The 57,671-nt window shown below is 54.7% G+C and carries 41 protein-coding genes and 1 riboswitch (2 of these 42 running past the window's edge); of the genes, 21 read left to right on the forward strand and 20 right to left on the reverse strand.

The genetic code is table 11. The annotated features are described in order from the left end of the window. The 3 genes from MWU39_RS02780 to MWU39_RS02790 form a co-directional block, all read left to right on the forward strand. A protein-coding gene (locus MWU39_RS02780; protein ID WP_247158452.1) for an asparagine synthase-related protein crosses the window boundary here: on the forward strand, positions 1–1,235 show its 3' portion. It extends 676 nt beyond the left edge of the window; only the last 1,235 of its 1,911 coding nucleotides appear in the window; the start codon falls outside the window, past its left edge; the stop codon is at positions 1,233–1,235. A gap of 184 nt (positions 1,236–1,419) precedes the next feature. Further along, complete coding sequence (locus MWU39_RS02785; RefSeq protein WP_247158453.1) at positions 1,420–2,397, forward strand: hypothetical protein; 978 nt, start codon at positions 1,420–1,422, stop codon at positions 2,395–2,397. After that, positions 2,390–3,817, forward strand: a complete 1,428-nt coding sequence (locus MWU39_RS02790) for a sulfatase (RefSeq protein ID WP_247158454.1) — start codon at positions 2,390–2,392, stop codon at positions 3,815–3,817. Before MWU39_RS02785 ends, MWU39_RS02790 begins: the two co-directional genes overlap by 8 nt. Here the strand turns inward: MWU39_RS02790 and MWU39_RS02795 are convergent. Beyond that, a complete protein-coding gene (locus tag MWU39_RS02795; RefSeq protein WP_281501058.1) occupies positions 3,792–4,994 on the reverse strand; it encodes a nucleotidyltransferase family protein in 1,203 nt (400 codons plus the stop codon). The two genes, MWU39_RS02790 and MWU39_RS02795, sit on opposite strands and share 26 nt — an antisense overlap. 462 nt (positions 4,995–5,456) lie before the next feature. On the opposite strand from MWU39_RS02795, the gene MWU39_RS02800 reads away from it, so the two are divergent. From MWU39_RS02800 to MWU39_RS02815, 4 genes are all read left to right on the forward strand, one after another. Continuing rightward, entirely contained in the window at positions 5,457–5,945 is a 489-nt protein-coding gene (locus MWU39_RS02800) for a hypothetical protein (RefSeq protein ID WP_247158456.1), read from the forward strand. Between the two features lie 91 nt (positions 5,946–6,036). Then, complete coding sequence (locus tag MWU39_RS02805) at positions 6,037–8,709, forward strand: hypothetical protein (protein WP_247158457.1); 2,673 nt, start codon at positions 6,037–6,039, stop codon at positions 8,707–8,709. Beyond that, positions 8,702–9,271: a hypothetical protein gene (locus MWU39_RS02810; RefSeq protein WP_247158458.1), complete on the forward strand. Its 570-nt coding sequence runs from the start codon at positions 8,702–8,704 to the stop codon at positions 9,269–9,271. Before MWU39_RS02805 ends, MWU39_RS02810 begins: the two co-directional genes overlap by 8 nt. Positions 9,272–9,274: 3 nt before the next feature. Continuing rightward, positions 9,275–9,916, forward strand: coding sequence for a hypothetical protein (locus MWU39_RS02815; protein WP_247158459.1), 642 nt, complete (start codon positions 9,275–9,277; stop codon positions 9,914–9,916). A 184-nt stretch (positions 9,917–10,100) separates the two neighbouring features. Here MWU39_RS02815 and MWU39_RS02820 read toward each other — a convergent pair whose 3' ends face one another. Continuing rightward, positions 10,101–11,603: a tryptophan halogenase family protein gene (locus MWU39_RS02820; protein ID WP_247158460.1), complete on the reverse strand. Its 1,503-nt coding sequence runs from the start codon at positions 11,601–11,603 to the stop codon at positions 10,101–10,103. Positions 11,604–11,654: 51 nt separating this feature from the next. Further along, on the reverse strand, positions 11,655–12,338 hold the full coding sequence (locus tag MWU39_RS02825) for a DUF6445 family protein (RefSeq protein ID WP_281501059.1): 684 nt from the start codon (positions 12,336–12,338) through the stop codon (positions 11,655–11,657). A gap of 398 nt (positions 12,339–12,736) precedes the next feature. On the opposite strand from MWU39_RS02825, the gene MWU39_RS02830 reads away from it, so the two are divergent. Next, the gene (locus tag MWU39_RS02830) at positions 12,737–15,508 is read left to right on the forward strand and encodes a TonB-dependent receptor (RefSeq protein ID WP_247158462.1); all 2,772 of its coding nucleotides are present in this window, start codon (positions 12,737–12,739) and stop codon (positions 15,506–15,508) included. A 106-nt stretch (positions 15,509–15,614) separates the two neighbouring features. Here the strand turns inward: MWU39_RS02830 and MWU39_RS02835 are convergent, their stop codons facing one another. Genes MWU39_RS02835 through MWU39_RS02850 form a run of 4 tightly spaced genes read right to left on the reverse strand, consistent with a single transcriptional unit; the run spans position 15,615 to position 21,597 of the window. Then, the gene (locus MWU39_RS02835; protein ID WP_247158463.1) at positions 15,615–17,135 is read right to left on the reverse strand and encodes a tryptophan halogenase family protein; all 1,521 of its coding nucleotides are present in this window, start codon (positions 17,133–17,135) and stop codon (positions 15,615–15,617) included. A 1-nt stretch (position 17,136) separates the two neighbouring features. Next, positions 17,137–18,165 (reverse strand): LacI family DNA-binding transcriptional regulator, encoded by a 1,029-nt coding sequence (locus MWU39_RS02840; protein ID WP_247158464.1) that lies wholly within the window; start codon positions 18,163–18,165, stop codon positions 17,137–17,139. Between the two features lie 16 nt (positions 18,166–18,181). Next, a complete protein-coding gene (locus MWU39_RS02845) occupies positions 18,182–19,828 on the reverse strand; it encodes an alpha-amylase family glycosyl hydrolase (RefSeq protein ID WP_247158465.1) in 1,647 nt (548 codons plus the stop codon). Then, positions 19,825–21,597 (reverse strand): alpha-amylase family glycosyl hydrolase, encoded by a 1,773-nt coding sequence (locus MWU39_RS02850; RefSeq protein WP_247160288.1) that lies wholly within the window; start codon positions 21,595–21,597, stop codon positions 19,825–19,827. Before MWU39_RS02850 ends, MWU39_RS02845 begins: the two co-directional genes overlap by 4 nt. 370 nt (positions 21,598–21,967) lie before the next feature. On the opposite strand from MWU39_RS02850, the gene MWU39_RS02855 reads away from it, so the two are divergent. The 8 genes from MWU39_RS02855 to MWU39_RS02890 all read left to right on the forward strand — a co-directional run bounded on the left by MWU39_RS02855 (position 21,968) and on the right by MWU39_RS02890 (position 36,501). After that, positions 21,968–23,560, forward strand: coding sequence for an MFS transporter (locus MWU39_RS02855; protein ID WP_247158466.1), 1,593 nt, complete (start codon positions 21,968–21,970; stop codon positions 23,558–23,560). Beyond that, complete coding sequence (locus tag MWU39_RS02860; protein ID WP_247158467.1) at positions 23,557–24,939, forward strand: alpha-amylase family glycosyl hydrolase; 1,383 nt, start codon at positions 23,557–23,559, stop codon at positions 24,937–24,939. Before MWU39_RS02855 ends, MWU39_RS02860 begins: the two co-directional genes overlap by 4 nt. Positions 24,940–25,002: 63 nt before the next feature. Next, entirely contained in the window at positions 25,003–27,078 is a 2,076-nt protein-coding gene (locus tag MWU39_RS02865) for a glycoside hydrolase family 97 protein (protein ID WP_247158468.1), read from the forward strand. 303 nt (positions 27,079–27,381) lie between these two features. Then, a complete protein-coding gene (locus MWU39_RS02870) occupies positions 27,382–28,296 on the forward strand; it encodes a LysR substrate-binding domain-containing protein (protein ID WP_247158469.1) in 915 nt (304 codons plus the stop codon). 245 nt (positions 28,297–28,541) lie between these two features. After that, positions 28,542–33,110: an autotransporter outer membrane beta-barrel domain-containing protein gene (locus MWU39_RS02875; protein WP_247158470.1), complete on the forward strand. Its 4,569-nt coding sequence runs from the start codon at positions 28,542–28,544 to the stop codon at positions 33,108–33,110. Between the two features lie 212 nt (positions 33,111–33,322). Further along, entirely contained in the window at positions 33,323–34,039 is a 717-nt protein-coding gene (locus tag MWU39_RS02880; protein ID WP_247158471.1) for a LytTR family DNA-binding domain-containing protein, read from the forward strand. Between the two features lie 32 nt (positions 34,040–34,071). Next, entirely contained in the window at positions 34,072–35,130 is a 1,059-nt protein-coding gene (locus tag MWU39_RS02885) for an alpha/beta hydrolase (RefSeq protein ID WP_247158472.1), read from the forward strand. Positions 35,131–35,241: 111 nt separating this feature from the next. Further along, positions 35,242–36,501, forward strand: a complete 1,260-nt coding sequence (locus MWU39_RS02890) for a hypothetical protein (RefSeq protein WP_247158473.1) — start codon at positions 35,242–35,244, stop codon at positions 36,499–36,501. A gap of 13 nt (positions 36,502–36,514) precedes the next feature. On the opposite strand, the gene MWU39_RS02895 is transcribed toward MWU39_RS02890, so the two are convergent. After that, positions 36,515–36,904, reverse strand: coding sequence for a hypothetical protein (locus MWU39_RS02895; protein WP_247158474.1), 390 nt, complete (start codon positions 36,902–36,904; stop codon positions 36,515–36,517). 102 nt (positions 36,905–37,006) lie between these two features. Beyond that, on the reverse strand, positions 37,007–38,182 hold the full coding sequence (locus tag MWU39_RS02900) for a hypothetical protein (protein ID WP_247158475.1): 1,176 nt from the start codon (positions 38,180–38,182) through the stop codon (positions 37,007–37,009). 136 nt (positions 38,183–38,318) lie between these two features. Here MWU39_RS02900 and MWU39_RS02905 point away from each other — a divergent pair, with 136 nt between their 5' ends. Beyond that, positions 38,319–39,074 (forward strand): helix-turn-helix domain-containing protein, encoded by a 756-nt coding sequence (locus MWU39_RS02905; protein WP_247158476.1) that lies wholly within the window; start codon positions 38,319–38,321, stop codon positions 39,072–39,074. A 189-nt stretch (positions 39,075–39,263) separates the two neighbouring features. Next, on the forward strand, positions 39,264–40,334 hold the full coding sequence (locus tag MWU39_RS02910; RefSeq protein ID WP_247158477.1) for a putative sulfate exporter family transporter: 1,071 nt from the start codon (positions 39,264–39,266) through the stop codon (positions 40,332–40,334). Positions 40,335–40,375: 41 nt separating this feature from the next. Here the strand turns inward: MWU39_RS02910 and MWU39_RS02915 are convergent, their stop codons facing one another. Continuing rightward, positions 40,376–40,840 carry an Lrp/AsnC family transcriptional regulator gene (locus tag MWU39_RS02915; protein WP_247158478.1) on the reverse strand — a complete coding sequence of 155 codons (465 nt, stop codon included), beginning with the start codon at positions 40,838–40,840 and terminating at the stop codon, positions 40,376–40,378. 132 nt (positions 40,841–40,972) lie between these two features. Between MWU39_RS02915 and MWU39_RS02920 the strand changes: the two genes are divergently transcribed. Then, positions 40,973–41,245: a DUF6356 family protein gene (locus MWU39_RS02920; RefSeq protein ID WP_247158479.1), complete on the forward strand. Its 273-nt coding sequence runs from the start codon at positions 40,973–40,975 to the stop codon at positions 41,243–41,245. Between the two features lie 110 nt (positions 41,246–41,355). On the opposite strand, the gene MWU39_RS02925 is transcribed toward MWU39_RS02920, so the two are convergent. The 4 genes from MWU39_RS02925 to asd form a co-directional block, all read right to left on the reverse strand. Beyond that, positions 41,356–42,735, reverse strand: coding sequence for an L-serine ammonia-lyase (locus MWU39_RS02925; protein ID WP_247158480.1), 1,380 nt, complete (start codon positions 42,733–42,735; stop codon positions 41,356–41,358). A gap of 10 nt (positions 42,736–42,745) precedes the next feature. Continuing rightward, a complete protein-coding gene (locus MWU39_RS02930) occupies positions 42,746–43,936 on the reverse strand; it encodes a glycine C-acetyltransferase (protein WP_247158481.1) in 1,191 nt (396 codons plus the stop codon). 4 nt (positions 43,937–43,940) lie between these two features. Further along, positions 43,941–44,969, reverse strand: coding sequence for an L-threonine 3-dehydrogenase (gene tdh, locus MWU39_RS02935; RefSeq protein WP_247158482.1), 1,029 nt, complete (start codon positions 44,967–44,969; stop codon positions 43,941–43,943). A 45-nt stretch (positions 44,970–45,014) separates the two neighbouring features. Next, positions 45,015–45,119: riboswitch (SAM-I-IV-variant riboswitch) on the reverse strand. 162 nt (positions 45,120–45,281) lie between these two features. Next, on the reverse strand, positions 45,282–46,130 hold the full coding sequence (gene asd, locus MWU39_RS02940; RefSeq protein ID WP_247158483.1) for an archaetidylserine decarboxylase: 849 nt from the start codon (positions 46,128–46,130) through the stop codon (positions 45,282–45,284). A gap of 166 nt (positions 46,131–46,296) precedes the next feature. On the opposite strand from asd, the gene MWU39_RS02945 reads away from it, so the two are divergent. Continuing rightward, positions 46,297–47,286: a hypothetical protein gene (locus MWU39_RS02945; RefSeq protein ID WP_247158484.1), complete on the forward strand. Its 990-nt coding sequence runs from the start codon at positions 46,297–46,299 to the stop codon at positions 47,284–47,286. Positions 47,287–47,292: 6 nt separating this feature from the next. On the opposite strand, the gene MWU39_RS02950 is transcribed toward MWU39_RS02945, so the two are convergent. Continuing rightward, positions 47,293–48,816 carry a DASS family sodium-coupled anion symporter gene (locus MWU39_RS02950; protein ID WP_348646391.1) on the reverse strand — a complete coding sequence of 508 codons (1,524 nt, stop codon included), beginning with the start codon at positions 48,814–48,816 and terminating at the stop codon, positions 47,293–47,295. After that, complete coding sequence (locus MWU39_RS02955) at positions 48,813–50,210, reverse strand: lyase family protein (RefSeq protein ID WP_247158485.1); 1,398 nt, start codon at positions 50,208–50,210, stop codon at positions 48,813–48,815. The genes MWU39_RS02950 and MWU39_RS02955 overlap by 4 nt, the downstream gene beginning before the upstream one ends. Before the next feature lie 115 nt (positions 50,211–50,325). On the opposite strand from MWU39_RS02955, the gene MWU39_RS02960 reads away from it, so the two are divergent. After that, a complete protein-coding gene (locus tag MWU39_RS02960; RefSeq protein ID WP_281501061.1) occupies positions 50,326–51,537 on the forward strand; it encodes an FAD-dependent oxidoreductase in 1,212 nt (403 codons plus the stop codon). On the opposite strand, the gene MWU39_RS02965 is transcribed toward MWU39_RS02960, so the two are convergent. The 4 genes from MWU39_RS02965 to MWU39_RS02980 all read right to left on the reverse strand — a co-directional run. After that, the gene (locus MWU39_RS02965; protein WP_247158487.1) at positions 51,534–52,772 is read right to left on the reverse strand and encodes a dicarboxylate/amino acid:cation symporter; all 1,239 of its coding nucleotides are present in this window, start codon (positions 52,770–52,772) and stop codon (positions 51,534–51,536) included. The two genes, MWU39_RS02960 and MWU39_RS02965, sit on opposite strands and share 4 nt — an antisense overlap. Continuing rightward, entirely contained in the window at positions 52,766–54,343 is a 1,578-nt protein-coding gene (locus MWU39_RS02970) for an amidohydrolase family protein (protein WP_247158488.1), read from the reverse strand. Before MWU39_RS02970 ends, MWU39_RS02965 begins: the two co-directional genes overlap by 7 nt. Then, positions 54,340–55,587, reverse strand: a complete 1,248-nt coding sequence (locus tag MWU39_RS02975) for a M14 family metallopeptidase (RefSeq protein ID WP_247158489.1) — start codon at positions 55,585–55,587, stop codon at positions 54,340–54,342. The genes MWU39_RS02970 and MWU39_RS02975 overlap by 4 nt, the downstream gene beginning before the upstream one ends. Before the next feature lie 67 nt (positions 55,588–55,654). Then, positions 55,655–57,671: the 3' portion of a TonB-dependent receptor gene (locus MWU39_RS02980; protein WP_247158490.1), read on the reverse strand. It continues 1,121 nt past the right edge of the window; the window shows 2,017 of its 3,138 coding nt (coding positions 1,122–3,138); its start codon lies beyond the right edge, outside the window; it ends in the stop codon at positions 55,655–55,657.

Raw genomic sequence — 57,671 nt, forward strand, 5'->3', positions numbered from 1 at the left:
AAGCCGAGCCGCGACGGCGCAATCCGGCCGAGATCAGAGAAGAGTTTGATTTTCTGTTCACGCAAGCTGTCAGTGACCGGTGCCGGGATGACTATGCCGGCACCCATCTTAGCGGAGGAATGGACTCAACCTCCATCGCGGCGATCCTAGCGGAGCTGCGTGGTCGTAAATCGAGTCTGGCTGTCAACGCATACACCTATGTGCCCGCTCTTGATCGATTGAGTCTGGAGCGGCCCTTTGCAGAAAAGGTCGCCGACAAACTCAACATACCTTCAAGAGTGTTCAAGGATGATTCTGAGTTTCCACTTCCCGACATTACGGGCCGTGAAGACCTACCGCCTGAGCCCAGCTTCACTAGCCGATCAACGACCAGATTTCGTATTTTTGGCGATAGCGTGAACAAAGGTCGGAATTTCTTCGCTGGTTATGGCGGTGATCCGCTGCTGCACCCGCCGCTAGATTATTGGGGTAATCTACGCAAATCAGGCCAATATGGATTGATGCTGTCTGAATTGGCTCAATATACCAAGGTGTACGGGAAACCGCCCCTTCGAGCGTTGGCGCAGTCTTTTCAAAACGGGCGGGATGTTCGCCGTGGCCCAGTGACGCGCAAAGTGCCGAACTGGTTGGCACAACCATTCGTCAGCCGGGCGGCGTTGCAAGAGCGATTTCAGAACCTCACGGGCATTGCCAGCCTGAACGACAGCCCGCGAAAAGACATGGCAATCCACCCTCTTTGGCGCCGGATATTCGAATGGCATAGTCCAGCATATTCAATGTTACCGATGAAGCTGTGCTTTCCGTTCTTCGATGTTCGATTGGTCGAAATGATGCAATCGGTGCGGGTGTACCCATGGATGGCGAACAAGTTGCTCTTGAGGCAGATCATGCACAATCGATTGCCGCAAGAAGTACTCCAGCGTCCGAAGACTGCTTTCCCGGCGAACCAGATGGCTGCCTTGTTTGAAGAAAGCGGTGTTCCAGACTGGCAAAAAATCTTGCCGCTGGGCGATCATGTCGAGGAGTTCATAGACGTATCAGCTCTGCGGGAGAGCCTAGCGGATGGCAAGAATTTGACCACTCAGGATACACGAGCGGTTAATCGCATTGGCTCCTTGGCAATTTGGCTCAACCTGTATAACAAGCAGATAAATTTAGGAGTAATGCAGCGCTGTGAAAAACTCACCAACTTCAAAAAACGTGTCTGGACAGGCTTTGAATCAAGCCGAGTATAAGGCGCCTCATTTGCTCGATTATGGTCCGGTCAGCGAGCTGACCCAAACGATAATGGGTGACACTGGCGATGATGGTGGCGGTGTTCCGTCCTCATACACTGCGAGTATTCTTTAGGCGCTTTATCTTCGCTAATCCTGTCGTGCATTGGGTATGGCCTGCTGCAGAGACTGATGCGGATATGCCATGGCATTTGACTACACGGCCTACGGCTTGCGCATCCGGTCGGATACGGCGTTGCCATTGCTTCGTCCGGCTGTGAATAGTGTCTTGCAGGATCTGTCAGTGGAGTTGTTTCCTGCAGATCATGTGATCAGCACATTGGAGGAGCTGCGTTGGGTCCGCGATAGCGGGCACCGAATTGGCGAAAGCAGCACAACGATCGAGCACTGCGAAAGCCGGTTGAAAATCACGTTTCGGCGCAATCACGATAGCGCCCTGATTTTCTATATCTCAGAAAACTCCGCTCGCATCATGTTGCGCCGAATAGGCGATATTCCCGAAACTGATGCTATTTCATTTTTGATCGGGCCGATATTCGGGGCCATTTGCCGTTTGCGGGCAAAGACTTGCCTCCACGCCGCAGTTCTTTCCTACAATGGTCGCGCCTTTGCGCTCACCGGCGACAAAGGTGCAGGAAAATCGACAACATCTGCAATGCTGCTCCAATGCGGTGCACAGCTTGTCGCAGACGATATCGCTGTAATTGATCAGGATGACGGCCATTTTCAGGTTCAACGAGCCTATCCATACATGCGTGTCTCTCCCGATGTACTGCGACTACTCGGACATGATGTAGATCGCGCTCAGCCGGTTCTTTCCTTAGGTGACAAGCGATACTTGCCAGCAAGCGATAAAGGCGCAGGTGAAGGCGGTGCAGACACGATAGAATTGAGCGCCGTATATTTTCTCTCTAAGCGCGGGCCTGCGGGCACGGCAACGCAGATTAATGCAATCGGTCCGAGCGAGGCGATCATGCGCTTGAATTCCAATGCCTACGGTACCAGCCTTATGAAAAAGCCCCACCGGTTGCAGGACTATGCGCTATTTGCCGATTTCGCCCGCACAAAACACTGCCGCGCCATCGAAAGAGCAAACGACCTGTCACGCCTGAGTTATCTAGGGAAAATGCTCCTGCAAGATTTCGAAACGATCCATGCCTGAGCACAAGCCGGATAAACGTCCCAATATCGTCCTTCTGACGGTTGATTGCTGGCGCGGAGATCACATTGGCCTGGGTGGAGACGATGGTCCGAGTACACCCAATATCGATCGCTTCGCGCAGCAAGGAACCTGGTTCTCTGACGCATATACATGTGGCGGTTGGACGAAGATTTCGATGACGGCGCTGCTTTCGTCCACTTTTTCGTCAGAGTATAATTTTGCTCAAGGCAAGATTGAAGAAGAGCGGCCGTTCTTGCCGGAAATGCTCCAAAAAGCCGGGTATCAGACCATCGGAATTACAACCAATCCGGTGTGCGGCAGCATGCATGGTTTTGACCGTGGTTTCGATCATTTCACGGACGTGAGACCCGAAATTCATAGCAGTTTTGCTGATCGGCTATTTTCCATTCGTGGATCCCGTCGATTGCTAAGGTTGCCGATATTCCGGCGCTTACTCTCACGCATCGGGATGCACCCCAATCCGCCAAGGCCAGCAAGCAGTGCTAGCGATGTTATCGACCTCGGCCTCCCGTGGCTCCAGCAGAAGCATGATGCACCCTTTTTCCTGTGGCTCCATTTTATGGACCTGCATTGGCCATATGAGTCAAAAACAAGAAGGAAAACGCGCGACGAAGTTGAGCAGGTTTGGCGCGATCGGGCCCAATGGGCTATGCAGCGCCGAAACCGTGGGAAGTATTTCCCAGGCTCAGAAAGAGCAGAACGCTGGAAAATGCTTTACCGCCAAGAGGTAGAGCAAATGGATAGCTGTTTTGGCCGGCTGTTTGATGCCTTGTATGACATGGACGACTGGCAAAACACCCATGTCGTTTTGACCAGCGACCATGGCGAAGAGTTGTTCGAGCACGGCACTTGGGCACATAGCTGGAACCAGCTACATCGCGAGGGTGCGCACGTCCCGTTAATTGTTCGCATTGCAGGTAACGCAAAGCCTCGAGAATTCACACACCCTGTCAGCAACTTGGATATAGCTCCGACGATTGCTGAATTGGCACAACTGCCCCGGGTTCCAAAAATGCGCGGCAAGAGCCTTCTGGACAAGATCAGAGCTAGCGAATGTGGAACATCTGACCCGGTTTATGTCGAAATGCACGGCCACAGGGATTCAACAATTTATCGCCTCGCAATCATTAATGAGGGTCATAAATACATTTACGATGGCGACCGGGATCGATGCTTTCTGTTTGATCTTGCCGCCGACCCTGATGAACGCAACAACATTTACGACAGAGCAGACGCGTGCTCGCGCAAGTTCGACAGGCTGCGGCTTGCCCATGTTAGCAAGGGTGTTCTGAACATTCTGAAGTCTGATGATGCCGTCGTTGGCGAGGACATTCTTTACGATCTCGACGCCGATCCGAAAGTAATCGAACGGCTCAGGGCGCTTGGGTATTTGGACTGAAGCGGCGCTTCAGCCAGAGGAACGGGCGCAAGGGCAGGTAAAGGAAGTCGAGGCTGCTGGGGAGCGGCAGTGCGAGGATATCAGGCAATGCGAACAGATGTGAGCGCAGATTAAAGATCGCCTCTGTGGGCCGAGCATAAAGGTCTCTTCGCGCTTTGGCCTGGCGCCAGATCTGTGTGACTCTGTCTCTAAGTGAAGGCGGTGTGCCGATCTGTTCTACGCGGTCCAGAAAGAAATGCAGATTTTCCGCGTTAGGCAGCTTGTCAGCCATACTGGCGATCGCCTTCGGAATGGGCTCTGCGAAGATCACTTCTCTCATAGCCAGAGCCTGCATAGCGCACGGTCCGGCTGCAAGAGAATCTGCATGAGCGACAAGCGCTCGCAATCCGTCAGGTTGGTACGTTTTGAGCAGTCTGTGGATGTCACATAGCCATTTGAGATGGTTCCAGTCAGACAAAGCTCCATGGGCACAAAGATAGGCGAATTCGTCAGCCTCACCTAGGATCTTGCAATGCCCGAGCTTCTTAATTGTGACCTTTCGCGCGTTTTCGAATGGCTTGATGCCAGCGAGAATTTGGGGCGCGTCCACAAGACGCCAGTGTAAATCGATTATCCCACCATCATCATGGCGCAAGGTGATTTCTTTGTGGTGACGGATCACCGTGGCAGCCTGCATCTGTGTCAACGGCTTGGCGGTCAGGCAGGCGCAATAACCTTGCTTTTCAAGCAAACGCAGTGCCCGCGCGGCATTTGAGGGTTGGACCAAAAAATCGATGTCGCCGCTTACTGTGATTGCCAACGAACCGTAGATGCGCTCGGCAAGCGGCAACCCTTTCAAAACGATGTTGGCAATACCCTCATCTTCCAGCACTCCATGCAGCCGCACAGCATCTCTTGCCTGATTGACGTTCATCATGACCCGCCGACGCGCTTCTTGTATCCAGAGATCCTTCAACCATTGCGGAACGCTCACTACTTCTCGCAGCTGCGCATGCGCAAATCCCTGCAATTGGTGACGCCTTGCGATCTGGTTGAACAGGTCCCAATCTTCGACGCGGGACGCGAGGTCTTGGATCGAGCTTGTGTCGTCTACCTGATTTGGCCACTCGCAGATGGAGGCCAACAGCTGCAATTCCAATGAAAGTCGCTGACTGAGTGGCGGATTGCGGGTTCCCATCCCCAAGGCCTTAGACAAATTTCCTCTGCGCAGTCCAACAACAACTCAGCTCAGGTCAACGGTGGCGGCAGTCTGCCGCGAACTCGCTCTGACCGCTTGATGCAGTTCATCGGGAAGACGTTTGACCATTGCCACGTTTTCAAACGATTTTCAGTGACGGCCCAAATCCCTATCCGATTGAAATATTCAGAAAAATCGGAATCGAATTTGCACGTTTTTCATGAATAAAAAGAAGGCTGAGGTATTCGGATGGCGGAATCTAATTATTGTGTTGCTGAATTTAGGCGCAAGAAATTCCGAATAATCTATCAATAAGATATTGAATTACATTTACTTAAATGGATTAGGAATAATGCGACCTTGGGTGTTTCTGTGCACATGAAAAATTTTCAATCATGATTATTGCAAAGACAATTTTACTGTGCTCCATTGTTTAATGGGTTGCTGGGGAGGGGTAATTGTATGAATCATACATATTTCGTCATGACACCTGGCGCGCAAATGGGGTCTTTCGTGCAGTTTCCGAATGGCTCGCAGGGTAACTATTTTAAATTTGGTGACACCAATGCAAACACGCGTCTTGGCGTCAGGGCGGGTTATACTACGCATAATCCGGATTTCGGCGTGGCTGCGGTGCTGACTAACAATATGCCAGCCGGCGAGAATCTGGGCACCAAAATCAAGAACGACATTGTTGCGGATGGTTTCGCCCGTGTGCCGGGAACGGAATGGTTTGACGTGCACAGTGCAAATGCGTGGGGTCTGTTCAGCTATATGTTGCTGATCGATGGAATGACAATCGACGCCGGCAGTTACGGCCACTTTCGTGACGATGTTCTTGCCGAGTTGAATGAGAACCACGCAGCGGCACTCGCCGGCGGGTCTACCGCGCGGGTCCGCATCAGCACCCCGGAAAGCTGCCGTTTGTTGCGCGCCGCAGCACCGGATTGATCGCGTTCGGGTTTGCCGATTTGGGTTGGCTGGCTCCCGACTGTGAAAACGAGAGGCGCGCTAGCATTCACGATTTTTTGGGGGACGAAATATGACATCTGGAACTGAACTAGCCGCGGCCTCGGATCCGTTTGCAAAGGTGGTTGGATCGCTGGAAACGTCGCTTCATGCATTTAGCCCATTGGTGGTCCAACTGGGTGAGATCGAAACGGTTTGCGCGGATATCTCCACTGCCATGGATTATGCCGCGGATGTCCCGTCTGCGCTCACAACCATAGAAGAGATTTTGGAAACCGTATCCGCGCTGTGCCAAGCGTTGATCGAGGTGCCTTTCGTCGATGTTGTGGCTGAAATTGCAGCAGGGATTCTCGACGACGTCGCCGAATTTCTAACCGACGTTCAATCGACCATCGATCCAATTATCAAAGACGTCGTTACCCCTTGTAAGGATCTTTTTAGCGATCTCGCCAAGAGCATGAAAGAGGCGGTCGATATCGTCACGACACTTTCGCAGACGCTGCCCGACTATCTCAACACTGTGCAAATCCTCAGTTATTGCCTCGATCTAGTCGATGATATCTTACCCTATCTTGCCGGAACACAAAGCCAGACTTCGACCGAGAAATTCGTCGCTGAAATGATCAAGATCCGCGATGATGTCGCCACCGTTCTTACGCCGCTTGCGACATTCGCCTCTGACCTGGTCACCGTCTACCATGATATCGAAAACGCGATGGGCACTGCCTTTTCCGATGTGGAAAGTATCGTCCAGACAGTCAAAGACGGGCTCGGCGAATTTGAGAAGATAATGGACCCGATCAGCCATGCTTTCCATGCCATCGAAGATGCAATTGCGCCCGTGAAATGGGTTCTGGATGCTGTGGCTTCATTGATCAACAAAATCCTCGCGCCAATTATCCACGCCGTGCTTGAGGCGACTGGTATCGAAGCTTTGCTCAAACCGCTTGAGACAAAGCTCGAAGATGCGCTCGGCGTGGGGCCTTTATTCAACTTGCTCGACAAGCATTGCGATAAGAGCCAGACCGAATCATGGAATTCAAAGGCAGGGCCATCGTCAGTTGCGTCGGGCAAATCCAGTTTGAGCGAGCTTGGGGGGTATCTCAAAAAATACGACACACGCGATAAGGGCAATACCTATGCGCTGATCCAAGATATGATCAATGCAATCCTGGCTGCGCCGGGCAATGGCAAACTGCCTGTCCCGCCGAAATGGCCGTATCCGCCGAAGATCAAAGGTGCGGGCGGCGTGACGTTGCTCGATCCAACAGATCCTGCAGGCGATTCCTCACCTGCTCTGGCCAAATTCACCAGCGATCTCGAGCGCCAGCGCCTGCAACGGATCATGTCCAAACAATTTGCGGCAATTGAGCAGATGGCTCGCCCGTTCGAGATCGAAGTGGACGCGCCTCCTTCCCAGCCATTGTGGGTGACCGAAACATTGCTCGACAAGAAATTGATCAAATCGAGCTATGACGCGATTGGCTTGCCCAATGTGACTTTGCTGCTCGCAGAAGCAGCCACTGCAAAGAAGAATTTGACCCAAGCGGAAAGCATCGGGCCGGCCATCGCCGCAAAGTTAAAACTGTTCGATCAATCGCGCCAATTGCCGAGCAATTTCCAGACGCAGATGGAGGATTTCTCAACCATCTTTAATGACTGCAGCGAAGTGGTAGGTTTCTTGGCAGGCTTTTCGTGGTCGCCGTCCTGCCTAACAAAAGTGCAGTCGGATTTGGCGGGTGAAGCCGCGCTTTCAAAAACAGCCTATACCGAGGCGCAGGCATTGGAGACGGCGGCAGACAGCGTTGAAAGCGCTATTCAAAAAGTCGAGGCCGCAATCCCTGCGCACAACACCTTTACTCGGCTGCTTCAATTTATTGATCAGATTGCAGCCGGTGCGTGTTCGGCTGGCAATACTTTGCGCCGGGCACAAGCTCTCGATGCTAAACTATCCGGCAAATATTCATCCCAGATCGCCAAAATCACCGCGCAGATCGATGGCGATGCCGCGATTGCGCTTTCCCAGATGAAATCCATCAATTCTCTTGCTGTTGATGCGATGAATCAGGCAGGCACTATCGAGGCGTATCTGACGAATTATGCCGGCAATTTTTCCCAACTTACCAAGGATTCCAGCATCGTAGCGGCAAAAGCGATGCCCAGCTTGTCCTCTGCGACCAGTACCTGCAACACGCTGGCTTCGATCATTGATCCGCTGTCCGGTATATTGACCGATCTCAATTGCAAATCGGCCAAGAATAGCAGTGTTGTGAGTGATGCAAATGCCGAACTCAACGCCTTCAAAGCATCTATGAAATCGTTTTTCTCAGGCAAGAATACGACCCTGAATGATGCGTTCTTGTTCCTCATCAACAAGGAAATTCCGGTCGCTACGATTGTCAGCGATATTGATGCGGTGAACAGCTTCATCAAATCCAATGATGCCACTTTCACCGCAGCCGTCGCGCAGATCGAATCCGATTTCGCCGGGATCAAGACCGCGCAGAGGCAGCCAAAATCATTCCAGTATCAAAAGACGGTCAGCTACCATCACAATCCCCCTTCCAAGAACGTCAACGGCAAGCCGGTTGGCGGGGGCAAGCTGAAAACCACGACAGTCGACCAGAAGGTCGACAACTTCTTTGTCGATGGAGCTTTGCGCACCCAGTTGCTGCAACTGGTTCAGGACATGAACAATGACGCCGTAAAACATCCGGAAATTACCGAGGAGAGCCTAAATGACTGAAGTCGCTGAACGAGATGAAAACCCGATTTTTTTTGAGGATCAGGAGCGCTGGCCTGCGCTGAATACCCTGCCTGTCGCCATGGTTTCCAGCATCGCTGTGGCGGCTCCGCCCAATTATACGAAACAAATCCAACTGTTTGACGATTGGAACAATTGGATCTGTGCAGGCGGCGGGTTTGTGCAAGTGCTCGACGCCGTGCTCGATCATGTGCTCAAAGGTAAAGCCACTGCGCTCAACGCGATTGATGCTGCTTGCCATGCTTTCTACAATTCAGCGTTGGATATGAATACGGCGCTGCTCGCGGGCATTAAGGACATGCAAAACGGCAAGGCGCCCAGCGTCACTTTTACTCCATCAAAATTGCCACCTTGGCCTGCAAAGAAAAAGCCAGACTTGTTCAGTTCAGCCTGGCTTGCCATCCGCCCCGTTTTGATGGCGGTGGAAAAAAAGCTGATGGCCAAAGACCCCACTAGCCCGATTGTCGTCGCGCTAGGTGGCGTTATTGCCAATGGCGATAACATTGTGACCGTGCTTCAGAAATATTATCCAAGCTGGGGTTAGGGTATGCAGGGATCGGGAACTGGCGAAACGGAACACTTTGAAAGTCTGCTAGCGCAGTTGCAGGCAGAGCCGGTTCCCCCTGTTGAAGATTGGTCCGAATTGAACATCCAGGCTGCTAATCCCAAGCCGTCGCTCTGCCCAAAGCCAGCCTCTGGAAAATACGGGAAAGCCATCGCCAAATTCAAATGCTGTAATGAAGTGATCAATGGCGTGGGGGTTGGGGCCCAAGGGCTAAAAATCTATGTGATGGGTCACCCACTTTCAAACCCGGCAGAGCAAAAAGCGCTCATCACTGCTCTTTATGTGTTTAACCGGGCCATCAATGCCATGAGCACTGGGCTGACCAACGCGATTTATCAGATGGATGCCGGCAATCCGCCAACCGTCACATTTACTCCTGGCAGCCTGCCGCCTTGGCCAAGCGGCAAACCAGCAGATTTGCTGACAAGTATTTGGAATGTGATCAACCCGATCTTGCTGAAGATCAATCAGGGCATAGACAAAAAGTATGGCACCGATCCGCTTGTTATTGCCCTAGGCCAGCTGATCCAGTCGGGCGATCAATTGATTCAGGTGATTGAGCATTTCTATCCGCCGAACAGCGCTGTCAGAGCAAATGCATCGGCTAGCGAAATGCAGGGGTGATTCAGTAGAGCACGGCGTGCCTCGCAAGAAGAAACAAGCTGGTTCGTTCTGATACTTCAGCTCGTCGCCCAAGATCATCTGATTTGATGAAAAGGCAGAGACGATCGCGACAGACGGGCTCAATTCCTCGCCGCAGGAATGCGTGAGTTTAGAAATCTGGAGCGTCAGCTAATGGGTTGGCCAATCAGTCCGATGCGCAGTGCTGCTGAATAAACTGCTCGTGTGTCGGCAACCCATCGACTGATTTCTCGATCAGCTTGCGGACATTGGTTAGGAATTCGCTGAGCTGGACATCATTTAGCCCGTTTGCCATCGGATCATGGCTCCGCGGTGTGACGTTTTGCCCTAACATCACCTGCACCCAGCTGGCCTCACGAAATAAGTCATCCGCATCGCGTCCGACCCTGCCAGAGGACGCGAACAGATGCTGTTTTTGGCGTAGCGAATCCGGAACTTCCATGTTCTTGCAATAGCTCCAGAACTCGGAATCCTCGCGCTCAGTCTGCTTGTAGTGCAAGATGAGGAAGTCCCGGATCTGCTCAAACTCGTCGGCGCATCGGCGATTATATTCATCACGCTCAGCAGTGCTGCCAGTTGTCTGGGGGAACAGTTGTATCAGCCTGCTGACATGGGATTGGATCAAATGGATGCTGGTCGACTCCAGCGGCTCCAGAAACCCGCCTGATAGGCCGATACAAGCGCAATTATGAGCCCAGAACTGCTCACGTCTTCCAGTCGTGAACCTAATGGGGCGTGGATCGGCTAGCGGCTTTGTATCGAGGCCGTCGAGGAGAACTTGGCTGGCTTCGTCATCAGAAGTAAAGCTCCTGCAATAAACGTGGCCATTGCCTGTCCGGTGTTGCAGCGGAATGCGCCATTGCCAACCTGCGTTTTTGGCTGTCGCCCGGGTGTAAGGCACGAGTGTTTCGAGGCGTTCACTCGGGACTGCCTGAGCGCTGTCACAAGGTAGCCATTTCGACCAATCCCGGTATCCGATGCCCAGCTCCTGCCCCATCAACAGAGCACGGAAGCCGGTGCAGTCTATAAAGAAGTCTCCTTCTACCTGCTTGCCATTATCAAGCTCTATCGAAGTGATATTGCCGCTTTCGCTATCGCGGGAAACGGTTTGGACAATTCCCTCACTGCGCGTCACGCCATGCTGTTCTGCAAAGTTCCTTAGATATCGAGCGTAGAGGCCGGCATCAAAATGATACGCGTAGGCGAGGCCGGTCATTGCGGTTTGGCCAACGCGCTCAAGCTTACCGAATTTGGCGGTATCTGCTGCGCGCTTGTGGAGCGAGTAGTGCCACAGGTCTTTGTCATGGCCGTTAGCTGCGGCTCGTGCCCAATATTGATGAAACGGTACGCTTGCGAGGTTCAGGCCAGCATCACCGAAGGTATGGAGATAGCTGGTACCCAATTTACCCCAGTCGACGAACTCGATCCCGAGTTTGAACGTCCCCTTTGTGTGTTTGACGAAATCATATTCGTCCAACCCCAAAATGGCATTCAAACGGATGATCTGGGGAATCGTGGCTTCACCCACGCCGACTGTTCCGATTGCTTCAGATTCCACCAGTTCTATCGAAAGGTTGCGGCCCAATAGACGCGCAAAGGCAGCAGCGGTGATCCAACCGGCCGTACCCCCGCCCACGATTACCAGCTTCTGCACATTAGTATCGGTCATTTGGGCTTTACTCGTTAGTGGGCGCGGAAAGGGAATGAAGTGCCGCTTATTTCATCGGCGACGCAAGAACGCATTGATCGTCAACCTGCCGTTTTGTGGGTTTTCTGGCAAAGGCAAATTGTTATCGATCACCCCGGAATGTAGCACGTTCCCGCGATAGAACACCGCCTGATTGAAGGTTCCGCTCGTCGCGTGAGTTCGCTCGAAATGGGGCGCACCATCGGTCACATAGCGGGCAGATGGCAGACCGCTTTCTGAAACGTCCGCCTGTAAAGCATCGCGGTAGTGCGGAAAGTTCTCGTCCGTCAGAGCCTCAAGCCCCGTTGAGCGGTGACGAAAAAAGGCCGTGCCGCCGTGGTCCGTCCTATCAAGGTAAAGCATCATCGCGAGTTGGTCTGGATCCGTTCCGTCGACATGCGGGAAGCACTGCATTGGGATCAGTTTTTCAGGCCGTTCGGTAACTATGGAATACCACGCCTGCATCCCCCAGTGGCTGTCTGAATACCCAAAGGCATCATCGAGATGCGGGGACAATTGCGCAGCCCAGTCTGCGCAAATTTCAGGATCAAGCGGTGCACGCAGGCCAGGATATTGAGGTGTGATCTTTGCAAAATTTTGCAAAGAGGCGCGTGCGATTGCCAGGCCAGGATCGTCAAGCATGTCGGATATTTTCATAAACACATGATTATTTGGGGAAAATACCCCAGTCTCGCGATTAGCGACTGAAATTCGCATGTTTTGCATTATCCGAGAATCTCTTCACATCGCTTTCGGCTGAAGCAGGAGGCTAACAAAGAGGGCGGAACAAGCCAAGAAGGTAAATTAAGGGTATGGAATATTTAGTAAATTATAGATTTTGGACTCAAGTTTTGCGCGCGCTTCACAACAATGTGTGGGCCTTGAGCGAGTGTCTTTGGTCGAAGTGTGACACGGCTGCCACATATTGTTGATAGTTCGCATGAGTTCATGCCTATCAGGCATATATCGCGGCATAAATATCTGTAATATATTTGGAAAATGATAATTCAATGCTTGATTATGGATTCTGCGTTTTCCGATTTACCCTGTCGATTTTCTCAGCTATGAAAAAAACTGCAAAGACGCACGATAGTGATGCGTCGGGGAGGACTAAAATGGGATTTAAGCGTTATTCAGCTAACGCCCGCCTGCTGTGTGGTGCAGCAACGGGTCTCGCAATGGTTGCCGCTGCGGCACCTGCTGCTGCACAAGAGCAGCAAGAAGCGGAAATTGCCGAGGGTGAAGAGGGCGAAATCGTTGTTCGCGGTATACGCAGTTCGATCGAGACTTCGCTCGAGGCAAAGCGTGAATCGTCAAGCATCGTCGAAGTGATCACGGCCGAAGACATCGGCCAGCTTCCCGACCTTTCTATTGCGGACTCGCTCGCTCGTTTGCCCGGAGTCACTGCGCAGCGTGTGCGTGGTCGCTCGCAACAGATTTCGATCCGCGGCCTCGGCCCTGACTTCTCATTGGCTCTGCTCAATGGTCGTGAAGTGGTCTCCGCTGGCAACAATCGCGGTATTGAATTCGATCAGTTCCCATCCGAACTTATCGGGCAGGGTGTGGTCTATAAGACTGCAGACGCTCGGCTTGCTGCAACGGGCATCGCTGGTGCCGTTGACCTCCGCACGGTTCGTCCGCTTGACTTCAAAGATGCGACGATCAACGTCTCCGCGCGTTATGTCCTGAATGATAGTGGCAGTTTGAACCCGGATTTTGCCGACGACGGTTACCGCTTCTTCGGATCATACATTGATCAGAACGAATCCGGCACTTTTGGTTGGGCTTTGGGTGCGACTGTGCAGTCCAACCCGACCCACTTCATTTCGCGTGAGCTTAAGACCAACCAGTTTCAAGTGTCGCGCGACGCAAACGGCTTGATCTATCCAGCCGACAACCCGCGTCAGGGTGTGGTCAGCCGCGAATTCGAGCGCGTTTCGGTTGCGGGTACGCTTCAGTTTGAACCGAATGACCGCGTTTCGCTGGTCGTTGACGGGTTCTACAGCGATACGCAGGATTCCGGTATCTTCCGCGGTACGGAAACACCAATCGCGTCGTGGAGCGGTGCAAGCTTTGATGGCGCGCAAGGTTCTGGTCCGTTCGCTGACAGTGCAACATATTCAGCGGTCGTTCCGATCCTTCGCACCGACACAGAAGGCAATGAGTCAGAAATCTACGCATTCGGCGCCAACCTTGACGTTGAACTGAGCGACAATCTCGGCATCGTCGTCGATTACGGCTATTCGACACTTGACCGTAACGACATCGACTATGAATCATATGCCGGTACTGGTGCCGCGCGTTCAGGCGCTCAAGATACGCTAAATTTCACTTTCCCGAGCAATGGCGAATACACCATCGACGGCCTGCTCGACTATACTGATCCTGCCAACGTATTGCTCACCGATCCAGGTGGTTGGGGGCAGGTTGGCTTTGTCAAGCAGCCAATCATTGAAGATGAGCTGCACCAGCTCCGTCTGGAAGCAGATTGGAACTTTGACGGTGGCTTCCTGTCGAGCATTCAGGTCGGTGTTCTCTACACAGACCGTCAAAAGAACTTTGACTCCAATGAGAGCTTCCTGCGGGCATCGGGTCAGTTCACCAACGGTGCACTTGCGGTGCCAACAGGCACCATCGTCGGCAGCACAGACACCAAGGATCTCGGCAACGATATTCTTGCTTATGACCCATCGACTTTCCTCACAGACGGAACATATGTCGTTGAAAAAGCGACATTCGATACCGAATGGGTCGTGAATGAGAGGGTGGCCAATATCTACGCTCAGGCCAATATCGATGCGATGCTCGGAGCTATTCCGCTGCGCGGTAACATCGGTATCAAATATGCCGACACGTACCAGTCTTCGACGGGAACGATTGGTGGCGGTCGTAACTTCGTTCAAGAGAAGTACGGCGATTGGCTTCCGAGCGCCAACCTCAGTTTCGAGGTTGCAACGGATACGTTCATCAAACTAGCCGCTGCGCGCACGATCACTCGGGCCCGTCTCGATCAGCTTGCTGCGAACCAGAATATCGGGACCAACCCGCTCGCGTGTTCTGATACCGATGGAGATCAGGTCCCTGATACGGTTCTGGCGTTCAACCCGCCGTCTGTCGTTTGCTTCAACCTGAGTGGCGGCAACCCATCGCTTCAGCCATATTCATCGACATCGTTCGATGTGTCCTTCGAGAAGTATTTCTCGCCCGGTAGCGCGTTGGTTGTGGCTGTGTTCCATAAGGAATTGTCAGACTGGGTCATCGATTTCTCGGATACGATCGATCTTGAGCAGCAGATTGTGAACGCGGGCTTTGGCTCGATACTGCAGACTGCGCCAGAACTCGCAACGGGTTCTTTCGGCGGCCCTGTCAACTTTGCTGACGGTTCGATTACTGGTGTCGAGGCAACTCTGCGGGTCGACTTCATCGATCTGACTGAGGCTTTGGATGGGTTTGGCGGTAGCTTCAGCTTCACCTATGCCGACGCTGAAGTCGAAGACCAGAACCAGGATTCGCTCCCGATCCCTGGCTATTCCGAGCAAGTTTGGTCAGGCGATATCTTCTATGAGAAGAACGGTCTTCAAGCGAAGCTTGCAGCGCGCTACCGCAGCGGATTCCTGTCCGAAGTTCAGAACTTCGACGGCAGCCTGAGCGGTGCGGACGCGTTGAGCGAAACCATCCTCGATGCGCAGATTGGCTATACGTTCCAGAACGAAGCTGGATTCCTGAAGGGTCTTGGTTTCCAGGTTGAAGTCTTCAACCTGACGGACGAGCCTTTCGTTACTCAGAACGATCTACTTGACACTGGCGGCAACACAATCGGGACATTCCCGAGCCGTCATGAAATCTATGGTCGGACCTTCAACTTCACAGTGAAGAAGGCATTCTGATCACGAAGGGTCGCAGAACTCTCCAAGAGGAGAAGGGGCTCGCTGGAAACAGCGGGCCCCTTCTTATTTAGGGTGCAGTGAACTTTACCGCGAAAAGCGCGCCGGATTAAATCGCGAGCGGGGAGCGGCAATGCTGGTTCAGGAAATCGGCGTGTTCAGGCATCTCTGCCACGGCATCCTGCATCGCTTGGGCAATGGCTTTCATGCGTTCAGCCACAGGCACCTGTTGGCGCATTTCGGCAATCGCTGGAGCACGCTCGGGTATAATGTCCTGACCCAGGTAAACGGCGATCCAGCTTGGATTGGCGAAGAGTTCGCGCTCGTCCGCCACCAGCATCCCCGACGTGCGGAAGTGATCGATTTTATACTGCAGGCTGTCCGGTATCTGCATCGACGAGCAATATCGCCAAAGCTCCGCATCATCGCGTGTTGTTGCTTTGTAATGCAGAATAAGAAAGTCGCGGATGCGCTCATATTCAGTGGTCGTCTGTGCGTTGTATTCCTGCGTCAGCAGCGGAGACATTTCGCGGCCTGGCATCAAGGCAATAAGGCGCAAAATTCCATACTGGATCAGATGGAGGCTGGTGGATTCAAGCGGCTCCATAAAGCCTGCTGAAAGACCGATCGCAACGCAGTTCTTTTCCCAGAACTTTCTCCGACGCCCGGTTACGAAACGCAGCGTTCGCGGCTCTGCAAGCGCTTCACCATCGAGTGATGATATGAGCGTCTGCGTTGCATCATCTTCGCTGATAAACTCGCTGCAATGGACATAGCCATTGCCGGTGCGGTGTTGCAGCGGAATTCGCCATTGCCAGCCGGCCTCTTTAGCGGTGGAGCGCGTGTAAGGCGTGATCTTGTCTTGCTTAGTACAAGGCACTGCAATGGCGCGGTCACACGGTAACCAACGCTGCCAGTTTTCATACCCCGTTTCCAAAGCGCCTTCGATCAATAGTCCACGAAACCCGCTGCAATCGATGAAGAATTCGGCACCAACCGTCTCGCCGCTTTCGAGTGTTACACTTTCTATGAAGCCACTCTCGGCATCGCGTGAGACATCGCAGACGCGGCCTTCGATCCGTTTTACGCCGCGTGCTTCGGCAAATTTCCGAAGATAGGCCGCGTAAAGGCCTGCGTCGAAATGATAGGCATAGTCGAAGGTCGATTGGATCTTGCGGCGGTCTGCTTGTGGGTGAGCAAACTTCCCGGCTTTTGCCATTGCCCAGCACATCGAAAGATCGTCAATCGGTCCGCTGGTTCGTCCCGCAAGGCTTTCCCGCATCCAGTAATGGTAGAATGGAACTTTATCGAACTCCGCTCCATATTGGCCGAATGGGTGAAAATAGCTGCGACCCTTGCGAGCCCAGTCAACAAATTCGATGCCGAGTTTGTAGGACCCAGCGGTCTCTCTGACGAAGGTTGCTTCATCAATGCCAAGCCGTTGGTTGAAATTGCGAATGGGCGGAATTGTTGCTTCGCCCACCCCGACTGTGCCGATTGCGTCAGATTCCACGAGCGTGATTTGACAGTCTGGCCCAAGCGCATCTGACAGCGCGGCCGCTGTCATCCAACCGGCACTGCCCCCTCCAATAATCGCGATTTCCCGAAGCGGACCAGCAGAAACGGCCATGTCAGCCGCCACAGCTTTCGCGGATCAGCAGGCTGGTTTCCAAACGCTGTGAAGTGGCCTTGCCGCCTTTCGTATCGATCAGCTTGGAGACGAGCATCCTGCCGGCAAGATTGGTATCTTGGTCGATAGTAGTCAGTCGCGGTGTAACGAGGCGCGCGGCGGGAATGTTGTCATATCCAACAACCGAAACATCATCGGGAACACTGCGCCCGCTCATGGTGAGCGCGCGGACAGCGCCGATTGCGATCAGGTCACTAGCGGCAAAAATCCCGTCGAATTGAATCCCGCGATTGATTGCGGAGCGCGCGGCGACTTCACCTGAGTGCACGTCGAAATGCGCCGGTACAACCAAGTCGCTTACCAGTTCAATATCGGCCTCATGCAAGGCCTGGCGATAGCCGCGAAAACGCTGTTCTGCTTCGGGCGCTTCGGTATCGCCGAGGAACAGAATTCGCTTGCGACCCAGTCGGATCAGGTGAGAGGTCGCGCGCCGTCCGCCTGCGACATTGTCTGATCCGATGGTGCAATATTGTGCATCGGAAAACTCCGCGCCCCAGACAACAAATCGGTCATCACGCGTCGCCAAAGCGTTGAAGCCATCGTGCAGAGAGCTTTGACCGATAAAGATCATCCCGGTCGCGCGGCTGGTGGTCATGGCGAATTCTAGGTCCTCGGCGGATCGCGGAAAGACATGGCTGATGACCAGATCAGCATTGCGCTCGCGTGCCGCCTCGGCAATGCCTGCCAGCAATTCAAGAAAGAACGGGTCGGCGACGCGCGTCTCGCGCGCTTGCGGCGCGGGGACGATGACTGCAATTGTCGCTTCTGCACCCACTGGTCCATTGGGCATGTGACTGCGGAAATCATAATCATGCGCGCGCGCGATTTTCCAGATTTCCTGCTTGGTCCGGCGTTTGACCGCTGGGCTGTCGTTTAACGCGCGCGATACGGTTGAGATCGATACGCCAGCCTCGCGCGCGATATCTTCGAGCCGCGCGTTCTTTTTTACTTTTGTATCGGCTTCCTGCATGTCGCCAGCCGGCCCCTTATTTCGCCCAGTAACCCGCGCGGCCGGCGATCCGGTTCGGGATTAATCCTGCGGCGCTTGCCTGATTGTGATCGGCGATCACCTGTGCCGTTTCGAATTCAGCTGGAGGAGACCAATCTAGTGTTTTCGTATCGAGATTGAAGGCACACAAAACTCGGCCTTCGTCCGATGATCTTACGAATGCGACAATGCCATCGGGGGTGTCAAGCAATTGACTATCCCCGGCCAGCATTGGGGCAAGTGAATTGCGCAGAGTGAGCAACATGCGCGTGTAGCTTACCATGGATGATGTATCGGCAATTTGGCGATTGATTGCACGGTCCTTATGCGTGTCATCCAGCTTCAGCCAGGTTTGATTGGCCTGGGAAAATCCAGCTTGCGGCGCGCTGGCGTTCCACGGCAACGGCGTTCGCGCGCCGTCTCGGCCCAAAGTGTGCGGCCAATTGGCAATAGCTTCGGGATCTTGCAGATCTTCAAACGCCACATGACCCTGAGGCAGCCCCAGCTCTTCGCCTTGATAGATGATTGGATTGCCGCGCAGCGAGAGCAAAAGCAGCATGTTCAACCGCGAAATCTGATCAAGGTTTTCGCCATCAGACCAGCGGGTAACCGCACGCGGCGCGTCATGATTTGAAAATGCCCAAGATGGCCAACCTTCGCCAGGCGTGCCGTCCCAGTGTGCGAGGCTTTGCTTCACAAGTTCCGCAGTCAAATCGGGCGCATACAGAAAGTCGAAGTTGTAAGCGGAATCGAGCCTTTTACCATTAGCGGTAAAGGCCTTCATTTCGGCCAGCGGATCGGGTCCGCCGACTTCTGCCACGGTAAAGCGCTGAGGATACGCATCAATCGCGCTGCGGATACGTTCGAGAAATGCAGGAATATCATCATGTGACTGATTGAATTGCTTGATCTGCATGTCAAATGGCCGCGTGACCTGATCCATCGGAGTGCCGGATGGAGGGTTGTCGCGCAATTGCGGGTCATGCATCGAGAAATTAAGCGCGTCGAGGCGGAAACCATCGACACCGCGATCTAGCCAGAACCGTGCCACATCCAGCACCGCGTCCTGAACATCGCGATTATGCATGTTAAGATCGGGCTGACAGGTCAGGAAGTTGTGCAGGTAATATTGCCGGCGAGGACCATCCCACTGCCACGCTGAACCGCCAAACACCGACTGCCAATTTGAAGGCGGCGAGCCATCCGGTTTGGGATCAGCCCAGACATACCAGTCTGCTTTGTCATTCGCCTGATCTTTGCGGCTTTCCTGAAACCAAGCGTGCTGGTCCGAAGTGTGCGAATAGACCTGATCGATGATGACTTTCAGACCGAGATCGTGCGCTTTTGTGATGATCGCATCGAAATCGTCGAAGTCGCCAAAGCTAGGATCAATCCCGCAATAATCAGATACGTCATAACCGAAATCGCGCATGGGCGACGTGAAGAATGGCGAAATCCAGATCCCGTCCACACCGAGCGAGGCAATGTAATCGAGGCCTTCCACCACACCGCGTAAATCGCCAATGCCATCGCTATTCGTATCGCGAAAACTGCGCGGGTAGATCTGGTAGATTACGGCACCGCGCCACCAATCGCGGGCACCTGTGGCTGTCGCTGGATTTGAAATTGAAAGCGTTTCGTTCATTGAGCCGTCTCTGATACCCGAGCGATGCACCATCCAAATGCAGGAAGTTCCAAGCTGACAGTACCTGGAGCAGTTACTTCAGTGGGACAATTCCCTGATTGAGTTTCCAGCTTCCGCGCATCATATCCGATAACAGATTTCACGCTGATCGGCGCGGACGACGAATTGAATGCTAGAAGGTATTCGCGGCCTGTTTCGGGATCAAAGCGTGAAAAGCTCACCAAGCCGGGGCCGACATCATTATAGCTGCGTGTCACTTGCTCGCCGCCTCGCAACGCCGCATGCTTGGAACGGATTGCGGCGAACTCGCCAATCAGCTTGTACAACGGGTGCTGCATATCGAAATTCGCATCTGCTGTTGTCGCTTCTGTGCCGATCAGATCATTGTCGTTGTAACTGTCGGTCAGGCTGGGGAACATATCCTCACGCGCAGCCTGATCGTTGCCATCACCCACAAATCCTTGCTCGCTGCCCGAATAGACTACGGGCGAGCCGCGCAGAGTCATCAACATCGCATGGCCAAGCTTGACCCGATCAAGCAGTTCTTCCTGAGAAATTCCGGGATTGTCCGCTTTCACCAACGTTGAAAAGCGCCCCATATCGTGATTGCCCAAGAAAGTGGGCAATGTTCGCGCCGTTTCCTGCCCTCCTTCGTAATTCACATCACCATCAAACATTTCGACCATCACACCTGCGGGCTGATTGCGCCCCAATGCATCTCGAACAGCGGCCTGAAACGCAAAATCTAGCACCGAAGGAAATCCATCACGGCGTGTAAAACGAGCAAGAAAGCCGCTTTCTCGACTATCCGAATAGACCTCTCCGAAAATCAGGAAATTGGGAATCCCTTCCGCTTCGGCAGTCTCAACCATGGCGGGCACAAAGGCTTGCCAAAACTCAGGGTTCACATGCTTGGCCGTATCAATCCGAAATCCGTCAATGCCAAACCGCTCAATCCAGCTGGCATAGATGTCGATCATGCCGTCGAGCACTCGCGGATGCTCGGTATACAGATCATCAAGTCCAGCAAAATCGCCATAGCGGCTGCTCTCCCCGCTAAAGGTTGTGCTGCCACGGTTGTGATAAAACGCCGGATCATTGAGCCATGCCGGGACTTTTACGTCTTTCTCGGCATCTGGAATGACGGGCGTGTACGCATAATCCGATGACGTTAGCTTCGTGAAGTTCTCCGCAGTTTTCAGGTCATCGCCCATGAAGCCTTCATTGATGGACGTTCCGTCAGATGCACGGCGGGAGTAGGGGAAATCGGAGAGGCTGCGATACGCGTAATCGAAACTGTCCCCCTCGGCGTATCGAATGACATCGGCGGTGTGATTGGTGATAATGTCCATATACACCTTCATCCCGCGTGCATGCGCAGCGTCGACGAAGGCTTTGAATTCGGCATTGGTGCCGAAATGCGGATCAATGCTGGTAAAATCGGTCACCCAATATCCATGATAGCCCGCGCTTTCATTGCCTTTGGGGCCTTGGACCGCTTTGTTCTTGAAAATCGGCGCAAACCAGATCGCGGTCACACCCATGCCTTCGATATAGTCGAGCTTTTCGGTCAGCCCCTTAAGGTCACCACCATGGTAAAAACCTTTGTGGGATGGGTCATATCCATGCGTTAGACGGTCACCCTTTATGCCGCCTCTATCGTTGGACGAATCGCCATTTTCAAATCGATCAGGCAGGACAAAATAGATTATTTCATCTTCAGGAGGGCGCTCTCTGAAAGATGCCGTTTCTTCTGGTGCGTCACGCATGGCCCAAGCTGCGGTGCTAAGGCTGCACAATGTGGCGAGGCTCAAGGCCAAGATTCGTTTCATTTTCATCCCCTCCGCATTGCTAAATGCCATCAAATGCACAGTTTTGCAATTCTTTGTATTGGCATGATCTACACAGGCGCGACGCAGAAAACATCATAAAAATTAGTGGTATAATGATGAAAAATCGCAAATGGCGAAAAACTCTTTACCGCAAATAATTTAAGCATCTTGCAAATTTTTGCAGGACGGGCAAACTGCACCAGCCAGATCTTGCTAGCAGATGCGGGAAGGGCTGCGCATGGATAGTGCGTAGAGCGGGTTATTGTCACGCCAAAGTGCGTGGAGAAACTCGGGGAGAGGGATCGAAATGACCAGCGAGAGCAACGCGTTGACCGGGCGCAAGCCTGCTATGAGTCCGGCGCAAATTTGGAACATGAGCTTTGGATTTCTCGGAATCCAAATCGGGTTTGAACTTCAAAATGGCAATGTCAGCCGGATTTTCCAAACTCTGGGCGCAGAGGTTAACGAGCTGGCGATCCTATGGATTGCCGCACCTATGACCGGGCTGATCGTACAGCCAATTATCGGTTATATGTCAGACAATACGTGGGGCCGGTTCGGACGGCGTAGGCCGTATTTCCTGATCGGCGCGATCCTTGCCAGTCTTGCGCTGTTTATCATGCCCAACTCTCCCACGCTGTGGGTCGCTGCGGGCATGCTCTGGATTATGGATGCCTCGCTCAACATTACGATGGAGCCTTTCCGAGCTTTTGTCGGTGACAATCTTCCAGACAGGCAGCGGACGCGCGGCTACGGGATGCAGAGTTTCTTCATCGGCGTCGGCGCGGTTGTCGCGGGCGCGCTGCCATGGGCGATGACCAATTGGATGGGGCTGTCGAATACGGCGCCTGCGGGCGAAATCCCTGAAACCGTCCAATGGGCATTCTACATAGGCGGTGCCGCGCTCCTTTTGGCGGTCATGTGGACAGTCTTTCGAACCAAGGAATACAGTCCTGAGCAGATCGCTGCATTTGAAAAAGCACGGCATGAGGCGCTCGGCATCGTTCACGGAGCAGCCAAAACTGTCCGCCGTACAGCACGTCAATTCTTTACCGGCGGGGCTGTTTGGGTTTTTGCAGGCGCTATCGTTGCTTCGCTCGTCGCATGGGGGCGCTCCGATATGCAGGCCCTCGAGGTAGGCAAGGAGCTTTATGTTCTGGCAGGCCTGATCGCGGCTTTTGGTGCTATCCAGATCACAGCGGGACTGCTGCGCAACGCGGACAAGGATGAAAACGGCTTTATGGAAGTCGTGAATGATCTGTTCGCGATGCCCAAGACGATGCGGCAATTGGCTGTGGTGCAGTTTTTTAGCTGGTTCGCGATGTTCGCGCTGTGGATCTATGGCACGCCTGCAGTAACTGAATTTCACTTCGGTTCGAGCGATACAACCAGCAAACTCTACCAAGATGGGGCCGACTGGTGGAGCCTGATGGGTTCGGTGCGCAATGGCCTCGCCGCCGGAGCGGCACTGGTATTTGTGCTCATCGCTGCCAGAATTGAGCGACGCTGGCTGCACTGCCTTAATCTTACGATCGGCGCGCTCGGCTTTGCTGCGATGATCCTGATCACTGATCCGGCGCTTCTATGGATCGCGCAGATCGGGCTTGGCATCGCGTGGGCTTCGATCGTGTCGTTGCCTTACGCGATCTTGGCGGGATCGGTACCGGCGAAAAAGATGGGCATTTACATGGGCATCTTTAACATCTTCATCGTGGTGCCTCAGTTGATCGCTGCGACGCTGCTTAGCTTTCTGATCTCCGCCTTTTTCGGAGGTGCGCCCATTTACGCCATGGCGATTGGTGCGGTTTCTTTCTTGCTTGCAGCAATCGCGACACTGTTTGTGACCGATAGGACAGCTGCGCCAGAATTGCCGCAAGCAAGCGCAGCGGGGACAGTATGATGCAGTTGCGTACGCTTCCGCTGGCTCTGGCATCATCCTTGGCGCTGATCGGGTGCGAGGCTCCGCGACCGGGCGTGAGCTATGAGCCGCAAAGCTACGCCGAGTTTGAAAATGCCGAATGGACCCGCGATGCGGTGATCTATCAAATGAACGCGCGGCAGTTCACGGCTGAAGGCACATTTGCTGCCGCGCAAAAGCATTTACCTCGTCTCGCCGAAATGGGAGTCGACGTTGTTTGGTTGATGCCGATCCACCCAATTGGCGAAGAGAAACGCAAAGGCACAATGGGCAGCCCGTATTCGGTGCTGGACTACCGCGCAGTCAATCCAGACCTAGGCACAGAGGAAGAATTCCGCGCGTTTGTCGATGCTGCGCATGAGCTTGGCCTAAAGGTCATTCTCGATTGGGTGGCGAACCATTCGGCTTGGGACAGCCCCTTGGTCACGGACCATCCGGAGTGGTATTCCCACACACCCGAAGGCGACATGATGCCGCCTGAGGGAACCGACTGGTCTGATGTTGCAGACTTTGATTATTCGAACGCCGAGCTTCGCGAATATATGACCGGCAGCCTCACTTACTGGGTGCGTGAATTTGATGTCGATGGATACCGCGCCGACGTGGCCGGATATGTCCCACTTGATTTCTGGGAGACTGCACGCGGGGAGCTGAACGCCATTAAGCCAGTGTTTATGCTCGCCGAGTGGGAAACGCGCGATTTGCACCGCAGGGCTTTCGACGCCACCTATGCTTGGGACTGGAAAGAGGCGATGCAGAAGCTTGCTGCTGATGGCAGCGGGGCAGGGGCCATGCGTGGCTACTACACTGGGCAAAGCGTTACCTGGCCAAGCGACGCATACCGGATGGTCTACACTGACAATCATGACCAGAATTCATGGGACGGGGTGGCTTCAGATATTTACGGCCCGGCCTATGAGGCCGCAATTGCGTTGAGCTTCGTCGGTCCGGGCATACCGTTGGTCTATAACGGTCAGGAAGCCGATCTCGACAAGCAATTGGCGTTCTTCGAGAAGGACGAGATTGAATGGAAAGAGGGGCAATATGACGGACTTTTCCGGCAATTGATCGCGCTCAAGACTTCGGAAAAAGCGCTTTGGAACGGGCGCTATGGCGCACCCCTGGTCGATGTTCCGAACAGCGCAAGCGATGATGTTTTAAGCTTTGTGCGGGGCGAGGTAGGTGAGCGCATATTTGCGGTATTCAACCTTTCGCCGCGGCAGCACGGTGTGGCCTTTGAACTGGCGCGGCATCACGGCAATTATACGGACGCGCTTTCGAACGATCCTGCGCAATTCTCGGACGATACGTCGATCCCGCTTGCGCCGTGGGGCTACCGAATTTTCCGCGAAACTGAATAAAAATCGCAGCGGCCGAGATCCCGGAAACAACGCCGAGACTGCGGCTCTGCCGAGGAGGAAACAATGATTGATTTGCGCGCGAACCTTTTCTCAATGGGATTGCTGGGTGCAATGGCAACCACGCCGCTCCACGCGGAGACGCTGGAGGTTTCCTCTCCTGATGGTGCAATCACCGTCACCGTTTCCGATGACGGCGGCCATGCCACTTACAGCGTGGCGTATGATGGCGAGATTGCCATGGAACCCGCGCGGCTGGGACTGTTGTTCGCCGATCATCACGGTTTTGAGGATGGTCTGACAATCACCGCCTCTGCGCGCACGTCTCAGGATAACGAGTGGGAGCAACCCTGGGGGGAGCGCCGGATCGTGCGCGATAACAACCGGGAACTGGCGGTCACATTCTCTTCCGACGAAGAGGCTGGCCGTGAAATGCTGGTCCGGTTTCGCGTGTTCGATACCGGTGTGGGCTTCCGCTACGAATTGCCCGAGCAGAACGGTCTATCAGGCGATGTGCGGATCACTGACGAACTCACTCAGTTCAATATCGGCCCCGAAGCGGATGCATGGTGGACGCCCAGCCGTCAGTTCAATCGCTATGAGTATATTTATCGCGAAGGCAAAGCGGGTGTGGTCGATGATGCGCACACTCCAGTTACCTTCCGTCAGCCATCTGGCTTGCACATCTCGATCCACGAAGCGGCTTTGGTCGATTACTCGGGCATGTCATTGCTCGCTTTGCGACCCGGAAGCTTTGAAGCCGAACTGCGCGCTGGTTCGGACGGGATCAAAGTCCACACAACCGCTCCATTCAAATCACCATGGCGGACCATCCAGATCGCGCCTGATGCGGTCGGCCTGATCAACTCCGATATCATTCTGAACCTTAACGAGCCGAACAAGCTGGGCGATGTGTCTTGGGTCGAGCCGGGCAAGTATGTCGGTATCTGGTGGGCGATGCATGTTCGCGACCGCACATGGGGTAATGATGGTATCCACGGCGCGAATAATGAAGATACGCGGGCCTATATCGATTTCGCTGCAGAACACGGTTTCAAAGGTGTTCTGGTCGAAGGCTGGAACACCGGCTGGGATGGCGACTGGTTCAACAATGGCGAGCTCTTCAGCTTCACCGAAGCTTATCCCGATTTCGATCTGGAAGCGCTTGGCGCCTATGCCATGTCGAAAGGCGTGCGCATTATCGGTCACCATGAAACATCGGGGAATGTCGCCAATTACGAAGCACAAATGGACGATGCGTTTGATCTCTACAAATCAGTGGGCGTGACGCAGGTAAAGACCGGCTACGTCGCTGATGCGGGTGATATTGTGAGCTATGACGACAATGGTGTGAAGCAGTATGAATGGCACGACAGCCAATTTATGGTCGGGCATCATCTGCGCGCGGTCAAAGCGGCGGCGAAGCGTGGGATTTCGATCAACGCGCACGAGCCTGTGAAGGACACTGGTTTGCGCCGGACTTACCCGAACTGGATGACCCGCGAAGGCGCACGTGGCATGGAATTTAACGCATGGGGAACACCGCCCAATCCGACATCGCATGTTTCCACGCTGGCATTCACACGGATGTTGAGCGGGCCTATGGATTTCACGCCGGGTATTTTTGATCTGAAGCCGAACGAGAAGCCTGCGCTGCGCGAAGATATGCAGCGCGGCGATCCGTCGAACCGTCCGCAGACAACCTTAGCAAAGCAGCTCGCGTTGTATGTGGTGCTGTATTCACCGCTTCAGATGGCGGCTGATCTTCCGGAGAATTACGAAGCGCGAATGGATGCGTTTCAGTTCGTCAAGGATGTAGAGGCTGATTGGGAAGAAAGCGTCGCACTGCAAGGCGAAGTCGGTGAGTACGTCGCCATCGCTCGTCAGGGTCGTGCCAGCAAAGAATGGTTCCTAGGTGCGGCCACCGACAGCGAGCCGCGCGATCTGTCCATCGCGCTGGATTTCCTAGAGGACGGCAAGACCTATCGCGCGCAAGTCTACCGCGATGGTGACGATGCGCATTGGGACACAAATCCATATTCCATCGTGATTGAGGAACAGGTTGTAACCGCAGGTGACGACTTCGCGGTCAGACTGGCCTCTTCTGGCGGGGTCGCGGTGCGCTTTGTCGAGCTTCCTTAATCCGCCAATGGCGCCGTTAGAGCAAATGCACGTGATTGACGGTTGAGGCACTTGGGGTAGGGCAGAGCATTCCCTACCCGGAGACGCCAGCTAGTCCTGTCTGATACTCCAACTCGTCGCTTAAGATCATTGGTCTTAGGGTGATGATGTATGTGCGTTTTCCACCGAGCCTTCGGAACGTTGAGGTTCTGCTGGCCGAGTTCGGGATCTATTCAGCACGCTAAGCGCCTCAAATGGCGCCTGCTGCCAATTGTAACCAAACGGCCTGAGCGTGCGAACCCTTCCACATCTGGAGGGAAACTGATGAACTTGCGCGATCTGGAATATGTCACTGCGATCGATCGTTATCGCAACTTCGGCAAGGCGGCTGAGGCATGTCATGTGAGCCAGCCTGCGCTCTCCGCGCAAGTCAAAAAGTTGGAAGAGCGGCTGGGCGTTGAGCTGTTCGCGCGCACCAACAACGGTGTTCTTACAACGGATGCTGGCGTGCGTATCGTCGCGACCGCCAAAGATGTTCTTCATTCTGCGCAGCGCATTACCGATACAGCTGCGGAATACCACGACCCGTTCGCGGCACCCCTGCGTATCGGGATAATCCCAACGCTTGCTCCATTTATCGTTCCGTATGTATCTAAATCAATCAAAGTGCTCTCGGACCAGCTGGCCACGATCTACCGTGAGCAGCCGACGCAGACATTGCTGGCCGAGCTGGAAAACAGAATGATCGATGTTGCCCTAGTTAGTGGCCCGATCGAATTGTCAGGCTATAAATTCACGCCGATTTTTCGCGAACGGCTGATGCTGGTTGTGTCAAAAACACACCGGTTGGCAAACACTGATCGAGTGACCGCCAGCGAAATCCCTACCGAAGAATTGTTGCTGCTGACGGAAGAGCATTGTCTGCGAGCAGAGACACTTTCGCTATGCCAAGGCAAGAACATCGGCATTGATGTGCCGCATCAGATCCTTGCGAACAACTTCCTGACGATGTCGCACTATCTCGCTGAGGGTGTCGGCTGTTCGCTTATGCCGATGCTTGCTCGCCCGTTTTTGGAACAGGCCAATCCGAACATCAGCTTTGTCGAGATCGAAGATGAGGCATACGGCCGGGACATTGGATTTTTGTCCCGCGAAGGGTGCCCAAGAGAGCATATTTTGATGGCATTGTGCGACCAAATTCGCACATCGCCACCCGGAAATGTAACCTCTTTGGCCTAGCATTCGAACAATCAAATGCGGCGCCAAAAAGCGCCTTCTGGAGAGCCGGCTTGTTGGTACAAGTCGGCTATCGGTATTTGCATAATTAATGTTTTATATCAAGATGTTATCTGATAAGTATAGCTTATCACGACCATCAAGAGCTTGTATTATACAGGCTGAATATCTGGCCATAGATGACTGTCTCGAAGGCAAATCAACCCCCGATCTGCCTTCATCCAATTTTGGAAACGAAAGGCAGCACAATGAATAACCCCCGTAACAGAAAGACGGCTCTTACAACTGGCCGTCTGCTTCTCACTTCTTCTTCTCTCGCGATCCTGATGGCCGGCAGTGCTCAAGCGCAGCAGGTTATCAATGACGGCGACAATGCAACCGTCACTTCAGCCGCAGATGGCGAAACAATCTCAGCCGCAGGTGGCGTCACCAGCACAGTTGATGGCGCGCCAGTGATCGTTGTCGCGAACAATGCGGTGACAGTCGATAATGCAGGCACGCTGGCCACCACTGGCGTGACGCAGACAATCCAAGTCAACCAAGGCACAACCGGTGCAGTTATCAACAATGCGGCGACAGGCCGGCTCGAAGCCGCATCGCGCGTTGTCAACTTCGACGGCAGTGATGCGACGCTTAACAATGATGGCGTGATCCTGGGCACTGGCAGTCAGCGCAACGGCGCGGTCTATGGCAATCGTACATCTAACAACATCACCATCAACAACTCGGCCACAGGCAGCATTGATGCAGGCGTCGAAGGCGCAGGTGTCGCAATCGAAGTCGGCGGCGGCGGAGCACCTCGCGGCGGCGCGATCAACAACGCGGGCACCATCCAAGGCCGCGGCCAGGCCTCGCCAATGGGCGGCACAGCAGGTGACGGCATTCGCTTTTTTGGACCCGGCCTTGCGCCGCAATATGTCTATGAAGGCGACATCACCAACAGTGGTCTGATCAATTCAGAAAGCACACAAGGCACTGTTGCCGGCATCCGCTTTGCTAACCGCATTGGCTTCCAAGGCACTTTGACCAACCAAGCAGATGGCGTCATCTCTGGTGCACAAAACGGCCTCTATTTCGGCAATGATGCCGATCACACAGGCGGCGTTGTCAACAACCTTGGCACGATCAGCTCGGACAGTCGCGCGCTCAACATCGACGGCACTGGCCTTGTCGTAAACAACCTCGCCGATGCCCGCATTCTGGGTAGCGATGCCCAGCGCAACGGCACCGTTTATGCAGACAGCACGGCTCAAGATTTCGTCTTGAACAATGCTGGTGGAATTGACGCAGTGTTTGAAGGCGCTGGTTTCTCTGCTGAATTGAGCGAAGCCGGAAACAACTTCACCATCAATGTTGAAGAAGGCGGCTTTATCAATGGCCGTGGTCAGGCAGCTGCTGGAGCGGCAAGTGCAGGTGATGGCCTGCGCTTTGAACGGACCCGTGTTGGCGGAATGCTGGACGGTTCGACGACTGGCCTGTTCACTGGTACTATCAACAATGCTGGTCAAATTACGTCTGAAAGCACTCAAGGCACGACCGCTGGTATCCGATTTGTGAACGGTGTTTCCTTCCAAGGCACACTGAATAATGAAGCCGGAGCAGTCATCGCTGGCGTTCAAAACGGTTTGTATTTTGGAAACCCAACGCCAGCAGGCGGAGCGGACCACACTGGCGGCGTTGTGAACAATGCTGGCTTCATCCAGTCTGATAGCCGCGCACTTAACATTGATGGCACCGGTCTGGTTGTTAACAACACAGGCGTCATCATCGGCACGGATAACCAACGCAACGGCACGGTCTATGCTGACAGCACCGCTCAAAACTTTGAGCTGAACAATCTTGAAAACGGCTTGATTGACGCAGGTGCGGGCAATGAGGGCGCTGGTTTCTCAGTTGAACTGGCCTCGGCTGCGGACGGTGGGAGCACCTTCAACATCACCAATGATGGCACAATCCAGGGTCGTGGTAACGCAGGCGCTGGTCTTGCTGCTGCTGGTGACGGACTTCGTTTCGAACGCACCCGCAATATGGGCGCGCTTGATGGCACGTCAGATGGACTGTTCATTGGTAATATCATCAACTCGGGCACGATCGACAGCGAAGCTGCCAACGGTACTGCTGCTGGCATTCGTTTCGTCAACGGTGTGAGCTTTCAGGGTGTTCTTGATAACCTAGGCACAATCTCTGGTATCCAGAATGGCCTGTACTTCGGCAACCCAACGCCTGCTGGCGGCGGTGATTTCACGCAAGCCATCGTCAACAACTCGGGCACGATCTCATCGGGCAGCCGTGCGTTGAACATTGATGGCAATGGTCTGACAGTGAACAACTCGGGTCAAATCATCGGCACGGGCAACCAGCGCAACGGTACGGTCTATGCCGACAGCACGGCTCAGAACTTTGAATTGAACAACCTTGAAGGTGGAATCATCGACGCTGGCGAAGGCAACCAGGGTGCAGGTTTCTCAGTTGAACTCGCATCGGCTGCTGATGGTGGCAGTACCTTTGACATCACCAATGATGGCACGATCCAAGGTCGCGGCACTGCAGCGGCGGGTTCGACAACCGCCGGTGATGGACTGCGGTTTGAACGAACACGCAACATGGGCGCATTGGATGGGACAACCAATGGACTGTTCATTGGTGACATCACCAATGCTGGTGCAATCGCCAGCGAAGGTGACAGCGGCACAACTGCTGGTATCCGTTTCGTCAATGGAGTGAGCTTCACAGGCACACTGACCAACTCAGGCACGATCTCTGGCGTGCAGAATGGTCTGTACTTCGGCAACCCAACACCTGCTGGCGGCGGTGACTTCTCGAACGCCATCGTCAACAACTCAGGCATCATCTCCTCGGGCAGCCGCGCTTTGAACATTGATGGAAACGGCCTGACTGTGAGCAACTCGGGGTCAATCCTGGGCACTGGCGCGCAGCGGAACGGCACCGTTTATTCGGACGGAACGGCCAACGCGTTCACCCTCAACAACACTGGCACCATTGATGCTGTTGTACAGGGCTCGGGCGTGTCGCTCCAACTTGGTGCTACCGATGGTGATGCCCGAACATTCAGCCTGACCAACTCCGGCGCGATCAACGGACGCGGAGACGCGCTTTCAAGCGGTGACAGCTCAGGCGTCCGCCTGTTCTCCAGCGTCAATGGCGTATCGGCCTCAGGTGACATCACCAATACCGGCACAATAGCTTCAGAAACGGGTGCCGGCCTGCTGATCGAGAGCGTGAACTTTATTGGAACAGTAACCAACTCTGGCACGATCGCCGGTGCGGTCAACGCAGTGGATGCGTCGGATGCTCTTGGCGCTCTCACCTTCGTCCAGAACGGCGGCGCGCTGAACGGTAACTTTGTTGGATCGGCTTTCGCTGACACACTGACTATCGGTGATACACCATTCGTATTGTCGGGTGATGTGCAGGGTGATGTCGATGTGACAACGTCTGCGGACAACATCCTGACTGTCCAAAACATGCGTTCAATCGAAGGCAGCCTGACGGCAAACGGCGCACTTAATTTCGAGCTTGGCGTCGATGCGCTGGCCGTTGATGGTGACACCGTATTGGGCGCCGATAGCGTGGTGAATATCGCTACGAGCCAGATCGATCAGTCCCAAGTTGGTCAAACGATCGACGTGCTAACAGAAACTGGAACATTCACGGATAACGGCACAACTGTGAGCCTGCTCGATGATGATTTCTTGGTGGACTTTACCGTCAATCTGGGCTCGGTATCGGTGACGCTGGGAGCAACTGATCTTGGCGCAGTTTCTGCGGATGCCAACACTAACAGCTTCGGTGCTGCGCTTACCACAGCGGTAGCAAACAACCGGTTGCCAGCCGATGTGTTTGCCGATCTGAATACCCTGACATCCGCGACCGAGTTTGAGGCAGCGTCTCTGGCACTGCTTCCGGCTATCAATGACGGCGTGACCCGCGAAATCTACGAGACTCAGCGTCTTGCAAGCGCACTGGTTCGGAACCGTCTGTCGGGTGAGGAATCCGGACTGTGGGGCGAAGTTTTCTACCGCACTGCAGATCGTGATGCATCGAGCGTCAGCAATCCCGGGTATGATGCCGATGCGATTGGTTTCACTCTTGGTCTCGATGCGAAGCTGGGCGAAAACACCACGGTTGGCGCGCTATTCAACTACTCCGATATCAATGTCGATACGGACGGTGTTGCCGGTGCTCAAAGCTCGATCAATGCCTTCCAGCTGGGTGGCTATGCCGGGTTTGACCTGGATGGGGCCTATGTGAATGCAGAGCTGGGCTATTCGTTCAACTCGGTCGACAACAGCCGCATCGCACTTGGTTCGCAGATCCTCGGTGAAAGCGACGTCGATGGCTTCTACGGCAGCATCAATGCTGGATACGATATTGAAACCGGCGACTTGGTGATCACTCCGAATGGCGGCCTGCGCTACGCAGAGCTGTCACGCGGTACTTTCACTGAAACCGGCGGCCTTGGTCTGACATTGGACAATGACAGTGCGGAGTTCTTCGAAGCGCGCGCTGGCCTGAAAGTCGCAGGTAAAGCAGAGACTGGCGTAATCCCATTCGCCAGCATCGACTATGCCTACGACCTCAGCAGTGATCCGCTGGCGATCAATGCCTCTTTCAATGGTGGTGCTGACACATTCCAGCTCGTCACCGATGAGGCATCAGAATCACGCTTTGATCTCGGCGCTGGTCTGGACTTTGTGAGCGAGAACGGCCTGACCATTGGTGCAGAGTACCGCGGTCGTTTCGCTTCGGGCTATCAATCCCACTCGGGTGGTGTCCGCATCCGCTTTGAGTTTTAATCCCGAATTGATCTGGGCTGTCTAGGTCAATGGGGGAGCCAGCCGGTGCCTTGCGCATCGGCTGGTTTTTCTCGGTTGCTACGCAAGCCATAATTTTTCGTCAAACGCACTTGGATATCCGGCAAAGTACGTTTTGCGGTATACCGCTTGAGTTATACGATGCCTCAGCACTTTTGTGTTGTGCGCAATAAGTATGACAAGTTGACCGAAGAATGATGCCCTTAGCCAAGCTCTATCTAGCAGCGTCACTGAGCAAGAGAATTTTTTGGGGCGTTACTGCCGCGGTTATTCTTAATGCCATGTATTGTCTGGTCTACCGGTCCGCATCGGGGAATCCGGCCACGCTGTTTGAGGCATTTTCGTGGGGCGTCATAAACATCGCGCCATGGATTGCCGCCTTTGAAATTGGTCGTGCGTCACGCAATTGGCTGTTCCTGATTGTGATCTTTATGGCTGCGACGGGCGTCTCACTTATGTTGGAGACGGCTCTCTACCAGTCGTGGCCGACCGGCTTTGACCTTATCAGACGCATTCCCGCCGCCATTCTGATCGCGGCAGGGCTGGGGCTTTTTGCCTTCCTAGAAACGCGGCAAAGAAACGACGAAGGCGTGGCGTCCACATCGGAAATGGTTGGTGCGGAACGCCAGAGCGATTGTGATTGGGTGATGTCCGCAGGCAATTATGTCGAAATGCACCGTGCTGGAGAGCCAACCGTGCTCGAACGATCCTCTTTGGCCCGATTCTTAGAAGATACCGACTTCAAATTTGTTAGAGTGCATCGCCAGTATGCCGTCCATCCGAAAGCAGTCCGGCAATTTGAGCGAAAACATGTTGTCCTGCATGACGGCACTAGGCTTCCCATCGGAGACCGCTATCGGGCTAAAGCCATAACACGCAACTCGCTCGTCCCTTCATCCCAAACGACTTGAATAGGCAGCATGTGCGTTCGCAAGAACGTCTCATGACCTATACAAACGTAATTCTCGCAATCGCAACGCTGATACTCAGTGCGTCTAGTGCCGCGCGCGCTCAAGCCGTGCCAGAAGCTTTGGTACATGAGCGCGTCACGGTGACAGTGTCCGAAGGGCTGACACTGGCTGCCTATATTTCCCGGCCTGCGGACACGAGCGATCCCTTGCCTGCGATTTTCTTTACCCAAGCGGTCGCCTGCTATTCAATCGCTCCGGTTGATGGTCGAATGAGTATGGAGGAGCGCGTCGCTACCGCCTCCAATTACGCGCTGATCCGGTTAGAGCGATCTGGCACTGGGCTTAGCGAAGGCCCCGGCTGCGACGCGCTAGATTATGATACGGAAGTTCGCCACTATCGGGAGGCATTCGATCAATTGTCCGGTCATCCGTGGATTGATCGAGAGCAAATTGTAATCATGGGATCAAGCCTCGGCTCGACAACCGCCCCGCTTGTGGCTCAGGACAAACCGGTAGTCGGCGTGGTTGTACAAGGTGGCGGAGCGCTCACCTATTTTGAACGCATGCTGCATTTTGATCGTCTGCAACTCGAACGACAAGCGGAATTCCGCCCGGAAGAGATTGACGCAGAAATGCGGCGCCGGATGGAATTCCACAGGCATTATCTTGGCGCGAAAATGGAGCCAGCGCAGATCGAAGCGCAGTTCCCGGCTTTGGTAGGCGTGTGGGAATCTTTGTTCGGAACAAGTGAAGCGCCGCATTATGGGCGCCCCTATGCCTGGCATTGGCAAGCGGCCGAGAAAGACTGGCTGTCGGCATGGGCGAGCCTGAATATCCCTGTGATGGTCGTTTACGGAGAATTTGAGCAGTTTGAGAGCCGCCACGGGCATCGCGTGATTGTCGACACTATCAATCGATTGCGGCCCGGTACGGCGACTTGGCTGGAAATTCCCAATGCCGGTCATGGATTGCGGATCTATCCCAACGCCTTGTCGGCCTATGCTTGGGAAGGCGGAGAAAGCCGCCCAAATCTGTTCGTGGGTCCTGTGTCGGAATGGCTCCGCAAAATTGAGCCTCGTGATGCTGAATAGTGCCCGAGAGGCCGATAGTTGGCGGGTTTCTAGAGGTCTCCGGTGGAATTCATCCGTGACTTACTGCATTAACTCTGCAATACACTAATTCATCCTAGACGGAGAGCACTTATGAGAATATTGCGTCCACTTCTTGCTGCGACCAGCGCCGTGGCATTGTTTGCCAATTCCGCGGCTTTAGCGGATGAGCCATCTCAAGCCGAGGCGACCGTGGCGCAGACTGCTGAAATCGCTGCACTGCCGCTGACATTTTCCGAAAACGGCTTCGCAGGGCCAGGGGCGAGCCTCCTACGTGATGATTTGCAGCAAGCGCAATTTGTAATGATAGGCGAGGCCCATGGTCATGCGGAAGCGCCCTTGCTTGTGTCCGCATTTGCATCTGAGACGCAGGCCTATGATTTCCGCTATTATGCAGTCGAAGTCGGCCCATATTCAGCCGAATGGTTGCAGCAGACATTGCTTGAGAGCGGCGAGGCTGGCCTCGCAGAAGAATTGAGCGGGCGGCCCTTGGCTATCCCGTTCCTGAACTCTGTCGAAGAAGCACGCGCGGCGGCTGCCTTTGCTCAAAGCGGCGGGTTGTGGGGCGTGGACCAAGAATTTATCGGGTCGCCGCTTATCCATCTGGAGATTCTCAGCAACATGGAATCGCAAAACCCTGCGCTGGTTAAACGTCTCGAGCAGACCGAGCGTGAGGCGTTTGCCAGCGGGAACCAGGGGGCAGTTCTCTTCGCCACGATCGCCGCCGATGGATGGCAGGAACTGCGCGACGCTTTCACAGGCAATTTAGATGCGTTGGATAGGATCGCGGCGATGGAGCGCAGCCAGTCGATCTATCAGTCCTTTTTCATGGGACGGGGGCTCGATAACAATCTTGATCGGGTGGAGCTGATCCGCCGCAATTTCCTGCGCCAATATCAATCCGCTGCAAAGAGCAGTGACGCGGCACCGCGCGTATTGATGAAATTCGGACTGACGCATGGTGGTCGGGCAACGTCTTCGATGTCGACATTTGATCTGGGATCGTTGATCGAAGGTATGGCGGCATCGAACGGATTGGAGGCACTGCATATCGCCTATCTCCCGATTGGCGGCACGGCCACGGCAATCATGCCTTCACCCGATGGAGCCTTTAGTGAAAAACCAGTCAGCGCAGATGAATTGCGATCGCTGTTGGTAGATAGCGCGATAGATCTTGAGATGATTGAATCCAGCGAAGGCCATTTCGTGATCGACCTTGAGCCAATCAAGCGCAAGCTTGGGAATGCAGGGCTTGCCGAACTTGAACCCATGACGCGGTTCTTGGTGCTCGGCTTCGATTATTTGGTCACCACGTCATCCGCCACAGCGGCCAAACCTTTGGCACCGCGATAGATTGGAAATAGGATCAGTCAGCTTCCACAATGGCGCTGAGAACCGTTGAGCCAGCTTCAATCGTAACGCGGTCACCGATGGCGATGAGCGGGATATTCTCGCTGGAATAGCCCTTCCATTGAAACTTCAATGTGGAGCCGGACACATCAAACTCAGCAACAAGATTGCCTTCGGTCAGGAGGCGCACTTTGCCACCATGACTATTGGGCAGGTTGCGTAGGGTCAGACTAAAGCGTTCCTGCCCGTCGTTCCAACGGTCTTGTGAGAGCTTACCATATGGTGATCGGCGTTCATTGGAGGCGCTGCGAAATTTGGCCTCTACGTTGTGGATTTTCAGCGCGCCCGGCGCTGTTATTACAGTTGTCCGGCTCTTGTTGATCGCCTTCTCAAGCCAGCGGAACATCTGTTCCCTCCGGTTTTTGCTGCAAGATATCACCGCCCTCACACAGCCATATTGCCCACCGAAATCGAGGTAAATCAAGCGCTTGCAGGAATATCATGGGCCTTAATCAATCGCCTCTATTTTCAATGGTTGCTCCGCCGATACGCGACCGGCAAGACCCCACCCATTCGCGCGTTCGGCAACCAGAACTATCAGCTCATTCCTGCCTTCATTTAGCCTCAAGTTCAGCGATTGCTTGGTAGCATCAAAATCCCCGCGAAAGAGCGGGCCTTTGGCGCGGAAGCTGTTATCGAAAGAATAGAGCACCGATCCGTTGAGCCAGACCGTCGCCATGTCGCTTGCATCGATCTGCAATTCGGCGACTTGAGCATCGTCTGAGTGGATTGCCACGCCTGCATAGACGGCGTCGAGGCGGTTCCTTTCAAAGCTCCCCGAAGATTGCTTTTGAACATAGCGTGAGATCAAGAGGCGCCCGTTGCGCTCGACATTGGCGATGCTCCACTGCGGGTTTTGAGGAGGGTTGGCAGCGATGCCAGGCCAGCTTTCGAGTGGGAATGGATTGGACAACGACCATTCATTGATATGGCCGAGCGCTGGTTGAACGATTGGGCGTGGAGCGCGCCCATCGTCATCCTCGAAAATTGGCAACGTCCGAGAATACCGAAAGTTTGAAAAACAACCTTCAAACAGGGTGCGAAGTCCGATCGCACCACTTTCGGCAGGAAGGGTCAATTCAGTGGTCAACACAGGTCCCGCATCATCACCGCCCAAGGACACTTTGGCGCGGTCACCGGCAAAATCGACGCGCAGAGTGATCCACGGATCATTCCCGAAATCGGCACGGGATTGGGCCTCACGGAAAAGCTGCCAATTGGTTTCTCCATTCAGATGTGGCGTGTATTGTACCGCATCGAACTGCCCCGATTTGTGCATGCGCAAATAGGCTGTCTCGTAAGTGTGACGGGCGGAAGCGCGAAAAATAACATTGGCAAAGCGTCGCCGATCATCGTTCGCAATGTCCACGGCGATAGAACCGTTTTCGAGGGTCAGCCCGCGTGCAAAGGCCTCACCATTGAGGCACAGAGCATCGCGCCCCTCCAAATTCTTGATGTGAAAAGATGAGGCTGCTGAAAGGTCAAAGGTGTCTTCGTCCAGTGGAACCGTAAGCCAATCCGGAGCCGCTGCGGTCCCTGGAGCGGCGCTAAACCCGCCGAGGGCCAAAGCCGTTATTAGCGCCAAAAGTGATGATTTGAGATCCAATTTTTCTGACTTTGGCATTTGAGTCTATTCCTGCTTGTCTGGATTGATCGGTCGCTTGCATATTTGGCGGTCGCAATGGTCAGCGTATTGGAAAAAACGGCTGAAACGCTGATCCTGCCTGTCCCAAGGGGTGGGTCTGCTCTAAAGTGCGCGTATGGTTGGAACATTCCGTCATTTACCGTTGCTCAATAATGCACCCAATGTCTGGGCATGGTGTCACGGTGTTCCAAATGAGACTGCGGCCCCTCATCGTATGGTCCCTTTTTGGTATCTCTCGCTGGTCATTTGGCGGGAATGGACCGTAAGCGGCGAAATCGCAGATGTGACACTTCGGCTTCATGGGCCACAGCCAAACCCGTATTTTTATGCACCGCGAAGACCTACCGAGCTCATCGGTATAGCCATCGCCCCTGAGCTGGCTCAAAATGCACTGGGCATTTCAAACGACGACTGCGCAGGCCAAATAGTAGAGTGGCAAGATGACGACTTCGACAACGCGCTTCTTTTGGCGAGCGGCGGCCGGCAGGTCGACGCGATTGCAGATGCAATGGCTCGACCAATCTTGAATATGATCACCGACATACCCAGCGGCAACGTCGACTTAGCGGTGGCTATGATCCGTCGAACGCGCGGGACGGCATCTCTGCGTGCGGTGAGTGACCGCATCGGTTTGAGCGAGCGTCAGTTTCGAACAGGCTTCAAGAAGCGGGTGGGGCTGTCGGCGAAAGCATACAGCCGCATCGTTCGAGCGAACGCCATTATCTCCCAAGCGGACAGGACCGATACCCCGGACTGGGCTGACTTGTCATATCAGTATGGGTTCTTTGACCAGGCACACATGATCAACGATCTGCGGAACCTGACAGGCCAATCGCCTGCGATATTGAGCATTGAGCGGAAAGCTGAGTGACCGCAGTTTGGGCCGTCAGCCGCTGCGTGACAATTGATGCTGGGGATAGAAGCGGACATCGTGAATTGGCTCCAATGACGGATAAGTTGCAGTTGATCCGGCGGCGCTCTAATTCCCGTTGAGCTATACGCCGATGGAGTTCCCGGACGTGCTATCTGAAAGCTTTCCGTAGTAAGAGAAACGAATTTCATGACGAGGAAACCAGACTTCGGCGCGTATTATGCCGGCGATCTCTATGGAGAGATGACTCTTCTTGAGAATGAGCCAACGCGGTTCTCGATCTCCGCCTTGTTTCCAGGCCTTCTGGTCGCCGCCGTCGTCAGTTTGGCGGCCGCGTTCCTAAGCCAGACCTATGGCATTCCCTTAATTTTGGCCGGGTTGTTGCTCGGGCTTTCGCTTAGCTTTCTGTCGCGCGATACTCGGACCCATCCTGGGTTGGATTTTGCGTCCAAGACGGTTTTGCGCGGCGGCATAGCCTTACTCGGCTTGCAGGTGACGCTGTGGCAAATTGCTGAACTTGGGGCAGCGCCTTTTGCTGCCCTTGCGATCGTTATGATTGCTGCAATAGCCGGGGGTTTGCTTATGGCGCGCTTGGTTCGGCAGCCAAGCGAAGCCGGGTTGCTGGCCGGCGGCGCAACAGCCATTTGCGGCGTTTCCGCTGCGCTCGCTCTGTACGGCGTAATCGGGCAGAAACGGGTGGATCAGGGGCAATTTGCTGTCACTCTGGTCGGCATTTCTTTGGCCAGCGCGGCCGCTTTGTCGATTTACCCGACACTGGCGATTTGGTTGAATCTAACTGATGCACAAGCAGGGTTTCTCACAGGCGCTGCTATTCACGATGTCGCTCAAGCAATCGGAGGAGGGTTTGCTGTCTCTGATCAAGCGGGGGCCTATGCCACTGTGGTGAAGCTGGCCAGGGTCGCGCTGCTTGCACCACTGGTCGCATGCGTCGCTCTTATCTTGCGCTACCGATCAAAGTCCGAGGGCGCTCAGAGTGATTTGCCAAGCTTCCTGTTGCCAGGGTTCATTGTACTGTTTCTCGCGGTTTTGACGCTCAATTCGTTTCTTGAAATTCCTCAAGAGGTACAAGGCCTTGGTCTTACTGCATCGAAGGCAATGCTATTGCTTGCTGTGACCGCGACAGCCATGCGCTCCAGATTGGAGCTGCTGCTTGATAGTGGATGGAGGTCGGTTGCCCCTATTCTAGGCGCAACTGTGGCCTCGTTGGTTGCTGCCTTGCTGCTAATCCCTGCGCTTTAGTTGGTTAAATTCTGGCAGGTAAATCGCCTGTCCCGACCGCCTCAATCTGCAGCATATGTCAGAGGCAGTGCAGTGGTTTCCTTTACAACCTCCATCGAAAAGCTTGCGCTAACATCCGCGATATCGACGCCGTTGATCAACCGCTTATAGATGTTGTCATACCCCTCCATATCAGGCGCCACGACCTTCAGAAGATAGTCGATATCGCCTGCCATGCGATGGACCTCAACGATTTCAGGGATTTGTTCAACAACCCGCGCAAAATTTTCGATCCATGCCTCGCTATGGTCGGTTGTTCTGATCAGCACGAAACCTGTCAGTCCAAGACCGATTTTCGAAGCGTCAAGAAGCGTCACTTTCTTGCGGATAATCCCTGCCTTTTCGAGGCGCTTTATCCGCTTCCAAACTGGCGTGGATGAGATGCCCACTTCCTCAGCGATCTCGGCAACTGTCAAACCAGCCTGCTGCTGTATCAGCGACAGCAAATGCGTATCGACACGGTCCATTTTCCAAATACTTCCATTTTGGAGAAAAATATTCTTCTAATATGGCAATTTCATAGAAAGTTTGGAAGCACTTTCTCTGGCTATAGCTTTATATGCTGTTTCAAATGAAGTTCACGGCAGCTCGGAGGAAGTATGGAGAACCCGTTCACGCAGCACCCAGCAAATGTTGGTGAAAGCTATTTCGAACATCTTGGGATGGCGGCAAGCTTTGGATGGCGAATGATCGCCGGGGGACTGGCCTGCATGGTGCATGGGATTTTCCCTTTTGCTTTTGAGAAAACCGCCAGCTGCGCTGTTGCTAAGCTTCATGATCGCATGGTGACCAACCGTGATCGCAGGCTAAGTCAGTCGGTGAACGCGGCGAACTCTATTTCGAACAATGCATCGATGGATTTTGTAATTTAAAGCAGGCTGGCAACGGGCGGTTGCTTGTGCTTCGCGGGTTCAATCAAGATGTCTTGTGTGAGTGAAGCGGAAGGTGAGGGCGGGCATTTTGCTCTTCGCTGCGGCGATGGTCAGCACGCCACGACGTTGACAGCGAGGCCGCCGAGACTGGTCTCTTTGTACTTGTTTGACATGTCGAGACCCGTCTGACGCATTGTCTCTATGACTTGATCAAGCGAGACCTTCGGATCGCATTCGCCGTGCAATGCCAGGCGTGCGGCGTTGACTGCCTTTACCGCTGCCAAAGCGTTTCGTTCGATACACGGGATCTGAACAAGGCCCCCGACAGGGTCGCATGTAAGACCCAGATTGTGCTCCATCCCAATCTCTGCCGCAGCGGCAATCTGTTTTGGCTCGCCGCCCCAAACCGCAGCGAGTCCTGCCGCAGCCATTGAACACGCCACACCGACTTCGCCCTGACAGCCCATTTCCGCGCCAGAGATAGAGGCGCGTTGCTTGTACAGTAAGCCGACACCTCCGGCGGTAAGCAAGAACTCCCTCGCTTTGCGCTTTTCCAACACACCTTCATTGCAACAATAGTGACGGATCAACGAAGGGATTACGCCTGCTGCGCCGTTGGTTGGCGCCGTTACGACCCGCGATCCGCCGGCATTCTCTTCATTCACCGCCATCGCGTAGAGATTGAGCCAATCCATCAACGCTTCAGCTTCGTTGGCACGCTCCTGCGTTTGCAGCTTTTCGAACATGGATCGGGCGCGCCTGCGAACTGCCAAACCGCCCGGCAAGATGCCGGTTTCGGATAGACCAGCGGCGATACAATTCATCATCTCAGTCGCGACACGGTCCAGGCCTGCCTCAACTTCATCTTGCTCTCGGAACGCCAATTCATTAGCTGCAACAATCTGCGCAACGGACTGCTCCGTGCTCTCACAGATTTCGAGCAATTCTGCGGCTGAAGTGAATGGATAAGCGACTTTCCGACCTGCAGCGATCTGATCTGTATCGGTTTGGGCAGCCAAAACCGCAGCGCTTGCAAAAAATCCACCGCCGGTAGAATAATATTCTCCTTGGCGCAGTTCATCCCCGTCAGCGTCAAATATAGTGATGAGCATGCCGTTGGGGTGCAGTTCGGGGATCACCTCGCACGCAAGATCCAGATCACGCCGGGGATCAAAACCTATCCAATGTTCGCCGGCGAGCAGTAAGCGGTGATCAGAACGGATCGAGGCAATAGCTGATCGAGCCTCAGCAATATCGATCGTTTCGGGCTCATAGCCGCACAATCCCATCAGGCATGCATCGAGTGTTCCATGCCCCAATCCCGTCAAGGCAAGCGAGCCCTGCAATTGAATCTCGACCCGTGCAATCTCGGTCAATTCACCGCTCGCGACGAATTCTTGCACAAATGAGTTCACGATCCGCATCGGCCCGACAGTGTGCGAACTGGAAGGACCGATACCGATCCGGAAAAGGTCCAACGTTGAAATCACAATGGCAGCTCTAGGCTTTTTCTACGCGGGATTTGACGGTTCGGAACGCGTCGATAGCCCGATCGATATCGTCGTAAGTCAATCCAGCGGACATCTGCGTGCGAATTCGCGCTTTCCCTTTGGGGACGACCGGATAGGAGAAAGCGACTACGTAAACGCCTTCCTCAAGCATTTCATCCGCGAATTCCTTGGCCAGCTTTGCCTCGTACAACATGATCGGAACGATCGGGTGCTCACCGGGCAACAGATCAAAACCCAAACCGGTCAATGCGTTTCGGAAATAGGCGGTCTTTTCGCGCAAGTCTTTGATGCGTTCGGGCTGTTTCTCGACAGCGTCCAGTGCGGCAATCGCACCGCTGACGACTGGCGGCGCCACCGTATTGGAAAACAGATAAGGCCGCGATCTTTGCCTGAGCAACTCCACCACTTCGCGCTTGCCGCTGGTGTAGCCGCCGCTTGCCCCGCCCAACGCTTTGCCTAGCGTCCCGGTGGTAATGTCGACCCGGTCGATACAATTGCGATATTCGTGCGTTCCGCGCCCATTTTCACCGATAAAGCCTGTTGCGTGGCAGTCATCGAAATGGACCAGCGCGCCGTATTTTTCGGCCAGATCGCAGATCGTGTCGAGCTGCGCGATGAAGCCATCCATAGAGAACACGCCATCGGTTGTGATCAGCTTGAACCGCGCGCCTTTTTCGTCGGCTTCTTTGAGCTTGGCCTCGAGATCAGCCATATCGTTGTTCTTGTAACGATACCGCATCGCCTTGCTCAACCGTATGCCATCGATGATACTGGCGTGATTAAGCTCATCGGAAATCACCGCATCTTCAGGACCCAGCAGCGTTTCGAACAAGCCGCCATTGGCATCGAAGCAGGATGGATAGAGGATGGTGTCCTCCATCCCCAAAAATGCCGAGAGGCGATCTTCGAGCTCTTTGTGCTGGCTCTGCGTGCCGCAAATAAAGCGGACAGAGGCCATGCCATAGCCCCAATCGTCGACGCCCTTGCGCGCAGCATCGTTGACGGTCTTGTCCTGAGCCAGCCCGAGATAATTGTTAGCGCAAAGGTTGATGACGTTGACGTCGGTCAGATCGACATTCGCCCCTTGCGGCGAGGTGATCAGCCGTTCGTCTTTGTACAGATTATCGGACCGAATTTGATCCAGTTCGCTCTGCAAGTGCTGCTGAAACTTACCGTACATACAATTACTCTTCCCAATTCAGCACGACTTTGCAGGCTTCGCCTGACAACATCGCCTGAAATCCCTTTTCAAAATCAGTTGCCGGAAACCGGTGCGTGATGATCGGTGACAGATCTAAGCCGGAATCGATGAATACAGACATCTTGTACCAGGTTTCAAAAATCTCGCGCCCGTACACGCCTTTCAGGGTCAACATGTTGAAGATGACCTTGTGCCAATCGATCGCCATTCCTGCCTCTGGAAGACCAAGAATCGCGACTTTGCCGCCGTGACACATATTGTCGATCAAAGATTGGAACCCGGCTTCGTTGCCCGACATTTCCAAGCCGACATCGAAGCCTTCGCTCATGCCCAATTCGCGTTGAACGTCTTCGATCTTTTCGCGCGTGACGTTCACTGCGCGTGTGACACCCAACCGCTTTGCCATATCAAGACGCGTGTCATTCACATCGGTGATGACGACATGGCGTGCCCCCGCGTGACGGCAAACGGCCGCAGCCATCATGCCAATGGGTCCGGCGCCCACGATCAGCACATCCTCACCCAGAACATCGAATTGCAGGGCCGTGTGAACGGCATTGCCGTAGGGATCGAACAGCGAGGCAATGTCCAAATCTATGCCATCATTGTGCAACCACAGATTGGCAGCTGGCAAAGCAAGATATTCAGCAAAGGCCCCCGGACGGTTCACACCGATACCATCGGCATCTGCGCACATATGGCGGCGGCCGGCCATGCAATTGCGGCAGCGGCCACAAACGACATGCCCTTCGCCGGAGACGATTTGCCCCTTAGTGTAGCCTTTTACATTGTCGCCAATTTCAACGATTTCGCCGACAAATTCGTGGCCCACGGTCATCGGGACGGGGATCGTTTTCTGCGCCCATTCATCCCATTTGTAAATGTGCATATCGGTGCCGCAAATCGCAGTTCGTTTCACTTTGATCAGCACATCATTGATGCTGATTTCGGGCACGGGAACATCTTCCAGCCAAAGGCCGGGCTCAGCTTTGGCTTTAACGAGTGCTTTCACGGTAAACTCCTCTTTTAACAACCCAGGCGATTAGGCTGAAGCTACCAGTGAGAGACCGGTTGCCGTTAGGCCGCATCGTCCGATTTTGGACCACCACCTTGCCGGTCGGGCAGGTTGGCGTGAGCCGAAGCTCATCTCTTAATGCAAGAAGCGTCAGCTTCTGCTGGCTCTATCAACGCGCGTCGCCTTTTTGACAAGAGCAAATCGGCCAACAGCCTACTTCAATTCGGCATCACCAACCTCGACCAGCAATCTCCCCGTGAAACCAATGTGCTCTACGCCGTATTGCGATAGGAGGGCGAGATCGGAAGACTAGGCTGGTTGATCGCCCATTCGCTCGCCCAACCGAACCGGGCGTTCTGGTGCCCAATCTTTGTTGAACGAGATTGTATCTTGCTGGAAGAGCATCACGACCGTCGAACCAAGCAAGAAACGCCCCATTTCTTCCCCTTGGTCCAAGAGTATGTCTTGAGCATCAAATTGCCATTCAGAGACCTGATTGCTGCGTTTTGCATTGACCACACCATGCCACACTGTGGCCATGCTGCCGACGATGGTCGCACCGACCAACACCATGGCAAATGGACCATGCTCCGCAGAATCGAAGATGCACACCACGCGCTCGTTCCGCGCAAACAGGTTTGGCACGCCGCGTGCGGTGGTGGGATTTACGGAAAACAACGCACCGGGAACGTGGATCATCCGTGTCAGCTTGCCAGAGCAGGGCATATGGATACGGTGATAGTCTTTTGGCGATAGGTAGATGTTGGCAAAGCGACCGTCACGAAATTGAGCAGCCAATTCGCGATCGCCGCCAAGCAAGTCGGTCGTCGTGAACCGGTGTCCCTTTGCCTGCAGCATATGATCATTCTCTATTGCGCCGAATTGACTAATCGCGCCGTCGACCGGGCAGATAAAGGCCGAGGAAGCTAACGGGCGCGCACCTGCTTTGAGAGGACGGGTAAAAAACTCATTGAAGCTGGAATAGCTCTCTATGTCGGGGGCTGCGGCCTCGGACATATCAACGCCATATCTGCTCACGAAACGGCGGATTGTTTGCGTGGTAATAAAGCCGCCGCGCGTTTCGGCGGCGCGGCCTGCGATTGTCGTCAGCAATGTCTTGGGAAGCGCATATTGCAAGAGCACTTTAAAACGATCCATTTTGTACCCTTGATTGAAGGTTTTGCTGTCGAGCCAGACCGAGGTGCGGTTTGCTGAAAAAGGTCCAGCAACGCCTTAGCGATATTTTGCCAGTTCCGCGAGAAATTCGGCGCCATTTCCCAACCAGGATGCAACGTCTGAAATTTCGATCCTGCCGCTGAAGCTTGTGACCCCGGCACCGCCTGCTATCCTCAGTACCAATTCATGGGAGGGTGATATGCTGTCCGGTCTCAAAACACGATTGGCAATGCAGACCAAGATTGCTGTGCTGAGCGGTGCTGCGATGCTGCTTTGGTCTGGTCCAGCATCGGCCCAATCGGAGCCGGATCCAGCAAGCTCAGCGATCAGCAAAGCCAAACTTTCTGAGAAATCTGACACGTTCGTCTTTTCCAATTGGGAAGGGCCAGACTTGCCTGTTTGGACCTATGTTCCCGAAGGGATCGACCGAAACACTGCACCAATTGCATTTGTATTGCACGGCGCTCGCCGTGATCCTATGCGCTACCGGGCGCAATGGATCGATGAGGCGGATGAAGGCGGATTTATCGTGGTCGCGCCGGAGTTTTCGCGCGACGCTTTTCCGGGTTCTCGCAATTACAATTTGGGCTCAGTGTTTGATCGCGCCACTGGTGCTCTTCGCGATGACAGTGTGTGGAGCTTCTCTGCAATAGAACCGATTTTTGATGAAGTTGTTGCCCGTCTTGATGGGCGTCAAACAGATTACACCATCTATGGTCACTCGGCGGGATCGCAATTTGTTCACCGCTTCTTGCTGATGAAACCTGACGCGCGGGCAAAACGGTATCTGGCCGCAAATGCCGGTTGGTATACGTTTGCTGACTTAGGCATCGCCTTTCCATTCGGACTTGGGGGAACACCCGCGACTGAGGATATGCTCCGGGCAGCTTTATCGAAAGATGTTGTGATTTTGCTCGGTGACCAAGACACCGATCCCGATCACTCCTCTCTCAACCGCAGCGAAGGAGCGATGCGGCAAGGCCCGCACAGGTTCTCTCGGGGCAAGTCCTTCTACAAAGCGGCCAAGGCTGTGGCTGAGAAAAACGGATGGGAATTCGGATGGACCCTGCGCGTGATCAAAGGCGTCGCACATTCAAATGACGGCATGGCGTCCGGCTCATACGATCTGGTTGAATGATCCAGCTTAGCTGAGATTGAGACCCATGGCCCAACCGCCGAGCCAATAAACGAAGGCGGTGACGAGCGCGATCCCGATGAGGTTCAAGACAAACCCTCCGCGCGCCATTTGCGGGATTGTTACTACGCCGGTGCTGAATGCGATCGCGTTTGGCGGTGTGCCCACCGGCAACATAAACGCGCAGGTCGCTGCGAGCGCGGCTGGTACCAGCAGCCCCATTGGGTCCATCCCGACGCCGATGGCAACTCCTCCCAAGACCGGAATGAATGTTGCAGCAGTTGCGGTGTTGCTCGTCACTTCGGTCAGGAACAGCACGATCGCAACAACACTGGCGATGATGAGGATGGTGGGCAGGGCGGCAAGTCCCGAAACCTGTTGACCAAACCAATCATCCAGACCTGTCCCTGCGACCGCGCCTGCGAGGCTTAATCCCCCGCCAAACAGCAACAACACGCCCCATGGCAGGCCGCGTTCCGCATCTTGCCAGTCGAGTACCATCCGGTTGGAGCCTTTGCCCGGCAACATGAAGAGTACGAGGCCAGCGGCAATAGCAATTGCCGCGTCGTTCAATCCGCCGAGCCACGGAGCCGCAGCTGATACTGCTGAAACTTCGGAAAGGAGGCCGGGGACGATCCAGAGAAACGCCGCCCCGCAAAACACCAGGGCCACCATTTTCTCACCCTGAGACATCGAGCCGAGCTTAGCGATTTCACCCGCAATCAAATCTTCGCCGCCTGGAATCTCATCCAGTTCGAAGCGGTAGAAGACGCGGGTCATCAGAACCCAGCCGATGGCGATGAAGGTCAATGCCAGTGGGACACCCAGCATCATCCAATCGACAAAACCAATGTCTATGCCCAGCTCGTCACTGGCATAGCCCGCGATAATGGCGTTGGGAGGGCTGCCGAGCAAGGTGCCTAGCCCGCCCATGCTCGCCGACCATGCGATTGCGAGTACGAGGCAGACGCTGAAATTTGCGACTTGGGGATCAATAGTGGCGCTATCCTCCGGTGCACCTTCTGTCATGCTGCGGCCCGAGACCAAAGCAAGGACGGAAAAGCCGATAGGAAGCATCATAAGTGTCGTTGCGGTGTTGGACACCCACATCGACAGAAAGCCTGTCGCAAGCATCATGCCTAAAACGATACGGCGCGGAGATATGCCGACTTTGTTCAGCGTCGAAAGCGCAATCCTGCGGTGCAAACCCCATTTTTCCATCGCGATCGCAATCAGGAATCCACCAAGGAACAGAAACACAATGGGACTTGCATAGGATGCCGTTGTCTCACCTACGCTGCGCTCGGTCAGTGCTGGTATCGTAATGATCGGTAACAGGGATGTCGCCGCAAGTGGCACGGCCTCCGTCATCCACCAAACAGCCATCAGAGTAGCAATCGCCGCGACAATGCGGGCGTCGCCAGATAAGTCAGCCGGTGCAAGCAACGCGTAGACGAGCGCGGCTGCTGCGAGCCCCGCAATCCGAAATGCCCATATTGCCTTTGCTGATCGAAGGTTCGGTTCGTCTGCTATTGGTCGGCCCCTTCGCCTTGTGCGTCACTCACGATGCGCTCCACTTGCTCGATTGCGGGTGCGCCAATGATAGCTGGGTCGAGCAGTTTGAGAAGCGCGTCGCGATCGAAATGCTGAGTGACCTGAGGCTCTTTGAGCAAAGCCTCAAGGAAACCTGTGTCAGCCGCCAGCGCATTGGCAACCACCGCTTTTGTAATCGCTTCGGCCTCTTCGCGCGGCATATGTTCGGCCAAGGCAAACGCAATGCTCTGCGACATCGCGAACCCGCGCGTGCGATCAATATTCGTGCGCATTTGAACGGCATCAACTTCAAGGCCGCCGAGAAGATTGTTCAGCCTGCGAACGGCATCAACCGATGTGACAGAGATTTCCTCGATAACCGGAGAAAGCCTTGATGTGTTGTCCCGCTCGAAAAAATTGACGACGTCATCGCTCAGAACTTCTGCCAATCGAGGAACGGTTCTGCCTGCATGGATCAGCCGCTCGGGCGCTCTTGGATTGCGCTTATGCGGCATGGAGCTGGACCCGACTACGCCGGTGCTTTGCGCCTCCCGAACTTCGCCGATATCGGTTCCTTGTAGCAGAAACAGCTCTTGCCCGATGCGCTGGTGTGAGCGGGCAATCAAGCCAAGTATCAATCCGTATTCAGCGATCACATCGCGCGTTCCGTTCCAATCTGAAAGATACGGCTCGTCAAGACCGAGCTCGGCCGCGAAACTGCGTTCGACAGCAATCGCCTTGTCTCCAAGTCCCGAATAGTTGCCAACCGGTCCTTTGAGAGCGGCGGATTTGCGCACTCGCTTGCGAAGTTCGTTTAGCCGGTCACGGTGACGGGAATACTCGCCGATCCAAGCGCTCACTTTTTTGCCAAAGGTGATCGGTTGAGCGTGTTGACCGAGCGTGCGTCCGATCATTGGCGTGCTCTTATGGTCGTTTGCCAGCGTAGCCATCGTTGCGATTGTATCGGCTAGACATGCGTCCATTTGCGCAATTGCTTGGTCAATCTGCAAAATTGTCGCCGTGCCGTAAATATCGACCGTCGTTGCGCCGAAATGCACATATTGATCGCCGGCATCGTCAAGGCCTTCGCGCCAGACCTGAAGAAGCGCGACCATACGGTGACGCACCACGCCATAGGCTGCATCAAATTCGGCCTGCCGAACAAGTTCGGCGCGCGCTTTTCTCGTTATGTCCTCAGCCGCTTCAGTAGGGATCACACCGTGACGTGCTTGAGCGCGCGCCATTGCGGCCTCAACATCCAGAATGGTCTGGGTTTGCGCTTCGTATTCGAACAGCGCCTGGACCGGAGCAACACGGCAATCGGCGGCGCTGACAGGTGCGGCGATCAATCCAACCGCAAGCGCGGTCATCTGCAATACGGCTTTGCTGGTCAATCGGTGCCCCTCCACCTGCCCATAGACCGCATTTATGGCAGCCCCGTCAATCGCTCATGGCACGGACTCTCTTCTCCCCTCACACTCGACACCGTAAAGTTGCAGAGGCGGTGAATTGGGGCAAAGGGCGATCATAGTCGGGGCAGGGGTGATAGGCGTGTGTTCGGCCTATGCGCTTGCCAGGCGTGGTTGGCATGTGACGTTGGTCGACCGCGCAAGTGGTCCGGCCATGGAAACCAGCCATTCCAACGGCGCGCAACTGAGCTATTGTTACACCGATGCGCTGGGCAGCCCGCAGGTGACCGCATCCTTGCCAAGCCTGTTGAGAGGGCGCGGCGGCGTCTCTTTCCGTTTGTCCGCGAGGCCCGATTATGCGTGTTGGCTGGCCAAGTTCGCTGCCAATTGTACGGCGTCGAAACACCGCCGAAACACAATGGCGGTGTTTGACCTGGCAGCCCAGTCGCGGCGTGCAATGGATGCGCTTTGCGAGGCATACGATTTGGACTTCGCGCACCGTGCTGCAGGGAAAATCCACCTGCTCTTTTCGGACAAAGATTTAGACCACGCCCGATCTATGGCACGGCTCAAATCGGCGGCTGGTGCCGAACAACATATTCTGGAACGTCAAGAGTTACCGCAGCTTGATCCCGCCTTATCGGCGTTGGATCGGGATGCAATCGGAGCGATCTCGACCCCTTCGGAAATGGTTGGTGACCCTTTGCTGTTCAGCCGGGGACTGCTTGAAATTCTGACCACGCAGTTTGCAGCAGAGACGCGCTTCGACACCGCTGTTGCAAGCATAAAGGATGAAGGGGTTAGCGCGCTAATTTCTCTGGTTGGCGGAGAGGTCCTGACCGCAGATCTCGTGGTGGTTGCAGCTGCAAATGAGAGCCGCCGTTTGCTCCAGCCTACAGGTTCCAAAATCACTTTGCAGCCAATGAAGGGCTATTCCTTTGAGATGCCCATTACGGAAGGATCGCCGCGCATTTCGGTTACCGATGGAAAGCGCCGGTTGGTTTTTACCAATCTGGGTGACCGTATGCGCGTTGCGGGCATAGCCGAGTTGGGCAGCGCATCACGCGAGATCGATCCAGCGCGGATCGGCTGGCTTGTGAACGCCGCACGCGAGTGTCTGCCCAATGGGGGAGATTACAGCCGGGCAGACAATTTCTGGACCGGGCTTCGCCCCGTCACGCCCAATTCACAGCCGATTATCCGCAAGGCGAGCAATACCATCGCGATCAATACCGGTCATGGGGCACTGGGTTGGACGCTTGCGATGGGATCGGGCGAACGCCTGGCCAATCTTGTCGAGGCTAAACCCTAGATATCGTCGGCGGATTCGTATTCCTCGACATCAATCTCGCCTGCCATCCTTCCGACCGCCACAGCGACTGTCGCGTCACCTGTGACGTTCGTCATGGTGCGCATCATGTCCATGATGTGATTGATCCCCGCGACAAAAGCGATGGTTTCAAGCGGCACACCGATTGCGCTGAGCACAAGCCCCATCATGATCAGGCCCGATCCCGGAATGCCCGCAGCCCCGACCGATCCCAGCGTCGCCGTAAGAGCGATCAGCAGATAGGACGCCAGCGTCAATTCGATACCAAACAGCTGCGCACCGAACACTGCGACAAGGCCGAGATACATCGCCGTGCCGTTCATATTTATGGTCGCGCCTAGAGCGACGACGAAGCTTGATACAGACCGCGAGACGCCGAGATTGCGCTGAACACAGCGCAGGGTAACGGGCAGTGCTGCGTTCGATGATGCGGTTGAGAAGGCGACAGCCTGCGCGTCGAAAATCCCGCGGTAGAAATCTATCACAGGCAGCTTGGCAATGGTTCGCAGGATAAGCGGATAGACCAGCAGAATGATGATGAAGCACCCCGCGTAGTTCAGGGCAACCATCGTCGCGAGCGGCGCCAATGCCTCGAAACCAAATGTGCCAGTGACCCAAGCCATCAAAGCGAACACGCCGAACGGGGTCAGTTCCATGACGATCATCGTCATCTGCTGCATAACTGCGGCACCTGCATCGACAACCTTCACAATCGGAGCCGCTTCTTCACCTGCCATCAGCAGCGATATTCCAAAGAGTAGCGCGAAGATGATGAGCGGCAGGATTTGCCCTTCGGCCATTGTCATCACGGGGTTTTCCGGGATCAGTTCGAGCAGCCGCTGCGTCCAGCTCAATTCGGGCGGTGGTTGAATTTCGATGCCCGGATCAAGCGCTATGTCCAAACCGACACCGGGTTCGAAAATCGTGCCCATCGTGAGGCCAAGCGTGATCGAAGCGAGAGCAGTGAACAGGAAAAGCCCCAGAGCTTTGCCGCCGACGCTGCCCAGTTTTTTAAGGTCTCCCAGAGCAGCAATTCCGGAAACCAGAGAAAAGAATATCAGCGGGACAATCAGCATCCTGATTGCGCGGATGAACAGATCACCGATCCAGCGAATGCTTTCGGCGGACTCGCCCAGATAAAGGCCCGCGATAACGCCAAGGACCAGCGCGCCGAGGACGCGCTGCCATAACTTGATCCCGAACCAGGCCTTTAACATTGTGTTTCCTTAAGCAGAGGTTGGCCGGGGAGCGCGCCCGTATACGTTCCGTCTGTAATGACAGGAACACCATTCACGTAAAGGTGCTGCACACCCGAGGAGAGCTCTCTGGGCGCAGAGTAATCGGCATTGGGGGCAAATGAGGCTGGGTCAAAAACCAGCACGTCGGCATGGTAGCCTACCTTCAGATATCCCCGCTGTTTCAGGCCAATAATGTCGGCTGTCTTACCGCTAGACCGGCGGATAAAGCGCGCAAGATCCATTCGGGCATCACCTTTGACGAGATCGCGATAGGCCTTTGGAAAACTGCCATACTTTCTGGGGTGGCCATTCGATCCGTCCGACCCTGTGACGACCCAATCCTGCTTGGCAAAAGCAGCAATGTCGTCAGGGTTCATATTGAACGATGCGAGCCGGGCATCCCCTTCGCGCAGCACTTCAATGGCCGCATCAACGGGCGCCAATTGCATTGAGGCGCCCAGTTCTTCGAGTGTTTTGCCCACTGGTGCATTCGAACCGGCAAGCTGGCCAGTGATAAGCAACCGATCCGAACCGCCGCGACGCTCAACCGCATCCATCATGCCAGCGCGGATCGCCTTGAGCTGTTCTGGATCATTCAATCTTTGCCGAAGAGCAGGCAAGCCGCCTTCCAACGCACCGCGTGGGACGAGGGCGTTGGAAATGCGTGTGCCCGATGCCTCCCAGGGATATTGATCGGCGGTTACACGTTGGCCTGCGGCCTGCGCTTCCTCGATCATAGCGATCATCTTTGCGCTGTGCCCCCAGACGGCAGGGCCAAGCGCTTTGATATGGGCAATGTGTACTGGCAGATCTGCGCGGCGTCCGATTTCGAGTGCCTCGGCAAGCGCTCCGGTAACGGTCACATTATACGTGCTCTCATCCCGTATGTGGGTATCATAATAGCCTCCTGCTTCGCCTGCGATTTTGGCAAGTGCGATGACTTCATCGGTCTGCGAATAGCTCTGCGGGACATAGTACAGGCCTGCAGAAAATCCCCATGCGCCTTCGCACATTGCGGCGCGAGTGAGGTCTTCCATCTTCGCGAGTTCGTCGGGCGAGGGCGCCCGGTTTTCTGTGCCCAGAACAGCTTCGCGAACAGGGCCGAAACCGACCAAGTACGCGCTATTTGTCCCGATACCATTGGCCCTAGCTGCGCTTGCTAGATCGGCGATATCGGGTTTTCCACCGCCGTCATTGCCGACGACGACGGTTGTCACACCTTGAAAGGCGAATGGCAGGTTGGCGCGCCGTTCCGCACTGTCTGACGCGAGATCGGACCCGGCATGGGTGTGCGGATCGATAAATCCGGGCGCGATGATCAGGCCGCTGGCATCTACAATGTTGGTCGCAGAATATCGCGAGCCAGCATCCGGCCCTATGTAAAGGATCGCGCCATCGCGGATGGCGATATGGTTGACAGTGCCCGCTTCGCCTGAGCCGTCAAACACCATCCCGCCTGAAATGATCGTATCGGCCTTTTGAATGTCCGGCATTGTTTCGCACCCGGCAAGGCTGGCGAACAATACGAGTGCGCCAATCCGGAGCTTCATCGCTGGGCAGAAGCTAAATTGGCCGGCGGAGGTGTTTCCAGCAGTGTTCGCATCATCGCGATCGCAGACTCCCGGCCAATCCGCTTTATCAATTGGCGGTCCGTGTCGTCACCAATTTCGAACGTGATGCCGGGCGCGCCGTAAACATCAAACGCATGTGCTTTCGATATCGGTCTGCCTTCGGTGTGGCGGGCATCGCGGTTCACCTCGTAATCGGGCATGCGTTCTTGGTAGAGTTCCAGCCACTTCTTGGTGAAGAGTTCCGGATCTGTCGGAAGTTCATCGGGGATAGTGTAGAACACATCGCGATTGGTCGAATGGAAATCGATCAGGACACGCATGTCGCGGTCAGGATCGGCCTCAATTGCTTTGAGAAGTCCGTCCATCAATGTGGTTTCCGGCTGGGTGAATGGCCCCCAATCGCGGTTTAAGTCGACCCCGCCCGTATTATGCCGCCAATGTCCGTAAACCACACCGTCGGGATTGAGCAGCGGAACGGTCAACGTTTCAAATCGCGCGCGGTAGGCTTTGGCTAGATCGCTATCACCCATGATCGTTTCAACGAATGGCAACATGGCAAGGGCCCCGGTTACTTCGGGCGGGTGTTGCCGGCCGACCAGCACCACAGTTTCGCGGTGCTTGGTTTCGGGCTCCGCGATGCGGAGAAGTTTGATAGCCCGGCCATGCGCTGACCGGCCAAGAACGCTAACTGCGGCAAATGATGCCTGCTCCCGTTCGCCCAGCCAGGCATCGTAGACCGATGGAGGGAAAACCTCTTGCGCCGCCACGAACAGTGGCTCTTTCCCAACCTTCAACGTCAATCGGGCAGTGCGCTCTCCGCGTTCGCCTTCGACCTTCACAAATTTGGGGTCCATGAAATCCCAGTTTACACCGTCCGTGCTGGTCTTTGGCCAATAACGATGCCCGCAAGTGGTGTAATCGAGATCAATCTTAATCCGCGTCTTGCGCTCCGCATGAACACGAAATGCGTACCATGCGCTGCAATTGATATCGCCTTCATCTTCGGGTGCGATGATGAGTTTGAAGTGCTTTTTGTCTGCGACGGTGCAGGATTGATACGCTCCTGTGGGGAAGTCTTTGTCGATCCTCGCTGCTTTGGTGTCGCACTCCGGTGGCGCGGCAGGCAGTGTCATTTTGGTTGCTGGCTCGCTCGCAGCGTGTGCGGGTGTAGATGCCAACACCGCTGACACTAACAGCCCGATAATCATCGCTTGCAGGCGCATCGGCCAAGCTCCCCTTGCGTTTCTGAAGGTGACGGGCCGCAGCGCCGCGCTGCGGCCCGATCCTGGACTAGAAGTTCTTGCGAATATCGAACGAGAATTGACGACCGCGCCCACTGTGCAAGCTGCCGTAATAACCGAAGCTCTCATCAGCGAGCGGTGGGTCTTCATCAAAGATATTGTTCACGCCAAAACGAAGCCGTGTCCCGTCCAGCCCGGTGTTCGTATCATCGATCGAATAGCTGATACCGAAATTGAGCGTGAACCAGTCTTCGACCGGGAACAGCGCCGCTGTGTCATCTTGCTGGGCACCCGGGTCAAACACTCCGCCGACATAACGGCCGAAGAAGTTTACGCGGACTGGTCCGCTTTCCCATGCCGCCGAACCGGAGAAACGCCATTTCGGACGCCCATCGATCTCAAGCAATTCGCCAAAGCCAAACGGTTGAAGAGCCGCAACATCACCGACTGACAATTCAGGGAATGATTGGAGTAGCGGTGTAAGATCCGTGAAGAGCGGCTCTGCATCGGGGCCGGCGAGCTGTTCAAAGCCCAGCAGCCTTGCAGCATTCACCTGAAAATCGAAATCACCAAAGCTGGTGCCGAATTCGTACATTACACTGAAATCGAGACCCTCTGAGGTGCGCTGATCGAGGTTGCGATACGGGTTCAAAATTTGCTGAACATCACCAGCCGGATTGAGACCTGTGCCAGCGTAAAGGGCGATCTGGCCTGCATCCGGATCATCCCGCACGACGTTCGGATTAAAGCTGCCTTGCGAGCGGAGAACAAGGTCAAGCAGCAGAGCATTCTGGTTGCCGAAGATCCCGATGATACCTTCTTGCTCAACGCGCCAGTAATCGGCTGTGAGTGTCAGGCCGGGAATGAAGCTCGGTGTGAGGACAGCGCCAAAGTTGATGCTTTCTGTGTTCTCCGGCTCAAGGTTGGCTGCACCGGACCGGAAATCGATCGTACCCTGAGTACCGCAATCGGGAACATCGTCTTCAATACCGGCGATGATTTCGGCAACGCATTCCACCACCTGAATAACCGAGTTGGAACGCGTCGTTCCGGCGTCGTTGATCTGGATCAGGTTCGGCGCGCGGAAGCCTTGCGACCATGCACCGCGGAATAGAACGTCGCCAATCGGGCGCCAAGCAACCGCAGCACGCGGCACAAAAGCGCTGGAAGAGTCGGAGAACTCTTCGAAACGCGCGGCCAGTTGCAGTTCCAGCGTATCGAACAGTGGAACACCCATGTCAGGCGAAATCAGCGGAACGAGTGCTTCAGCAAAGGCCGAATAAACTTCGCGATTGCCACTGGTGTCTGGTGACGGGCTGGAGCCGACCACGTCGCTGCCGAAGGTGTCGCCGTTCACTGCATTGGTGAAAGTGATCGTTCCATCAAGGCGAGGGTCACGGTCATCCATGAACGTTTCGCGGCGGAATTCCACGCCGGCCGCGATGCCGACACCGCCAGCAGGCAGTTCAAACAGGTCGGGACGCGAAACCTTGAAATCGGCCAGCGCCAGTGTTGTTTCGCCTTTGCGGAACACATCAATCGTGATCGCATCGATCACGCTTTGTGGGTTGGGCGTACAATCGGCGATGTTGATGCCGAATTGATCGGTGAAACAGCCGCCATTGAACGGATTGTATGCGCTCGCATCAGTTCGGTTGATCGCGTCCTGTGCCAGCGTGCCAGAGATACGGTTGCGGGTAAGGTCGGTCGTGTTCGCCTGCGCATACAGGAAGCCGGTATCGTAATCCCAGCCGCCAAACTCGCCGCGCAAACCGGCGACCAGACGGAATTCGTCTTTGGTCACAGAGCCAAGCCGCGGGCCTGCATCAACCCAGCGATAATCCTCAATCAGAAGCGCCCGGCCATCATCGGTTACGCCTGAACCAATGCCGTTATCGACACGGTTGGGGTTTGGCGAACCATCCGGCAGCAATGTTGCGCCAAGCGGGTTGTAGAATGCGGTCGCTTCAATGCCGAGCGGAACCGCGCTGAGCATTGTGCTCTGTTCACGCTCGCGGAAGTTTTCTGAGCGGTAATAAGAACCCTCGAAATAGAACTCGGCTGCA

Source organism: Erythrobacter sp. F6033 (assembly GCF_023016005.1).
Classification (GTDB): Bacteria; Pseudomonadota; Alphaproteobacteria; order Sphingomonadales; family Sphingomonadaceae; genus Erythrobacter.

Bases quoted from the DNA above. Each gene is read 5' to 3' on its own strand.
- MWU39_RS02820 (WP_247158460.1), bottom strand. From the start codon at position 11,603: ATGACCGATACTAATGTGCAGAAGCTGGTAATCGTGGGCGGGGGTACG.
- MWU39_RS02930 (WP_247158481.1), bottom strand. From the start codon at position 43,936: ATGTACGGTAAGTTTCAGCAGCACTTGCAGAGCGAACTGGATCAAATT.
- MWU39_RS02970 (WP_247158488.1), bottom strand. From the start codon at position 54,343: ATGAAGCTCCGGATTGGCGCACTCGTATTGTTCGCCAGCCTTGCCGGG.
- MWU39_RS02905 (WP_247158476.1), top strand. From the start codon at position 38,319: ATGGTTGGAACATTCCGTCATTTACCGTTGCTCAATAATGCACCCAAT.
- MWU39_RS02910 (WP_247158477.1), top strand. From the start codon at position 39,264: ATGACGAGGAAACCAGACTTCGGCGCGTATTATGCCGGCGATCTCTAT.
- MWU39_RS02895 (WP_247158474.1), bottom strand. From the start codon at position 36,904: ATGTTCCGCTGGCTTGAGAAGGCGATCAACAAGAGCCGGACAACTGTA.
- MWU39_RS02785 (WP_247158453.1), top strand. From the start codon at position 1,420: ATGGCATTTGACTACACGGCCTACGGCTTGCGCATCCGGTCGGATACG.
- asd (WP_247158483.1), bottom strand. From the start codon at position 46,130: ATGGATCGTTTTAAAGTGCTCTTGCAATATGCGCTTCCCAAGACATTG.
- MWU39_RS02835 (WP_247158463.1), bottom strand. From the start codon at position 17,135: ATGGCCGTTTCTGCTGGTCCGCTTCGGGAAATCGCGATTATTGGAGGG.
- MWU39_RS02825 (WP_281501059.1), bottom strand. From the start codon at position 12,338: ATGCGAATTTCAGTCGCTAATCGCGAGACTGGGGTATTTTCCCCAAAT.
- MWU39_RS02920 (WP_247158479.1), top strand. From the start codon at position 40,973: ATGGAGAACCCGTTCACGCAGCACCCAGCAAATGTTGGTGAAAGCTAT.
- MWU39_RS02805 (WP_247158457.1), top strand. From the start codon at position 6,037: ATGACATCTGGAACTGAACTAGCCGCGGCCTCGGATCCGTTTGCAAAG.
- MWU39_RS02840 (WP_247158464.1), bottom strand. From the start codon at position 18,165: ATGCAGGAAGCCGATACAAAAGTAAAAAAGAACGCGCGGCTCGAAGAT.
- MWU39_RS02870 (WP_247158469.1), top strand. From the start codon at position 27,382: ATGAACTTGCGCGATCTGGAATATGTCACTGCGATCGATCGTTATCGC.
- MWU39_RS02865 (WP_247158468.1), top strand. From the start codon at position 25,003: ATGATTGATTTGCGCGCGAACCTTTTCTCAATGGGATTGCTGGGTGCA.
- MWU39_RS02815 (WP_247158459.1), top strand. From the start codon at position 9,275: ATGCAGGGATCGGGAACTGGCGAAACGGAACACTTTGAAAGTCTGCTA.
- MWU39_RS02790 (WP_247158454.1), top strand. From the start codon at position 2,390: ATGCCTGAGCACAAGCCGGATAAACGTCCCAATATCGTCCTTCTGACG.
- MWU39_RS02795 (WP_281501058.1), bottom strand. From the start codon at position 4,994: ATGGGAACCCGCAATCCGCCACTCAGTCAGCGACTTTCATTGGAATTG.
- MWU39_RS02855 (WP_247158466.1), top strand. From the start codon at position 21,968: ATGACCAGCGAGAGCAACGCGTTGACCGGGCGCAAGCCTGCTATGAGT.
- MWU39_RS02900 (WP_247158475.1), bottom strand. From the start codon at position 38,182: ATGCCAAAGTCAGAAAAATTGGATCTCAAATCATCACTTTTGGCGCTA.
- MWU39_RS02850 (WP_247160288.1), bottom strand. From the start codon at position 21,597: ATGCGTGACGCACCAGAAGAAACGGCATCTTTCAGAGAGCGCCCTCCT.
- MWU39_RS02975 (WP_247158489.1), bottom strand. From the start codon at position 55,587: ATGCGCCTGCAAGCGATGATTATCGGGCTGTTAGTGTCAGCGGTGTTG.
- MWU39_RS02810 (WP_247158458.1), top strand. From the start codon at position 8,702: ATGACTGAAGTCGCTGAACGAGATGAAAACCCGATTTTTTTTGAGGAT.
- MWU39_RS02860 (WP_247158467.1), top strand. From the start codon at position 23,557: ATGATGCAGTTGCGTACGCTTCCGCTGGCTCTGGCATCATCCTTGGCG.
- MWU39_RS02915 (WP_247158478.1), bottom strand. From the start codon at position 40,840: ATGGACCGTGTCGATACGCATTTGCTGTCGCTGATACAGCAGCAGGCT.
- MWU39_RS02875 (WP_247158470.1), top strand. From the start codon at position 28,542: ATGAATAACCCCCGTAACAGAAAGACGGCTCTTACAACTGGCCGTCTG.
- MWU39_RS02890 (WP_247158473.1), top strand. From the start codon at position 35,242: ATGAGAATATTGCGTCCACTTCTTGCTGCGACCAGCGCCGTGGCATTG.
- MWU39_RS02880 (WP_247158471.1), top strand. From the start codon at position 33,323: ATGATGCCCTTAGCCAAGCTCTATCTAGCAGCGTCACTGAGCAAGAGA.
- MWU39_RS02845 (WP_247158465.1), bottom strand. From the start codon at position 19,828: ATGAACGAAACGCTTTCAATTTCAAATCCAGCGACAGCCACAGGTGCC.
- MWU39_RS02830 (WP_247158462.1), top strand. From the start codon at position 12,737: ATGGGATTTAAGCGTTATTCAGCTAACGCCCGCCTGCTGTGTGGTGCA.
- MWU39_RS02885 (WP_247158472.1), top strand. From the start codon at position 34,072: ATGACCTATACAAACGTAATTCTCGCAATCGCAACGCTGATACTCAGT.
- MWU39_RS02800 (WP_247158456.1), top strand. From the start codon at position 5,457: ATGAATCATACATATTTCGTCATGACACCTGGCGCGCAAATGGGGTCT.
- MWU39_RS02965 (WP_247158487.1), bottom strand. From the start codon at position 52,772: ATGTTAAAGGCCTGGTTCGGGATCAAGTTATGGCAGCGCGTCCTCGGC.